This is a genomic window from Actinoplanes sp. NPDC049668, from assembly GCF_044465445.1.
GTDB lineage: Bacteria > Actinomycetota > Actinomycetes > Mycobacteriales > Micromonosporaceae > Actinoplanes.
In genome coordinates, this window is record NZ_JBITLR010000004.1 from 427183 (window position 1) to 482597 (window position 55415).

Sequence of the window (55415 nt, forward strand, 5' to 3'; positions counted from 1 at the left end):
GACGCCATCGTGCGGCTCACCGTCAGCCACATCGTGCTGCCGAGGCGGCCCGCCGCCGACGCGGCCGACATGCTCGCCGAGGTCTTCGTCCGCCTGCTTGACACGGAGGCCATTCGTGTAAAGCATTGACCCATGGATGTCGATGCCTCTGTCTGGCGTGACGCGAAGCGCCCACTCTGGACGCTCGCCCTGGTGGTGCCGGCCCTGCCGTTCGCCGCGCTGCTGCTCGCCGCCGCGACCGGGTCGTCGCTGGCGTGGTGGCTCACCCCGGTGTTCGTCCTCGGCGTCATCCCCGTCATCGACCTGCTCGTCGGCGACGACCGGGCCAACCCGCCGGAGGACGCCGTGCCCGCCCTGCAGGCGTCGCGGTACTACCGGTGGATCACCTACCTGTTCCTGCCCGCGCAGTTCGTCGCCCTGGTCATGGCCTGCGCGGTGTGGACCCGCGGACCCGGACCGGCCGGCGCGGTCGGTCTCGTGCTGACCGCCGGGCTGGTCAACGGCATCGCCATCAACACCGCCCACGAGCTCGGCCACAAGCGGGAGAGCGTCGAACGCTGGCTCTCCAAGATCGCCTTGGCCCCCACGGGGTACGGCCACTTCTTCGTCGAGCACAACCGCGGCCACCACGTGCGGGTCGCGACGCCCGAGGATCCGGCCAGCTCCCGGCTCGGCGAGACGTACTACCGGTTCTGGTCGCGGACCGTGCTGGGCAGCCTGCGCTCGGCGTGGCGCCTGGAGACCTCGCGGCACCGGCTGCGCGGCCGCACGCCGTGGAGCGTACGCAACGAGATCCTGCACGCCTGGGCCATGACCGCCGCCCTGTTCGCGCTCCTGACGCTCTGGTTCGGCCCCGAGGTGCTGCCGTTCCTGGTGCTGCAGGCCGTGGTCGGCTTCTCCGTCCTGGAGGCGGTCAACTACCTCGAGCACTACGGCCTGCTGCGCCAGCGCAACGCCGCCGGCCGCTACGAGCGGGTCGATCCGCGGCACAGCTGGAACAGCGACCGGCTGACCACCAACGTCTTCCTCTTCCAGCTGCAGCGGCACAGCGACCACCACGCCAATCCGCTGCGCCGGTACCAGACCCTGCGCAGCTTCGACGTCTCGCCGCAGCTGCCGGCCGGCTACGCGACGATGCTGCTGATCGCGTTCATACCGCCGCTGTGGCGGCGGGTGATGGACCACCGGGTGCTCGCGCACTACGGCGGCGACGCCACCCTGGCCAACACCGCGCCCGGCTACCCGGCGGGCGTCACTTGAGTCCCTCGCGCGCCCGCGCCTCGGAGGGTGCCAGGGCCACGCCGAGCGTGCGCGCGGTGTCGATCAGCGGAACATGGCTGAACGCCTGGGGGAAGTTGCCGACCAGGCGGTGCGCGACGGTGTCGTACTCCTCCGAGAGCAGCCCGACGTCGTTGCGCAGGGCGAGCAGCCGGGCGAACGTCTCCCGGGCGTCGTCGTGCCGGCCGAGCAGCGCATAGTTGCTCGCCAGCCAGAACGTGCAGGCCAGAAACGCGCCCTCGCCGGGCGGCAGGCCGTCGACGTCGGTGCCGGGATGCTGGGTGTATCGCTGCACGAAACCGTCGACCAGCAGATGCTTCTCGATCGCGGCGACGGTGCCGGTCACCCGTTCGTCGCCGGCCGGCAGGAAGCCGACCAGCGGCACCATGAGCAGGGCCGCGTCGAGCTCGGTCGAGCCGTAGAACTGGGTGAACGTCCGGCGCGACGGGTCGTAACCCTTCTCGAGGATCTCACCGCGGATCTCCTCGCGCAGCGCGGCCCAGCGCTCGACCGGGCCTTCGAGGTCGAACTCCTCGACCGCCTTGACCGCGCGGTCGGCGGCCACCCAGGCCATCAGCTTGGAGTGCACGAACTGCCGCGGGCCGCCGCGTACCTCCCAGATGCCCTCGTCCGGGTCGCGCCAGTGCCGTTCCACGAACTCCATCAGCTTGACCTGGAGCCCCCAGCTCGGATCGTCGGCCTTGAGGCCGGCCCGGCGGCCCTGGTGCAGGGCGTCCATCACCTCGCCGTACACGTCCAGCTGGAACTGCTCGGCGGCGGCGTTGCCGATCCGGACCGGGTTGCCGTCGTAGCCGGACAGCCAGGTCGCCACGTACTCGTCGAGGCGGCGCTCGCCGGCCACGCCGTACATGATCTGCAGTTCGGCCGGATTGCCGGCGATGGCCCGCAGCAGCCACTTGCGCCAGGCGATCGCCTCGCTCTGAAAGCCGGAGTACATCAGCGACTGCAGCGTGATCGTGGCGTCGCGGAGCCAGCAGAAGCGGTAGTCCCAGTTGCGCACGCCGCCGAGCTGCTCCGGGAGGCTGGTGGTGGCGGCCGCGACGATTCCGCCGGTCGGGGCGTACGTGAGGGCCTTGAGCGTGAGCAGCGAGCGGACCACGGCGTCGCGCCACTCGCCCTGGTAGGTGCACGCCGACACCCAACCGCGCCAGTAGCCCTCGGTCACGCCGAGCTCGTGCAGTGGATCGAGCGGCTCCGGGGGCGCCAGGTGCGAGGGCCGCCAGGTCAGGGCGAACGGGATCCGGTCGCCGCTGTCCACCCGGAAATCCGCGACCGTGGCCAGGTTCTCCCCGCGGGTCGCGACCGGCGTGCGCAGCCACGCCGCGTCGGGGCCGGCGACCGCGACAAGGTCCTCTCCCTCGCGGTACACCCACGGCACGACGTGCCCGTAGTCGAAGCGCAGCCGCATGGCCATGGACATCGGCACGCTGCCCCGGACGCCCTCGACGATGCGGATCAGGGTGGGCGCCTCGTCCCGCGGCGGCATGAAGTCGATCAGGCGGACGACCCCGTCCGCGGTCTCGAACTCGGTCTCCAGCACCAACGTGTCGTCCCGGTACCGGCGCCGGGTGGCGATGACCTCGCCACCCGGCCGGATCGTCCAGTGCCCGTTCTCCTCGTCACCGAGCAGCGCGGCGAAGACCGCACCCGAGTCGAACCGCGGCGCGCAGAACCAGTCGATCGACCCGTCGCGCCCCACCAGCGCGGCGGTCTGCGTGTCGGCAATGATCGCGTACTCCTCGATCGGCAGCGCCATGCCTGGGTCCATACCCCGGCACCGTCCGATCTGAACGCCGCGTCGTCACGCGGCGAGGCCCTCGGCGCGCGCGACGCGTCGACCGGCCCCGGTCTCCTCCGGCTCCCGGACCAGCGCGGTGGCGAGCCAGGTCACGCCGATCGCGCCGACGGCCAGGCCGGACAGGTACGCCGCCTCGGGCACCGAGGTACGCAGGGCGGCGAGGCACAGGCCCGGCACGTACAGGGCGAGCGCGATCCTGGGCAGCACCCCGGCCCGCCAGGAGGCGACGCCGAAGAGCAGCACCCCGGCCAGGAAGGTCATGGCCACCACCAGGAAGTACGGGCGGCCCGGGCCGGTCAGCAGCTGCTCGCGGGTCGTGGCGTCCTGGTACTGCAGCACGGCGTGGGTGAGGAACTCGATCGCGAACAGCCCGCTCAGCCCGAGGTGGTGCAGCACGAAGCCGGCCAGCCCGAGCCAGCCCGCCGCATGCCGCTGGCGCAGGTAGAGCGCGGTGAGCGTGAGCAGCAGCAGCGCGCTGGCCGGCGGCGCCAGGGCATGGGTGAGGCCGTTCTCCGGGATGACCCCGGCCCGGCGGGCGACCGCCACCAGGATGAGGGCGCCGCCGAGCACGCCGGCCAGCCCGGCGAGGCGGTAGAGCATTCGATCGGACATGTTGGACTCCTTCGGTAGCGGACGCCGCCACCGTGCCGCGCGCCGGCCGGCCGCCGGTAGTGCCGCCGGGCCGGATCCGGCGCCGGGCGCGGCCGTTCGGCACCTGACCATCGGCCAGGATCCGAGCGCGGCCGTAGGAATCCTTGAGGTGGTTGCCTAGCCTGGCGGCATGGCTGTTGACGCACCGCCGCTGCGGTGGATGGCCTCGCTGCTCTACGGCGCGGTGCTGCTCACCGGCCTCTACTTCGTCGTCGCCGGCCTGGCGCCGGACGCGTCGGCGGCGAGCGTCGCCGGGTTCGTGGCCGCCCTGCTGGCGCTGCTCGTCGTGGAGCAGCTCGACTGGCGCGCGCCGACGACCCGTCGGCGGGCGATCGTGCTCCTCGCCGTACGGATGCTGCTGCTGGCGGCCGTGAACACGGCCGACCCCGGCGGTTTCGCCCGCGTGCTCTATGTCCTGCCGCCGTTCGTCGCCTACCTCTCGCTCGGCCGCGAGGCCGGGCACCTCGTGGCCGTGGCCTACCTGACGGGCGCCGTGGTCCAGGCCGTGTCGATCCCGGGCTGGCATTCCGATCCGGAGATCGTCTCCGACCTGCTGATGTTCTTCGTCGGAATGGTGCTCGCCCTCGCCGCCGCGGCCTTCGCGGCCGACCAGCGACGCAGCCGGCTGCGCGCCGAGCGGCTGGTGGACGACCTTCGGCTGGCGCAGCGCCGGGTGGCCGAGCTGGGCGCGGCCGCCGAGCGCAACCGGCTGGCCCGCGACATCCACGACAGCCTCGGCCATCACCTGACCGCGATCAGCGTGCAGCTGGCCAAGGCCGAGGCGTTCCGGGACCGGGACCCGGCCGCCGCGGACCGGGCCGTCGCCGACGCGCACCGGGCCGCGGGGCGGGCGCTGCGCGAGATCCGGGAATCCGTCGGCGTCCTGCGGGCCGAGCCGTTCCTGCTGGCGGTCGCCCTCGGCGCGCTGGCCGAGGGCCTCGACGACGCCGGTTTCCGGGTACGCCTGGAGGTCAGCGGCAGCGAGTCGGCGCACGACCGGGCCGGCCTGGAGGCGCTGTACCGGGTGGCGCAGGAGGCGCTGACCAACGCACGCCGGCACGCCGCCGCGGACCGGGTCGAGGTGGTGCTGCGGTGCGGCGACGCGGACGCGGTGCTCGAGGTCGAGGACAACGGGCGGGGCTTCGCCGTCGAGGCGGCGACCGGCACCGGCCTGCCGGGGATGCGGGAGCGGCTGGCCGCGCTGGGCGGCAGCGTCCGGGTGGAGTCCGCGCCCGGCCGCGGCACCCGGGTGGTGGCGTGCCTGCCGGGGCCGGCGGTGGCCCGGTGACCTCCGCGCCGGAGCCGGTGCGCGTGCTGGTCGCCGACGACCAGGCGCTGATCCGGGAGGGCATCGCCTCCCTGCTGAGCATCGAGCCCGGCATCGAGGTGGTCGGCACCGCGGCGGACGGCCGGGCCGCGGTGGCGCTCGCCGTGCAGACCCGGCCCGACGTGGTGCTGATGGACGTCCGGATGCCGGTGCTGGACGGGCTGCGCGCCGCCGAGCTGCTGCGCGAGCGGCTGCCGTCGTGCCGGGTGCTGATGCTGACCACCTTCGACGACGAGGAGTACGTGGTCCGGGCGCTGCGTGCCGGCACCGGCGGCTACCTGCTGAAGGACCTGCCGCCGCGGGAGCTGGCCCAGGCGGTGCGGCTGGCCCGGGCCGGCGTCGACCAGCACGACAGCGCGGCGCTGCGCCGGCTGGTCACGGCCCTGGACCGGGCCGCGCCGGCGCGTACGCCGCGGGTCGACCTGACCGGGCGGGAACAGGCGGTGCTGCGGCTGGTCGCGGTGGGCGCCACCAACCGGGAGATCGCCGCCCGGCTGCATCTGAGCGAGGGGACCGTGAAGAACCACATCTCCCGGATCCTGGAGCGGCTCGGGCTGCGGGACCGGACCCAGGCGGCGATCTACGCCCGGGACCGGGGCCTGCTGTGAGGACGTTCGGCGGCGTGGTGCTGTTCACGGTTGCGGTGCTGCCGATTGCCGCGCTGGCGGCGTGGGCGCTGGCCCGCCGACGCACCTGGCGCAGTTCGCTGGCCGAGGTCGGCATCGTCTACGGGACGGTGCCCTGGGTATGGATGATCATGATGCCGGGGGAGCGGGCCGGGTCGGTGGCCGGCCGGGTGAGCCTGGTGCCGCTGCGGGACCTGCTCACGGTCCTCGCCGCCGGGCCGCTGACGGTGACCGTCCAGATCGTCGGCAACCTGCTGGTCTTCGCCGCGCTCGGCCTGCTGGCGCCGCTGCGGTTCGCGGCGCTGGCGTCGGTGCCGCGGATCCTGGCGCTCGCGGCGGGGTGCTCGGTCCTGGTCGAGGTCGCCCAGTACGTCCTGCGGCTGGACCGGGTGTCGTCCGTGGACGACGTGCTGCTCAACGCCGCCGGCGCCGGCCTGGCCGCGCTGGCGTCACGCCGTTGGTGGCTCGCACTATCTTGATCACTCACGGTGCCCGTAGCATCACCGCATGGCGGGATCCATGGTCGACGGCGCCCTCGTGGCCGTCCTCGACGTGCTCCTGGACGCCTGGGACGGGCAGGCCGAGATCCACGGCTGGGAGATCATGCACCGCACCCGCCGGTCCGGTCCGAGCGTCTACCGCGCCCTCGACAAGCTCGAGGAGATGGGCTGGATCACCGCCTCCTGGGAGGAGCTGAAGGCCGGCGAGCAGCGACCCAGGCTGCGCTACTACCGCATCGTGGCAGAGAAGGTCGACCTGGCCCGCGCGCGGACCGCCGGGCACAACCGGCCGTCTCCGCGGCTGCGCCCCAGGTACGGCACATGAGCGGCATCGAGATCGTCATCGGTGTCGTCCTCGGACTGATCGTCAACGAAGCCACCGACCTCTCGCCCTGGCTGGGCCGGGTCCTGGTGCGGTGGGCGGCCGGCCTCGAGTACGCCGAGGACCACCCGCAGCGGCCGGTCCGGACCGAGGAGTTGCAGGCGCTCATCACCGTACGCCCGGGGAAACTCCTGAAGCTGCTGACCGGGATGGGCTTCCTGTCGGCGGCGGTGCTCACCCGGCTGCGGCGGCTGGTCGGCTCCGACTCGGACGGGTCGCTGGCCGAGGCCCTTCCGCCGCGGGAGTACCGCGAGGACGAGCCGACCACGCTGGTCGCTCGCTACCTGTTCCCGACCGAGCGATACCGCGGCGAGTGGAAGCGCCACTGGATCAACGTCGTCAAGTCCGGCTCGATCATCCTCCTCTACGGTGTCCTCGGCGTGTGGGTCACGCAGCTGAGGATCAAGCCGCAGTACGCGGGCTTCCTGACCGCCGCGATCTGCGTCGCGACCCTGTTCCTCATCGCCTACCGGTTCCTCGGCTGGTGGTTCGACCGGTTCGTGATCACGAACAAGCGGGTGATGATGACCCGCGGCATCCTCTGGCGGCGGGTGCGGATGGTGCCGCTGCTGCGCGTCGTCGACATCCAGTACAACCAGACCGTGCTCGGGCGCCTGCTGAGCTACGGCAGCTTCACCAGCAGCGACCGCACCACCCGGCGCACCATCAGCCAGCTGCGCGACCTGCCCAATCCGAACGAGCTCTACCTGCGTCTGCTCGAGGAGATGTACGAGCCCACCGCGGTGGAGGCGCGGCTCGGGGTCGACGACGAGGACGGCGAGCCGGCCGCCCCCGCGACCGACGAGGTGATCGCCGGGCTCGAGAAGCTCATCCTGAGCATCGAGTCCCTCATCGTGGCGCTCGGCCGGTCGGAGCGCTGAGCCGCGGGGGTTCGTAGGCGTACAGGTGCGCGGTGGCCCGCTCGTAGAACAGCGGCACGAACAGGCGCATCATCAGCGCCTGCGCCCGGCGCTTCACCGGGCCGGCCTTCTTCATGCCGCGGTTGTCCTCGGCCGCGTCCAGGAGCCTGGCGATCCGCGGGCGCCGCTCGGCGTCGTACGCCCTCAGCGCGCCGGGGATCGCCGGCTCCGACCGCAGCGCCGTGGCCAGGGCGAGCGCGTCCTCGATCGCCATCGACGCGCCCTGGCCCGCGCCGACCGGATGGGCGGCGTCGCCGATCAGCACGGTCCGCTCGCCGTGCCAGGTCGGCACCGGGTCGACCGCGTGGAAGAGCACGGCCGGGTGCAGGCGGGTGGTCGCCGCGATGACCGCCGACGGCACCCTCTCGTCCCGGTACAGCCGGGCGATGTCGCGCAGCCGGTCGGCGTCGTCGACACCCGCGCGTCCGGGCTCGTCCGGGCGGGCGATCTGCGCCTGCCACCACACCTCGCCCGGGCCGGCGGCCAGGTGGATGAAGGCGCCGTTGCGGGCGAAGGTCAGGTTGAACACGCCCGGCTCGACGCCGTCCATCCTGGACACGCCGGAGATCGCGTAGAGCCCGGCGTACTCCGGAACGGGTGCGGCGGGGTCGAGCAGGCCGCGCACGATCGACCGGATTCCGTCGGCGGCGACCAGCAGGTCGGCGCCGTCGCGCCGGCCGCCGGCGAACTCGGCCCGCACGCCGTCGGCCGTCTCCGTCACGCCGACGGCGCGCTCGCCGGTGACGATGCGGGCTCCGGCCGCGGCGGCCGCGTCCCGCAGCGCCGCCACCAGGCGACCGCGCGGCAGCGTGACGCTGTGCAGGGTGTCCGCGCTGCGCCGGCCGCGCGGCACGTCGCCGAGCAGGCGGCCGCCGGCCGACCACATCCGCTGCCGGGGTATCTCGACGCCGGCGGCCTGGACCGGCTCGAGGCAGCCGAGCACGTCCAGGCAGCGCAGGCCGTTGCCGGCCAGGCTCACGAACGAGCCGACGTCGCCGGCCGGATCCTCGTACGCCTCGTAGACGGTGGCCTCGACGCCGACGCGCCGCAGCGCCAGGGCCGCCGCGGCGCCGGCGACACCCCCGCCGATGATGATCGATCGCATGCCCGTCCGCCTTTCACTGAATACGGATTCAGTGAAAGTATGTTCAGTGCGGCGATGGAGGTCAACCGTCGATGATGCCGTACCGGTCCATGATCTCGGCTCGTCGCGCGCGGTTCACCGCGCGCACCCGGCGGCCGACGGCGAACACGTCGAGCAGCGTCCACAGGCCGCAGCCGCCGAGGGTGAACAGCATCGCCATCGAGCGGCCGGTGTCGCCGAGGTAGAACCGGTGCCCGCCGAAGATGCCGACCGCGCACCACAGCGCGTACGCGATCCGCGGGTCCTTCCGGCAGGCCCGGTACTCCGACTCGGCGCGCAGGGTCCGCATTCTCTCCCACTCGGGGAGCGGTTTCGCCGGCATCATCGGCGCAACGGTAGCCGCATCGATAACCGGTGGAGCGGTCCGGCGTCGCGCTGTTAGCGTCGCCGGGTCGTAGCACCGGAACAAGGACGGGCCGTTGTACATCAGCTGAGACATTCCACCGCCCCGGGCAGGGGCTGGGCCCTGCTCGTCTGAGCACGGGCATCCGCGTCATGCGCGGACTCCTCCGCGGAGCGTCGTCTCCGCACGGAAATGTCGCAGCAGATCGGTCTTCGTCTATGAATTCCATAGCAACACAATGGCTGGTACGCCCCACGGGCCTCCCGCTCATCCGTCGGCGCTGCCTGAGGTGCGCGTCCTCGCGGTACCGCGCGCACGGCAAGTTCCGGATCAACGCGAACCACAAGCTCCTCGACGTCTGGCTCCTGGCGCTGTGCGCCGGATGCGGGGAGACCGTCAAGCTGACGGTCCTGGAACGCACCAACGTCCGCGCCATCGACCCGTCGGCCCTGACCCGGTTCCACGACAACGACGTGGAGCTCGCGGCGAAGGTGCTGGCGGACCCGATGCTTCTGCGCCGCAACGGCGTCTCGCTCGACTGGGACGGCGCGTGGGCGCTGGAGAAGGCGGGGGCCGGCGCGACCGCCGTGTCGGTCCGCTTCCTCCGGCCGATACCGATCAGGCTGACGAGCCTGCTGTCGGCCGGGTTGGGGGTGTCGCGATCGGAGGTGCGGCGGCTCGTCGCCGACGGCGGCCTCTCCTCGAAGCAACGCCTGACCGGGCGATCGTCCGGCGACTTCAGCTTCACCCTCCGCCGCTGAACGACCGCCCGGGGTGGCGCGAGTCGTCACCCCGGGCGGCCGTCGCCTAATGTCGCCGGCATGATCGAAGCCGAGCCTTACGACGCCGTCGCGCACACCTATGCGGAACTGTTCCGCGACACCCTGCGCGACAGTCCGCTGGACCGCGCGATCCTGGGCGCCTTCGCCGACCTCGTCACCGCGGGCGGCAACGACCGGGTCGCGGACCTGGGCTGCGGCCCCGGCCACATCACCGCACACCTGAGCGGGCTCGGGCTGACGGCGTTCGGCGTCGACGCCTCCCCGGTGATGATCGAGTTGGCCCGGCAGACCCACCCGGACCTGCGGTTCGACGTGGGCACGATGGTCGCGCTCGACATCGCCGACGGCGTCCTGGGCGGCGTGCTCTCCCGCTGGTCCGTCATACACACCCCGCCGGCGGAGATCGGCGTCATCCTGGCGGAGTTCCACCGCGTGCTGGCGCCCGGCGGCCACCTTCTGATCTGCTTCCCGGCGAGCGAGGACCGGTCACACCCGACCGAGGTCTACGACCACACGGTCGCGCCGGCCTACCGGTGGTGGCCCGACCACCTCGCCGCCCTGCTGCGCGAGGCCGGGCTGGCCGAGGTGGCCCGGATGGTCCGCGAGCCGCAGCCCACCGACCGCCGGCAGTTCAAGGAGATCCAACTGCTGGCCCGCAAAGCCTAGGACCTTCGCGAGCGCCCTTGAAGCCACGGTGGATGATCGGGCCGTGTTCAACTACGCGCCGTCCGACTACGTGTGCCCGTTCTGCCGGCTGGTGGCGGGTGGTGAGGACGAATGGCGAACGCAGCGCGACGTCGTGCGGCGCGACGATCTGGCGACCGCGTTCGTCTCGCCCCGATGGTGGCCGAAGAATCACGGCCCGCAGCGGGACTTCACCCCGGCCGAGCAGCGACTGCCTTACGCGGACAAGCTGCGGGATCACTTCTCGTCGAACTGACCATGGGACAAGGCGCTCGCGACGAGCTGCTCGGCCGCCTGGCCGAGGCGGTCGAATCCGTCACCGTCTCGCACCCGACGCGGGTCGCCGTCGACGGGCCGCCCGCCGCGGGTAAGACCACGCTCGCCGACGAACTGGCCGTCGTCCTGCGCGCGCGGGGCCGCGACGTCATCCGCGCGACGATCGACGATTTCCTCTTCCCCCGGGCGCGGCGCTATCCGCGCGGCGAGTACTCGGCGCAAGGCTGCTACCTCGACGCACACGACCACGGCGCGCTGAACCGGGTCCTGCTCGATCCGCTCGGCCCGGGCGGGGATCGACGCTTCCGGCGCGCGGTCTACGACCACACCGCGGATGCCGTGCTGTCGCCGCCGGCCGCGACCGCCACCGCCGACGCCGTGCTGGTCTTCGACGGCGTCTTCCTGATGCGCCCGGAACTGATCGACCGGTGGGACCTGCGCGTCCTGGTGTCGACCGCGCTGGACAAGACCGTGGAACGTGCCGTGATCCGGGAGGGCCGGGTGTCATCCCGGGCCGACGTCGAACGGCGCTGGCGCGAGCGCTACCTCCCCGCCCAGCGGCTCTACCTCGCCACGGTCCGCCCGGCCGAGCACGCCGACCTCATAGTGCACAACGACGATCCCCGCCGGCCGGTCTGCGAGACCCGAACCCGCTGACCGCGGCGCGCGGGCTCAGCCCGGCCCGCCGCCGAGCCGCGGCGGCGACCAGGCCGGATCGGGCCGGAAGTCCGTGAGGGTGCCGTCGAACGGGAACCGCCCCGCCACGATCATCTCGATGAGCCGTTCACCCTCGGCGCGGATCGCGCTGGCCCCCGCGCTGTCGAAGTAGAGGGGGTGGCCGATGCGGCGTTCGAATTCGTCGGCGTCCTTCCACTCCCACTCGCGTTGCGGCGTGACGACGATGTCGAGGACGAGGTCCCTGGTTCGTACCTCGCCGTGCTGCCGGACGTGGGGCTCCTCCAGGTTGACGTACCAGCCGGAGAACGCGCCCTCCTTGAAGAACCACCACACGGAGTAGGAGGCCTGCGGCGGCATGAGGATCAGGACGTCACCCTGCCAGGCGCGGACGGTCAGTTTCGGGTCCCGCATCCGGTCCGGGGTGAGGTCGTGCGGCGTGTTGCCGTCGGCGTCGACGAGGATGGCGAAGTCGCTCCCGGCCGGCTGCCAGAGCAGCAGCCCGCGCTCGTCGTCGGCGACCACCCGCATCGCCTGCGCCCAGCTGCACCAGCGCCCGCGCAGGTATCGACGGGTGACGACCTCGCCGGGCTCGAATCGCATCGCGGCAGCGTAGTCGGGCTCCGCCAGTATCAAGATCCAATACCTGGGTACACCGCGGCGGTACCTGAGAGTGATGTGCGCGGACCTCGCCTTCGGCGATCTTCATCGCATGATCCTTCTCAGTGACCCGCCGGGGCGGGCCCGCAACGGCGCCGCCGCGCGGATCGTCGTCGATCTGGACGCCGTCGCGCACAACACCCGGGTGCTCGCGGCGCGGGCGCGGGGTGAGTTGATGGCCGTGGTCAAGGCGGACGGCTTCGGGCACGGCGCCGTCGGGGTGGCCCGGGCCGCGATCGGGGCCGGCGCGAGGTGGCTGGGCGTCACCGGGATTCCGGAGGCGCTGGAACTGCGCGCGGCGGGGCTGGGCGCGCCGGTGCTGAGCTGGCTCAACCCGTTGGCCGCCGACTTCGCTTCCGCCGTACGGGAAAATATTGATCTTGCGGTTCCCAGTCTTTCGCACCTGGCGGTGATGCCGGCGGGTGCGCGGGTGCACCTGCAGGTGGACACGGGGATGGCGCGCGACGGCGCGGCGCCGGAGCAGTGGGCCGGGCTGTGCCGGGCGGCGCGCGAGGCGGAGGCGTCCGGGCGGGTCGTCGTGGCCGGGGTGATGAGTCACCTGGCCGGGCCGGACACCGCGGGCGCGCTGCGGCGCTTCCGGGAGTGCGTCGACGTCGCGCGCGGGCACGGGCTGCGCCCGGCGGTGTGTCACCTGGCCGCGACGGCCGCCACCCTGACCGTCCCGGAGGCCCACCTCGACCTGGTACGCACCGGCGCCGGGCTGGTCGGCATCGACCCGACCGGCGGCAACGCCCTGCGCGGGGCGATGACGCTCACCGCGCCGGTCGTCGAGGTGCGCCGGGTCGCGGCCGGCACCCCGGTCGGATACGACCACGCGTGGCGGGCGTCCCGGGACACCACGCTCGCGCTGCTGCCGGTCGGCTACGCGGACGGGCTGCCCCGCACGGCCGGGCCGCACGCCGAGGTGCTGCTCGGTGGTCGCCGGTGCCGCGTCGCGGGCCGGATCTCCATGGATCAGGTCGTCGTCGAGGCGGGTCCGGGCTGCCGGCCGGGTGACATCGCCGTCGCCTTCGGGCCCGGGCGGCACGGCGAGCCGACCGTCGCCGACTGGGCGGGCTGGGCCGGCACCCTGCCGCACGAGATCGTCACCGGGCTCGGCGCCCGCCCGCACCGCCACGTCATCGGAGGGAACTGACATGACCCGCATCCGGGCCGCCGTCATCGGCGGCGGCGGCAACGGCGAACACGACGTCTCGCTGGCCTCGGCCGCGGCCGTCGCCGACGCCCTGGACCCGTCGAGGTACGACGTCGTCCGGCTCACCGTCGGGCGCGACGGCGCCTGGCCCGGCGGGCTGCCCGCCGCGGTCGGGATCCTGCAGGGCTGCGACGTCGCCTTGCCGATCGTGCACGGCCCGCGCGGCGAGGACGGCGCCCTCGCCGCGCTCCTCGACCTGGCCGGCGTCCCGTACGCCGGCTCGGGGCTGCGCGCCGGCGCCCTCGCGATGGACAAGTGGGTGACCAAGCTGATCGCCGAGGAGCTCGGCATCCGCACCGCGCCGGGGCGGCTGCTGACCGCGCGGACCGTCGACGGGTACGCCTGGAGCGGCCCGGTCGTGGTCAAGCCGGTCGCCGCCGGATCGAGCCTCGGCGTCGCCGCGGTCCGCGCGCCGGGGGACCTGCCCGGCGCGCTGGCCGAGGCGCTGCGCCACGACGACCGCGTCCTCGTCGAGCGCGTCGTCGAGGGCCGGGAGGTGGACGTCGCGGTCCTCGACGGTCCCGGCGGCCGGATCGTCTCCCCGGCCCTGGAGATCGTCGCCGACGGGTTCTTCGACTACGCGGCCAAGTACGGCGGCGCCACGACGTTCCTGGTGCCCGCGCCGATCGACGCGGCCGCCGGCAAGGCCCTCGAGGCCGCCGCGGGCGCGATGTTCGACGCGCTCGGCTGCCGTGGCGTCGCCCGCGTCGACTTCTTCCTGACCGCGGACGGGCCGGTGCTCAACGAGGTGAACACGATGCCCGGCCTCACCGAGCACTCCCAGGTGCCGCGGATGTTCGCGGCCGCCGGGATGGGCTATCCGGACCTGCTTGACCGGTTGATCAGCGACGCGCTGGCCTAACGTGGAGGAGGTGAGCGATCGGGGGACGCTGTTCTGCACGACGGCCGCGGTCGCCGTGCTCTTCTCCGGCGCGATCGAGTACGGCGGTCAGGGCCCCCTGTTCCTGCTGGTCGTGCTCGGCACCGCGCTGGCCGTCGCGGCGGTACCGCACGCGCCCTGGTTCTCGCTGGTGCTGGCCTGGCTGATCCCGATCTGCCAGGCGGCCACCGGCACGCCGCTGGTGATGACCCAGGCGGCCGTGGCGGTGATCGCGTTCGGGGTGGCCCGCTGGGGCGGGCGGGCCGCGCTCTGGGCGAGCGCGCTGTCGATCGCGGCCGGATCGGTGGTCGCGGTGGCGCTGATCGACGCGCGGGCCGTGAACCTCTACATCCCGTACTCCTCCTGGGAACTCGCCGGCCGGACCATCGACCAGCTCGGGTTCGGCTGGCAGGTCGGCACCGTCCTGGTGTTCGCGGCGCTGCTCGGCACGCCGTGGCTGGCCGGGCTCGCCCTGCGGATCTCCGACCGGGCCCGGATCGACCTGGAACGGGCCGCCCGGGAACGCGCCCGCGCCGAGCAGACCGCCCGGATCCGGGACGCGCAGACCCGGCTGGCCCGCGACGTGCACGACGTCGTCGGCCACTCCCTCGCGGTGATCCTGGCGCAGGCCGAATCCGGGCAGTACCTGCCCGATGACGACCCGGCCGCCCTCAAGTCGGCCCTGGCGACGATCGCCACCTCGGCCCGCACGTCGCTCGGCGACGTGCGGCAGGTGCTGACCGCGACCCGCGACTCCGCCGACGACCTGGACCGGCTGATCGACAACCTGCGCGAGGGCGGCCACGAGGTGATGTCCGGCCAGACGGGCACGCCCCGGCCCCTCGACGAGGAACAGCGGATCACCGCGTACCGGGTGCTGCAGGAGATGCTGACCAACGCGATCCGGCACGGCCTTCGGGGCGGGGCCTTGACCGTACGGCGAACGTGGTCGCCCGGCACGCTGGAGATCGAGGTCCGCAACGCGATCGAAGCCACCGCGGACGACCGGCCGGGTCCGGCGGGCTCCGGGCTGGACGGCATGCGGCAGCGGCTCGCCGGCGTCGGCGGCACCCTGTCGGCCGGCGTGCACGGCGACGTGTACGTCGCGACGGCGAGGATCCCGCTGCCGTGAGCGACGACATCACCGTGCTGGTCGTCGACGACCAGGAGCTGTTCCGGGCCGGCGTCGCGGTCATCCTCAACGCCCAGCCGGGCATCCGCGTGGTCGGCGAGGCCGGCGACGGCGCGGACGCGGTGCGCCTGGTCGAGGAGCTGCGCCCGGACGTCGTCCTGATGGATCTGCGCATGCCCGGAACGGACGGCGTCGAGGCGACCCGGCTCATCTACGCCACCGCGCCGCCGCACCCGGTACGCGTCCTGGTACTCACCACGTTCAACCTGGACGACCGGGCGGCCACCGCGATCCGCCACGGCGCCAGCGGCTTCCTGCTGAAGGACACCACGCCCGCGCAGCTGACCGACGCGGTCCGCAGCGTGCACGCCGGCAACGCGGTGCTCGCGCCCGCCGACCTGTCGGCGCTGCTGAGGACCCAGTTCCCGGAGCGGGCGCCGGTACCGGACGCCTATCTCACGCTGACCGACAAGGAGCGGGCCGTCTTCCGGGCGGTGGCCCGCGGAATGTCGAACGCGGAGATCGCCGCCGAGATCTTCGCGGGGGAGTCGACAGTGAAGACCCACGTCGGCGCGATCCTGCGCAAGCTGTCGCTGCGCGACCGGGTGCAGATAGCGGTGTTCGCACACGAGCACGGCCTGCTCTCGTGAGGCCTACAGCAGCGCGGATATCGCGACATACAAGATCCACCCTAAGAGCATCCCCAGGAAACAGATCAGCCCGCCGAGCCGCTTCGAGTAGCGGTCCTGACCAGCGGGTTCAACGCGCGACCGTCCGAAGATCGCGAGCGTGAGGTAGCCGCCGAAGAACGCGATGGCCGGGAGGCCACACAGCGACCACAGCAACAGGCCGGCGGACGTACCGCCCGAATCCGGGCTGAGCGTGAACAGGCCACAGGACACCAGCCACATGACCGTGGTCGCGGTGGCGTAGACCAGCACGCCCCGGCCGGTCGGAGACATGCCCGGCAGAAGCGCCGGCCGTGTGGCGCGCTCCTCGGCCTGACGCGCCTCGGTATCCGCCTGACCGATCGCCTCCCACGCCTGACGTACCGCCTCATCGAGATCCGTCAGCCCCGTTCGCGCGACACCGCCGGTCGCCGGCGTCGCCTCCCGAAGCCGCGTCGACAGGCCGACAAGGTGATCCGCCTGAGCATCCAGGCGCTTGCGGAGCTGCTCGACCGACGCCCGTCCGGCGGCGACCCGCTGCTGGGTCTGCGCCTGCCGCGACGACTCCCGCCCACGAAGCTCCGCCAGCCGCCGCGACGCCTCGGCGTACTCATCCCATCTCACGGGTGCCCCCACTCAGTGCGACGAGGTCGCGGTCAGGTGGCCGGTGTCGCTTCGATCGCGGCCTCGACCCGGTCGAGGTAGTTGAACCAGAGCTCACCCTCGCCGACCTTCGGGGACGCCACCAGGAGAATTCCGGTGATGATGAACGCCAGGAAGAACGCGCTGTGTGCGTCGAGAACCTGCGCAAGCGGTTTGCCGTCCAGGGCGGCGGTAAGAAACTGGGCCACCTCTTGTTCGGTGAGGGACATCCAGGACCCTGCCTCGACAACGTCCTGAGCAATCTCTCGAATCTCGTCCGGCATGGGGCGGCGGTCGTAGGTGTCGATTACCACGAACACGCACACGGCAACCGCCAGTTCCAGTGCCTTCTCCCGGCTGGCGCTGTCCGGCAACTCCCTCAGCGTGACCTCGAAGTCGTTCTCCTTCGACTTGACGACTGCATTGAGGAGGTCACGCACCGTCGATTCAATTCGATCATCGATCTTCACTGGCCACGCTCCTCGCGTCTCTTCGTGTTCCAAGCCTTGTAGGCCGAGAGTGCCGCACCGACGGCAAGTGCCGTGCCGACGATCGCCTTGGGCAGGACCGACAGGAACTCTGCAAATGTGGCATAGCCCGCCGCCCCCGCGGACGTCCACCAGCCGACCGCCTCGCTCGTGAATCGATCACGTCTTTCGGCGCGGGACGGGGCCTGATCACGTCGCTCCTGAGTGCCGCCCGACCCGAACCGGCTCCGCCGGCGCTCAGGATCGCGCCCGGATCCGGCTGCCGCTGCCGGCGCTGTGCCGCCGCCTCTTCAAGTGCCGTCGGCGACTGCGCGGGCCTGGGTGGCGGTGTCGTTGGCGATGTCGATGGTGCCTTGTACCTGTTGGTGGAGTTTGTCGATGCTTTCCTTGACCGCGGAGAGTCCGGCGACGGTGGCGGTTGCGCCGAGTGCGACGGCCTGCGTGAGCGCGTCGTCGGCCTTGGTCGCGGCGTGGCTTGCCGCGTTGGTGGCGTCGTTGAGTTCGTCGGCCACTGCTTGGAGCGCGGTGATGACCTCGTCGATGGCGGACATGGCCGGTTCATCCCTCCCCGTGTCCTGCTGGTCCTATCTGTACCACGTCATGGATGTCAGTTCGGTTCGTCGAGGCCTTCCTGCCGGCCCGGCCGGACGAACGGCACGATCAACCGTTGCCGCTGGTCGTGGCGGTCCAGTAGCAGGGCACGGTTGGCGCGGCTCTGCCAGGTGATCGTGTGGTCGCCGAGCAGGGACGACAGTTCGGTGCCGGGCACGTTGAGAGCGACCAGGCAGGCGATGTCCTCGCGGCCGGCGGCGCCCCCGGTGGCGTCGGAGAAGCGCCGGGCGATGCGCCACCAGCTGAGCATGTGGATGCCGCGGCCGGGGCCTTGGCGGAGGACGGTGCGCAGGTCGTCGAGCCCGGTCTGCCGGTTCGGTCCGCGCTCGGAGAGCAGCGGCACGATCACGTCGGCGGCGAACAGGACCAGATAGGTCGGTCTGCCGGGGCCGTCGGGGTCGGCGAGTTCGCTGAGAAGTTCCCGAAGCCGCCCGGCGTCGGCTTCGACCACGTCGTGGCCGGTGGCGGTGAGGTGGGCGACCAGATCGTCGACGATCGGGTCGGCGTTGGCGGCGAACCCGCCGATCACGAATCGGGCGCTGCCGGGCTGATGCTGCCTGGCGAGGCTCATGGCGGCGGCGTGCAGGATGTCGGCGCCGATGATCGAGGTGCCGAGCGTGGCGAGGTGGCGGCCGGGGACGGCGTCGAGGGCGAACCCGACGCTGGGCAGACCGACGTCGACGGCGCGGCCGACGAGGGCCTGGCGGCGCCGTACGGAAGGGGTGAGTGCCTGGTAGAGCGGGTCGTCGGTGATGTGGTGCTCGGCGTAACCGGCGAACACGCTGGGCGGGTCGTTGACCGGAGGTCGCGCCTGCCACAACGCATGACGCTGGGCCGCCAGCGAGGCGGGATCGGCGTGCGGGAACCGGACGATCCGGTTGGCCTCGGCGACGCCGCCGGAGGCGTTGACGACGGCGGAGCCGACCGGGAGCGCGTCGGCGGCGGTGTTGCCGGGGTCGAGGATGCCGGAGCCGCCGGGCAGCGCGATCCGTAGCGGGAACTGGCCGAAGATCGAGTCCTTCTTGGTGTAGAGGGCTTCGATGCCGGCGATCGTCTGCGAGGCGAGGATGAGGTGGATCCCGTATGAGCGGCCCTTGCGAGCCAGCTCCTCGAGGGCCGCGACGGCGTCGTGCGCGAGGGTGTCGTTGCCGGCGAACAGCACCTGGAACTCGTCGATGACCACCACGAGGCGCGGCATCGCCACGTCCGGGCTGGCTTGGCGCAGGTCGGCGAGTTTCGTGACCCCGGCTGCCTTCAGCGCGCCGGCGCGGCGGGTCATCTCCCGCGACAAGGTGTGCAGGACGGCGAGGCCGTACTCGCGGTCGGACTCGATGCCGACGGTCCGGGCGTGCGGCACCCAGGACGGGTCGTTGACGGTGGGGGTGAACTCGACGAACGAGACGCCTTCCTTGAAGTCGAGCAGGTACAGGCCGAGTTCGTCGGGCGAGTAGTGGGACGCGAGCGCGTACAGCAGGACGAGCAGGACGTTGGTCTTGCCGGCGCCGGAGCGTCCGGCCAGGAGCATGTGCGGGGTGGCGTCGTCCAGCGACAGGGTGAACGGCGAACGCGCGTCGCGCCCGGCGACGGCGCGCAGGCCGGCGGCGGAGGACCGTCGCCAGATCGGGTCGGGCATCAGCGCCGCGAAGTCGGTGCGCCGCGAGATCGCCGCGGTCGTGGCCATCCGGCGGCAGACCTCGGCGACGACATCCTCACTTGCTCCGGCGTCCAGTCGGATCGGCGCGGGCAGGCCGCCGCGGTCGGTGGACAGGGTTTGCGGGCCGGGCGGCTCGGACATTCGCCACCAGCCGTCACCCAACGTGGTGATCATCGTGGTGTTGTCCAACGCGGGTGGCTGGCCGGCCAGCAGCAGGTGGACCCGGCAGGCCGGGCCGGCGTGCGCGATGGCCGCGAGCCGGGACCACTCGTTGCGGCCAGCACCGGCGGGGAACGCGGCGACCGCGATGATCAGCACCGCGGGCTGGGGCTGGTCGCCGGACTGGACGGTGGCGATGTGTTGCTCGGCCTCGGTCAGCGCCGTGCGAAATCCGGCCAGGTCGGTGACCGGCAAGGCCCAGGCCTCGGCGTCGACCAGGGGTCGGAACGCGGTGAATGCCGCGCCCAGCATCGCGCCGTCGACCGGTACCACCCGGACCGTGCCCTCCGGGAGCGCGGCCACGGTCCGCAGCAGGATGCCCCGCAGCCACGCGGCGACCTGCCGGTCGCGGGCGTCGGTGTCGATCGTGAGGTGCCCGGCGCCGACGAAGGGCGCCACCGCCCAGAACATGGCGTCCCGCAGCGGCCAGGCCTCGCCGATCTTCAGCCACAGCGGACCGCTCAGCGCGGCGTCCGAACCCAGCGCCTGCCCCATGGTGGAGGCGTTCAGCGGCCGGCTCAACCAGCCGGGAAGACCGGCCCGGGCCAGTCCTTGGAGGTGCTCCGCAAGGCGTCTGACTGCGACGTCGGTGGTCGCCGCGTCGAACTCGTCACCGGACAGCCGTTCGACGGCCGCCTCGGCGTCGAGCACGTAGGACGCGGCGCGCCGGTGCAGGTCAGCCGCCCGCGCGAGTAACTGCGCGATGGACGCCACCTCGAGCCTCCGCAACTACATAGACACCTGTAATCACCGGTCGGGCGTCACCCTATCGGATGACGGCAACCCTCAGTGATGACTCGGTGGCTGGTAGCTGTCGCCGTGGCGGTGTACGGCTCGCCAGGCGCCGTCCTCGCGGCGGAAGATCGTGGTCGCGCGGAGGGCGTACGTCGTCGGGGTGCCGTTGGCGGTGGCCGTTATCCGCTCGATGGCCACGAGATAGGCGAGGTCGCCGTCGGCGCCCGCGGCGATGACCTCGTACTCCAGGGAGGTGCACGCGGAGAAGCGGGTGGCGAGCCAGTCGAACGTCGGCGCCAGCTCCGACCAGCCGCTGCGGGTGACCTCCGCGCCGAACAGCGTCACGGGGTCCTCGTGCGACCACAGGGCACCGCGCGGTGCGGCGTCGCCGTTGTGCAGCGCGATCTCGGCGGCGCGCAGGCGAGGGAGGATCTCCGCGAGGAAGTCGTCGACGTCAGCCACGGGCAAGCACCTGCAGCTTGCGGGCGACGTCCGCCGCCTGCGGGTGGTCGGCGTTCGTCAGGATCTTGTACGCGTCCTCCCAGCTCTCCCGCGCCGCGCCGCCGTCGCCGATCGCCTCGTGCGTGTCGCCGAGGTGGACGTGGAGCTGGGCCTCCAGGATCGGGTCGGCCAGGGCCCGGGCCAGCCGCAGGCCCTGCTCGTAGTGGCCGGCCGCCGCCTCGTGGTGTCCCAGGTGGTGGTTGGCCTGGCCCAGGGTGTCGAGGGCGACGGCCTCGTTCGCCCGGTCGCCGGCCCGCCGCTGCAGCTCCACCGCCCGCTCGTGGTGTGCGATCGCCTGGTGGGGTGCGCCGAGCTCCGCGTGGTACCAGCCGACCGCGTTGCTCGCCTTGCCCTCCCAGCCGGGGTGGCCGAGCTCCGCCCACAGCGCCAGCGACCGTTCGGCGTGTGCGAGGGCGCGGTCGTGTTCGGCCTGCAGCCAGCAGATGTACGAGAGCACGTACTCGGTCTCGGCCTCGCCGGGCCGGTCGCCGGCCGCCCGGCACGTCTCGGCCGCCCGGCGCAGGTGTGCGTGCGCCTCGTCGAAGCGGTCCAGCCGGCCGGCGACGACGCCGAGGAAGCGGTGCGCGTGCGCCACCGCCGGGCGGTCCACCAGCGCCGTCGCCGCCCGCAGCGCGACGGCCCAGGCCACGCCCTCGTCGTGCCAGTGCCGGTGTTCGAACAGGAACGAGTCCAGGGCCCAGCCGAGCTGCCAGGCGTGCCGGTCCAGCCCGGCGTCCCCGGCCTGGCGCAGGGCGGCCAGCAGCACCGCCCGCTCGGTGGCCAGCCACGCCAGCGCCGCCTTGGCGTCTAGCGGGGCCTTCGGTCCGGTGCCGCTCAGGCGCATCGGGATCGGCGCGCGCGTCGGGTTCAGCACCCGGTCCGCCTGGTGCGCGGTGTGCGTGTAGTGGTCGAGCAGCCGGGTGAGCGCGGCCCGGCGGTCGGGTTCGGCGTCGTCGCGGTGCGCCAGTTCGGCGGCGTAGACGCGCAGCAGGCCGGGCAGCCGGTACCGGGCGGGGGCGTGCTCGGTGAGCAGGCTCGCGTCGGTGAGCTCGCGCAGCGTCCGGCGTGCCTCGTGCACCTCGGCACCGGACAGGGCGGCCACCGCGTCGATGCCGATGTCCCCGCCGGCGGCGAGCCCCAGCAGGCGGAACAGCCGGGCGGCCGGCGGGTGCAGGGCGCGGTACGACCAGGAGAAGACCGCCCACACGCCGTCGAGGGTGGCGGATCCCGGGTGCCGCAGCTCGGCGGCGACCGCCGCCGGCGGGAACCCGGTCTGCCGGATCCGCGCGGCGACCAGCGCGAGGGCGAGCGGATGCCGGCCGCACGCCGTCACGATCGCCTCGGTGTCGCGGTCGTCCGCCGATCCGGCCGGCAGGCGGTTGCGCAGCAGCCCGGCGGCCTCCGCCGGGTCCGGCAGGTCCAGGGCGATCGGCTGCGCGCCGATCTCGGCGACCAGGGCGGTCAGCCGGTCGCGGCTGGTCACGACGGTGCGCACGGCCGGCCCGCCGGACAGCAGCGGGCGGACCTGGGCGGCGTCGCGGGCGTTGTCCAGGATCACCAGCAGCCGGCGCCCGGCGGACAGGCTGCGGTACAACCTCGCCTGCCCGTCGCGGTCCTTCGGCAGGTGCTGCGGCTCGACGCCCAGCGCGTCGAGGAAGCCGCGGATCGCGTCCGCGGGATCGACGAGCTCGTCGTCGCGGTCGAAGCCGCGCAGGTCGACGTAGAGCTGACCGTCGGGGAACCTCCTGGCGGCGCCGCGGGCCCAGTGCACGGCCAGGGCGGTCTTGCCGACGCCGGCCGTGCCGGTGACGGTCACGACCCGGGCCGTCGCGGCGTCCAGCGCGGCGAGCGCGGCGCCGCGACCGGCGAAACCCGCGACGTCCAGGGGCAGCTGCGCCGGCGTCGCGGTCCGGGTGGCCGGGCGGCGGCGCGTCTCCTCGTGTACGCCGACCAGGATCTCGTGGCGCCGCCGCCAGTCCGCCACCTCCGCGTCGTCGCCGCCGCACGCACGGATCAGCGGCCGGACCACGCCGTCGAAGTCCGGCGGGCGCCGGATCTCGCCGTTGAGAATCGCGTAGAGCTGCGTCCTGCTGATGCTCACGTCGCGCGCGACGCTCTGCAGGTCGCGTCCGGACGCCTGCCACCGCCGCCGCAGCTCGGCACAGAACGCGGCCACCGGGCCGGTGTCCCGCGAAGCACCCACGGGAACACCGTAGCCGGTGCCGTCCGGCGAACCGCCGTTTGGGAGCCCTCGCCGCCGGTGTCGTTGCCGGCGCGTTCCGGAGTCTGTCGGGATTCCACTCTCCACACCGGATCGTGGGGTTCGCTGACGTGGTGCTTCTACCGTTGATGCTCGCACCCGTGGTCGTCGGCGTCGCGCTCGGATACCTGTTCGGCGGGCGCCTCGCCGGCTTCGGCGCCATCAGGATCCGGGCGCTCTGGCTGGTGTGGCTGGCCGCGGCGGTGCAGTTCGCCCAGTACCGGTTCGACGGCGCCGCGCCGATGCTTGCGGTGATCTTCGCCGCCGTGCTGGCCTGGCTCGCCGTCAACCTCCCCGGGTGGCCGAGGGCGGTCCGGGCGGCCGCCGTCGTGATCGTGCTCGGCGCGTCGCTCAACGGCCTGGCCATCGCCCTCAACGGCCGGATGCCCTATGACGCCGGCGACGCCGGGTCGCATCCGCCGGCCGTGACGGCGAAGAACGAACCGGCGGACGCGGGCACCCGGCTCGCCGTTCTCGGCGACACCATGGCGATCCCGCCGCTGCGCGCGGTCGTCAGCCCCGGCGACCTGCTGATCGGCGGCGGCAGCTGCGCGTTCGTCGTGTTCGTGATGCGACGGCGGAGCATCGCGGAGGAGGTGAAACCTGATGATCCACACCCTGAACTGGCGGCGCGTCGTCCTCGTGACGTTCGCGCTGGCGACGCTGGCGACGCTGCTCTACACGGTCGGCGCGCCGATGACCGAGGGCAGCTGAACGCCGGCGCCGTGGTGGCGATGGCGTTGCTGCTCTACCTGATCGGCGCGCCGCACGAGCACGGCGGCTGATCGGACACCGCTTCCGCACGCCACGGGGGACGTGCGGTGGTGCACTCACCACGCTCGCCCGGGCGTGGTGAGTGCGCGGTAATCAGCCCGGGTTAAGTCGAACGGCCCGAGTCGCCGGACGGCCGGACAGCCGGTGCGGTTCGCGGGCATTCGCCGTGTCACGCTGCGGACGGTTCCAACGGCGGGAGTTCTCGAACATGATCAAGGCGACGGCGGCGACGGCCCAGGTTGCCCGGCTGACGGTGACCGGGCGGGGTGCGGACCGGGAGCGGGAGGCCCTGGCGGCCTGGTTGCGCGGCAACCCGGTGCTGGGCCGGGGGTGGCTGGTGTCGACCGCGGACCCGGCGCCGGCCGCGGGGCAGATGGGCGGCGACGCGGTCGACCTGCTCGAGGTCGCGCTCACCGGGGGGTTGAGCGCGGCTCAGCTGATCATCGCCGTCATGACCTGGCGTCAGGGGCGGGCGCGGGCCGGCCGTACGGGTATCGGCGTCCGCGTGGAGAGCGAGGACACCCGCGTGGAGATCTCGGATGTCCCGGCCGAGCCGCGGCCGGGCGATGGGCAGTGAGCGACCCGCGGCGACCGATCCCGCCGGATCGTTCGCCGTCCTGATCGGCACCAGCCGCTTCGAGGATCCCTCGTACGCCGACGGGCAGCTGCCCGGCGTGGCCAACAACGTCTCCCGGCTCGGCTGGATGCTGCGGGACCCGAGCCTGTGGGGCCTGCCGGCGGCGAACTGCCTCGAGGTGCTCGACCCGCGTTCGCCGAGCGAGATCATCGATCCGATCAAGGAGGCGGCCGCCAAGGTCACCGGAACCCTGCTGGTCTACTTCGCCGGACACGGCCTGCTGTCGTCGATCAACGCGAAGCTCTATCTCACGCATGCGCTGTCGGTCGACGGCAGTCCGGAGTCCGCACTGGACTTCGATCACGTCCGGCACGCGCTGATCTTCTCGCGCGCGCCGAGCCGGATCATGATTCTCGACTGCTGCTATGCGGGCAACGCGACCCTCATGGGTCCCGCCGACGGGCAGGTGGCGGTGGACGGCACGTTCGTCCTGGCCGCGACGCAGCCGAACCGGCCGGCGCCGGCGGGGTCGGCGGCCGGCCTCACCACGTTCACCGGTGAACTCGTGACGCTGCTGCGCAACGGGGTGCCGGGGGAGGGCCGGCTCCTGACGATGGGAGCCACGTCCCGTGCGCTGGAGAAGCAGATGGCCAATCGGGGCCTGCCGCAGCCGCGCGCGCTGTCCGAGGGGAACGTGGGCGACCTGCCCCTGTTCCGGAACTGGTGGGACCACGACATCGTCAACGGCGAGCCCTGCCTGCCCCGGGTTCCGGGTCTACCCGCGAGCCGGTGGCGGGCCGAAGGCCGTGCGGCGCCGGGGATCCTGCTGGCGGCGGCGTTCGGCAACCTGAACGCGGCGCTGCTCGCCGGGCGCCTGCCGGTGGGATGGACCGTCGCCGTCAGCCTGTCGACCGCGCTGATCGTCTACCTCGTCCGACTCGCCCTGGCCGTGGCGCTGGCGCGACGCCCGGCGCTGACCGCGGAGATCTGATGCCCTTCTCCACCACCGCGTCGCGGCGGTTCCTGCCGCACGCGACGGCCGCGCTCGTCGGCGTCGCGGCGATCGCCGCGACGCTGCTGTACCTGCCGCAGGCGGGGAAGCGAACGGCGTCGGGCGGGCCGCCCGCGTCACCGGCGCCGTCGGCGACTCCGTCGGCGGACGTCCCGGCGCTGCCGGCCGGTGTCAGGCTCAACATCATCGCCGGCAAGGACCCCAGCGGGGTACGCCAGGAGCTGATCGCCGAGTGGAACGCCGAGCACCCGCAGGCGCCGGCGCACCTGCGGGAGATCGAGGGCGACACCAGCCGGCAGCGCCTGGAGATCCGCACCGCGCTCAGGGACGGCAGCGCCGCCGTCGCGGTACTGGACTCCGTGCACCTGAGCGAGTTCGCCGCGCGGCGCGACGACGGGACCGACGGGCTGCTCGCCGAGCTCGGGTCCGACGACGCGCTGGTGGATGGCTTCCTGAAGGGCCCGCTGGCGACCTGTTACTGGAAGCAGCGCCGCTACGGGCTGCCGTTCAACACCGACGTCGGGCTGCTCTTCACCGCCGGCGGCACGCCCGAGCCGGACAGCTGGACCGAGATGACCGACTCGGCCCGGGCGTCCGCGAACCGCAGGCAGATCGCCTTGCAGCTGGGGCCCAACGAGGCGTTCGTCGTCAACGTTCTCGAACAGATGCTGGCCGAGGACAAGTCGATCCTCAACTCCACGGGCGTCGAGAACGTGGTCCGGCGCGACGACTGGGAGGCCGCCATCGAGCCACTCAAGAAGGCGTACGCCGAGGGGCTCATCCTCGACAGCGGATCGGAGGACGCCGGCACCGAGGCTCTGATCGATGGGCGGGTGCGTTACCTGCGCAACTGGCCCGCGCAGTACAAGAAGATCGATCGCCGGCCGGAGGTGCGCCGTCTCTTCGGACCCGGCGTCCTCGGCGGGCAGAACCTGGTGGTGTCGCGCACGACGCCGTACGACGAGCAGGCCCTGGAGCTGCTGAAGTTCCTGACGAACTCGCGGAGCCAGGAGCGGCTCTTCCGAGTCGGCGGGTTCGCGCCCACCCGCAGGACCACGTACGGCCTGCAGGCGGTGCGCGACGACGTTCCCTACGCGGCGGAACTCCTCACCGCCGTCGAGGCGGCGCGTCCGCGGCCCATCACGCCCCACTACGACAAGGTCTCCGGGCTCATCCTGAACAACCTCCGCCCGGCGGTGCTGTACGGCCGGCGGATCGATGACAGCTTCGAGCTCGACATGGCCGAAGCGCTGCACGAATGACGGTTAATGCCTATGATCAACTGATATGTCGCAGTTTCCACCGTTTGGCCCGCAGGACGAGCCGCCCGGCTGGCCGCAGGGGTACCCGCCCGCCGGTCAGCCCGCCTATCCGGGCCCGGCGACGCCGCGGTTCGACCCGGCCGACCCCCTGGTCAGCGCCGACTTCGCGGGCTGGTGGCGGCGCGGCTTCGCGGTCGTACGGCGCGGGTGGCAGCCGCTGCTCCTGATCCAGGTGTACGCGCTCGTAGCGGCCCTGGCCCTGATGATCCCCGCACAGATCCTCTTCAACCTCAGCACCCGGGACGCGACGGTCGATTCGACCGCGATCGCGAGCGCCGTGTACGGACTCGCCGCGGTTCTGGTCGCGTTGATCTATTCGATCGCCACGCTCGCGGCGGTGCGGCTCGTGGTCACCGTCGCGACCGGCGGGCAGGCGCACGTCGGGCCGGCCGTGCGGGCGGTGCTGCCGCGGGTGCTGCCGATGATCGGCTGGTCGCTGCTGGCGGGCCTGGTCATCTTCGCCGGCCTGTGTGCCTGCGTGGTGCCGGGCCTCTACCTCGGTGCGGTCTTCGTCGTGCTGCCCGCCGTGGTGCTGTTCGAGCCGGGCGAGGCCATCTCCCGGTGTTTCCGCCTCTTCCATAACGACTTCGGCGCCGCCGTCGCGCGGACCGCCACGATCGTCGGACTCCTTTTCGGCATCACGCTGATCTTCGCCGCGCTCAGCGGTGTGGTCACCCTGATCACGCTGGGTTCGGTGTTCGCGGACCCGGCGGCCGTCGTGGGCACCGGCGCCCTCGTCACGGACGCGGTGCTGGGGTCGATCCTGAACCTGACGTCGTCGCTGATCGCCGGCGTCGTGCTGACGCCGTTGGTCGTGGCGACCTACGCGGACCTGCGCGCCCGGCGGGAGCCGTTCAGCACGGCGTACCTGCCCGCGGCGTAGAACGCCGGTCCGTCCGGCTGGCCGGAAAACCGGCTGATCGGCGGCAAACGGGTCGATTCAGGCTGTTTAGCCGGGGTTAGCCGGGGTATCCGGGTGCGACATGGACGCCGAGGAGCGGCACGCGGCCGGTTCACGGGACGGCGAAGATGATCACTGGCCGTTGCGGCCTCGCCGGTGCTCGTCCAGGCAGTCGATCTCCGGGGCCGGCGTGAATCGAGGCACCGCATGAGTGAGCCGGGACGGGCTGCCGCGCGAGCGGCGAGCCGCAGGTCGAGGTACGGGATTTTCGCCATGGCGGTGGCCCTGGCCGCATGCACCGACCCGTCGCCCGGGGCCGGTTCCTCGTCCCCGTCGTCGTCGGCCTCGTCGGCGTCGTCGCCCTGGCAGCAGGTGTGGAGTGACGACTTCGACGGCGCCGCGAACACCGGGCTGTCCCGCGAGGACTGGCTCTACAGCGTCGGGTCCGGCTACCGCGGCGGCGCGGCGCAGTGGGGCACCGGCGAGCTTGAGGTCATGACCGACAGCGTCGCCAACGTGCATCATGACGGCGCCGGGCATCTCGCCATCGTCCCGCTCCGTACGGGTGCGGGCGCCGTAAAGTGGACGTCCGGCCGGGTGGAGTCGCGACGCACCGACTTCGCCGCCCCCGCCGGCGGCGCGGTGCGGATGGAGGCCTCGCTGAAACTGCCCGACGTCGGCGGCGCGCAGGCCGCGGGCTACTGGGCGGCGTTCTGGGCGCTCGGTGCGCCGGCCCGGCCGGTGGGGGCCACCAATTGGCCGCATATCGGCGAGTGGGACGTGATGGAGAACGCCAACGGCCGCGATACGGTCCTGCACACCTTCCATTGCGGCACTCCGGTCGGCGGCCCGTGCGGCGAGCCTGCTGGGGTCAGCAGCGGCGAGCTGCCGTGCCAGGGCTGCAAGGCCGGCTTCCACACCTACGCCATCGAGTACGACCGCGGCGTCACGCCCGAGGAGCTGCGCTGGTACCTGGACGGCCGGAACACGTTCACCGTCCGTGCGGACCGGTTCGAGCCGGCGGTCTGGGCGACGGCCAATCAGCACGGGTTCTTCGTGATCTTGAACGTGGCGATCGGTGGCGCCTTCCCGGCGGCGTTCGGCGGCGGCCCCACCCCGGCCACCAAGCCGGGCGTGCCGATGCTCGTCGACCGCGTTGTGGTGAGCACGCGCGCGGGCCACGGCTGAGATCCCGGGCAATCGGGGGGCGGATCGACGGTTATCACCGCCCGTCCGGGGCATGCGGGTGGTAACTCAAGGCCAGCGGGCTCATCGGGGGTCCGTGTGCCTCTGCGCGACCGGAGAGGGTGGCATCGATGGCCATCGACTCGACCACAACGTCGCCGGACCGGGCGTCGAACCCCGACGACATGTCGTGGCGGCCCATGCAGCGCTCGACCAGGGTCGCGGTCCTGGCGGCGCTGGGCGTGACGCTGTTCTACATGATCTTCCTGCTCAATCCGGCCTACCGGGGAAACACCTGGGTCTGGCTGCTGGTGCTCTTCGCCGAGGGCATCACGATCTTCAACGCCCTAGCGATGTGGTGGACGGTGCTCGCACACACGCAGCAGCCCGATCCGCCGGAGGTGTACGCCTGGCGCCGCCGGCTGCTCAGCAACGAGCTCAAGCCCACCATCGACGTGTTCATCACCGTCTACGGCGAGCCGCTGGAGATCGTGCTGGTGACCATCCGGGCGGCCCGCGACATGGCGGTCGAGCACCGGACCTGGGTGCTCGACGACGGCTCCAGCGATGAGGTGCGCGATGCCGCCGCCCGCGAGGGGGTCGGCTACCTGCGGCGCAAGGAGCATCTGCACGCCAAGGCAGGCAACATCAACTCGGCGCTGCGGCGTACCGACGGCGAGTTCGTGGTGATCCTGGACGCCGACCACATACCGAGCCCGGACTTCCTGGTCCGTGCCCTGCCGCACATGCAGGACCGGGGCGTCGCGTTTGTGCAGACGCCGCAGGCGTTCCCGAGCGCGCGCGGCCTGGTCGCGGAAGGCTCGGCGGAGTCCCAGAAGATCTTCTACGAGCTGGTGCTGCCGGGCCGCAACCACTTCAACGCCGTGTTCTGCGTCGGCACGAACGTCATCTTCCGGCGCACGGCCCTGGAGGAGATCGGCGGCATGTACATCGCCAGCAACTCCGAGGACATCTGGACCTCGATCGAGCTGCACCGGGCCGGCTGGCGGTCCTTCTTCGTGCCCGAGGTCCTGGCCCGCGGCCTCGCGCCGGACAGCCTGCTGTCGTACTTCAAGCAGCAGTTCCGCTGGGCGTACGGCGCGTTCGAGGTGATGCTGCGCGGCCGCCTGTGGCGCGGCAAGGGGCTGAACCTCGATCAGCGGTTCCAGTACCTGCTCGCCGGGGTGAACTACCTGCTCTCCCTCGCGGCGCTGATCCTGATGTGCCTGCCGGCGGTGTACCTGCTGTTCGGCCTGAGCCCGATCCGTTCCGACATCAGCACGTGGCTGGTGCACTACGCGCCCTTCTACCTGCTCATCGTGCTGGTCACGGTGATGCAGCTGGGCGGCTTCAAGCCGGCCGCGATCGTCACCAGCATCGGCGCCGCGCCGGTGCACGTGAAGGCCCTGTTCATGGCGATGTTCAAGCGCAAGGTGCGCTGGTCCGTCACCAACTCGGGACCCACCGGCCTGCCCGGCGTGGAACTGGTCCTGCCGCACGTCGCGCTGCTGCTGCTCAACGTCGTCGCGGTGGCGGTCGGGATCAGCATGCTGCCGCTGCGTGGAACCGACGTCGCCGCCGTCGGCCTGTCCATCGGCTGGGCGTTGATCTACGTCCTGGTGCTGGGCCGGGTCGTCGCCGAGGCGGTCATCGCGCCGCGGGTCATCAAGCAACGCCTGGAGCGGCGCAAGGCGGGTGCCGTGCTGGCCCGGGCGCTGCCCTGGCCGGCCCGGCATGACCAGAACGACGTGCTGATCAGTCAGGCCATCGAGGCACCCACCCCGGCCGCGCCGTCACGGCCCGCATAAAGGAATCGTCATGGTGCAATCCACTGGAACGAGCCCGCAGGGCGCCGACCCCATCGAGTCCCCTCGCCCGGTGCAGCCGGGCCCGGAATCACCGCCACCCGTCGCCGGAGCTCGCCGCGGCCGCGGCCGCCTCCGCAAGTGGTGGGCCCGCTTCGTCGTGCTCGTACTGCTGGCCGCCGCGGTCCTGCTGTTCCTGCGGATCAGCACGGGCCGTGCCACGGAGGCGAACCGCATCGACCTCGGCAACGTGACGCTCTCCGCGCAGTCCATTCCGGTCGAGGTTCCGCAGACGGGGCTCGTCACCGCCGTGTCGGTAACCGCACAGCAGCGGGTGATCGCCGACCAGAAGCTCGGCACCCTCGAGGTGACCAGCACCGACTCGCAGGGCGACCCGAAGATCACCAAGATGAGCCTGACCGCGCCGAGGGCCGGCATCGTCGTCGACCTGCCGGCCACCGTCGGCAGCACCCTGCAACCAGGGCAGCCGTTCCTGGAGCTCTACGACCCGACCCAGTTGACGTTCGAGTCGGACGTGCCGCTGGAGGACCTGCCGGAGATCGCCCCCACGATGATCGCCACGCTGAAGGCGGAGAGCCTCGTACACACCGTGCGGGCGAGGGTCCAGCGCATCGTGCCCCGGGTCGGGGACTTCGACGCCGCACCCAGCCGGAATCCCAACAAGCTGCGCGTCGTACTCGTGCCGGCCGGCGCCCAGGAGGTCAGGGGCCTCGTGCCGGGGATGCGCTTCACCGGCTACGTCGACACCTCCACCGGTGTTCCCGGAACGCCGAGGCTCGTGTCGATGGGCCGGCCCTAGCCATGGACTTCGACGTCACCGTCGAGATTCCGGGCGGTACGCGCAACAAGTACGTGATCGACCCGCGAACGCATCGCCTGCGCCTTGACCGGACGCTGTTCACGTCCACCAAGTACCCGGCCGACTACGGCTTCATCGATGACACCCTGTGCGAGGGCGGTACCGCGATCGACGCGATGGTGCTCGTGCAGCAGCCGACGTTCCCGGGCTGCGTGGTGCTCAGCCGCGCCATCGGCCTCTTCCGCATGCACGACGAGGAGGGTTCGACGCCCAAGGTGTTGTGCGTGCCGGCCGGCGACCACCGGCTCGAGCACCTACGGGACGTCGGCGACCTCGACTACTTCCTGCGACTGGAGATCCGGCACTTCTTCGAGGTCTACAAGGCGGTCGAGCCCGGCAAGGCCGTGACCATCGACGAGCAGGCCTGGTGCGGCCGGGCGGTGGCTGAGGCGGAGATCGAGCGCGGGTTCCAGCGGGCGCGGGCGGCGTAGGTGACGCGCCGGGTCACGCCGTCGGGTGGCAGCTGCGCAGTTCGTCGCCGGTGCCGGGCATGGTCGCGGCCGAGAACGCGACCCGCTCGGAGTTGAACTCCGCGGTGCTGCTCGCCTGCTCGACGTCCAGTGCGGCGGGCAGTTCGTTCTCGGTGAGCGGCTTGCCGACGTACACCGCGGTGAGCGTGCCGCCGCAGCCGTCCGCCCGGAAGTCCTTCGGTGCCTTCACCGTGACGAGTTTCCGGCCGTCCACAGTGACCTGCTTGCGCTGGGCCGGCTTCAGCTCGTAGCTCACCCGGCCGGCGATCGAGGTCAGCACGACGTCCCAGAACTCGACCTGGACCGGCATGCCCTTGCAGATCGTCGCGACGGCGCGGTCCTTGCCGAGCAGCACGTTGTTCGACGGATCGGTCTCGGACAACGCCCGCACCCAGTTGATCGTCTGCTGCTTCGACCAGTACGTGGTCTGCTGGCACTGCGCTTCTGCCGGCGCTGACGAGGCCGGCGCGCTCGCGACCGGCGACGACGCCACCGCGGTGGCCGTGGCCGGCGGGTCGGCCGACGTCTGGTCCGCGCCGCCGGAGCAGCCGGCGAGGACGAGGGCCAGGGCTACGAGCAGCGTGGCCCGTCCGGTCGGAGAGGTCATTCGCGGACACTATCGCAGGGCCGCCCCGGCGGACCGGCTCGTCCGGCGCGCTGGAAACGCGCAGGCCGGGCCGATCCGCAGGTGACGTGTGTCGAGCCGGGACGGATTGTGAATCACCGCACACGGCTGGGGGCGACGGGCCGCCGGCCCACCGCCCCCAGGCCACTTATCCGACCGCGTACGCCCGCAGCACCGTCACCGCGGCGGTGTTGCCCGCGGCGTCGGTGGCGTTGGCGCGCAGCGACACGAACCCGGCGCCGGCGGGATTGCTCACCAGCACCACCCGCCGGTCGCCGGTACCGCGCACCTTGGCCTTCCGCCACGTGCGCCCGTCGTCGGTCGAGAAGTCGACGGTCAGCGCGCGGTTGGGCCGCGCCGCCGAACCGGTCGTCCGCTCGACCGTGACCGGGATCGCGAACGCGCGGCCGGCCGGTGCCACGTTCTTCGCGTCGACGGGCGGGCTGAACCGGACCGTGGACAGCGGCAGGCGTACCGGGGTCTCCCCGGTCGTCGCCGAGCGGAACGTCCACGCGGCGCTGACCGATGTCGACAGCCGGAACGGCGCGCCGCGGGTGGCGGACTGCTCCAGCCGGTACCGCGCGGCACCCGGCGGCACCTCGAACTCGGCGTAGGTCGAGGGCTCCTCGCCGACCAGCGTGCCGCCGCGGTAGAGCGCGGTCCGCGCGGTGTCGGTGCGCGAGTCGCCCAGGTGCCCGACGCCGTCGCTGAACAGCGGGACGAACGCCTGGATCACGTCACCGTCCCGCACCGCCGCGTCGATGTCGCCGGCGACCGAGGGCGCGAACGCCGCCCGGTTCCACTCCTGCCGGTAGGTCCGGCCCGGCTTGTACCGCGTGTTGGGCACGACGGCGATGCTGAGCGTCTCCGGGAAGCTGTCCGGATCGCTCTGCAGCTCCTGGCCGAAGTCGCCGGACCAGGTGACCCCGCCCTCGGTGCTCAGGTAGTCGGTGCGCTTGGACGGCAGCCGGAACGGGATGCCGACGGCCCAGCCGCCGATGTCCGGCCCCAGGTCGGACCAGTTGTACTTGACGCCGGTGACGCCCGCGGCCTCGTAGCCGAATCCGGACTTCACCGTGGCCAGGTCACGCGCCCGTACCCGCTTGGTGTAGCCGTCGTAGAACGCGCCCTTCTTCAGGTACGAGAGGTTGTAGAGGAAGGGCGTGTCCCGGAAGGTCTCGCCGGCCGCGTCGAACTTCGCGAAGGCCGCGTTGACCGAGGAGTAGAAGCCCGCCTGCCGGCCGCGCGGGCCGACCTGGCCGAGGAACAGGTCGCTGCCGTTCTCGGAGAGCGCGGAGGCGCCGACCCCGAAGTCCTCGTTGACCCAGTCGGCGTTGATCGCGACCAGGGCCGGCGTCGCGTCCTTGCGGGGCACGGTGATCTTCACCGGCTTGCCGCGGCGGGCGTCCAGCCGCACGGTCGCCGGGCCGCCGACCACGAGCCTCGGCTGGACCAGCATGGTGAGGTCCGTCTCGGTGAAGGTCCAGGAGAGCAGGCCGTACTCGCCCTTGGGCAGTCGCACCACCTCGGTCGCCTCGGTGCCGGAGGCGTCGTAGAACTCGGCGGTGCCCAGCCGGTTGAGCGAAGTGAAGTACTCGGCGGGTCGGTCATCCCGGGCGGTGTGCTTCAGCGTGACGTTGTAGCTCTCCACCTCGCGGTTCACCGCGACGGGGGTCTCCACCCGGATGTCGCCGGGGCCCGTCGCGACCAGCCGGCCGGTCTTGAAGCCGTCGGTGCCCGCGCCGCCGGTGTTCGCCGTGACCGTGGTCGTCGCGGTGCCGCCGGCCGGCACGGTGACGCCGGTCGCGGCCAGCGAGAACGTGCGGGTGTCGCCGGTCAGCGACAGCGACAGGGCGATCGGCGCCGTGCCGCCGTTGCGGTAGGTGACGGTCTTGGTGACCGGCACGTCGTCGTCGTGCGGCCAGAGCTGCCGGCCGAAGCTGACACTGCCCTCGTCGACCGAGACCGCCTGGCGCACCACCCGGGCCACGTCGACGCGGCCCGCGCCCTGGCCGAACACGTCGACGCCGTCGGTCGGCTTCGCGGCGCCCATCAGCAGGGTCTTGCGCTGCCTGGCGGACCAGCCGGGGTGCTGCTGGGTGACGATCGCCGCCGCGCCGGCGACGTGCGGCGTGGCCATCGAGGTGCCGGAGAGGCTCACGTAGCCGTCCCCGGCCGGGGTGCCGATCTGGCCGTTCGCGGCCCGCGCGGCGACGATGTCCACGCCCGGCGCGGTGATGTCCGGCTTGATGGCGTCGTCGCCGACCCGGGGGCCGCGGCTGGAGAACTCGGCCAGCTGGTCCTCGTCGTCGACCGCGCCGACGGTGAGGGCCGAGTCGGCGCTGCCCGGCGAGCCGACGGTCGCGGTGCCGCCGGAGTTGCCGGCCGCGATCACGAAGAGGGCGCCGTGCGCCGCGGTGAGGTCCTCGACGGCCTGCTCCAGCGGGTCGATGCTCGGCGAGTCGCCGCCGCCCAGGCTGATGTTGATCACAGGGGCGGCCTTCGCCGCCCACTGCATGCCGGCCAGGATCGACGACTCCTCGCAGAACTCGGTCGAGCACACCTTGCCGATCGCCAGCTTCGCGCCGGGCGCGACGCCCTTGTACTTACCGCCGGACTTCGCGCCGCTGCCGGCGATGATCGAGGCGACGTGCGTGCCGTGCCCGACGAGGTCGTCGGTGTTCGGGTCGGGGGTGAAGTTCTCGTTCGCCACGATCTTCCCGGCGAAGTCCGGGTGGGTGGCGTCGATGCCGGAGTCCAGGATCGCCACCGTCACGCCGGTGCCGTCCAGGCCCGCCTGCCAGGCCGACGGCGCGCCGATCTGCGGCACGCTGACGTCCAGGTCGAGCTTGCGCTTGCCGTCCAGGTAGACCCGTTCGACACCCGGCGACAGCGCGCGTGCTCCGGCCGTACCCGTGGTCAGGGACTGCCAGAGCTCGGCCCGCGCGGTGCGCTTCGCGCGCACCGCGAGCGCGCTCACCCCGCCCAGGTCGCGGGTGATCTCCGCCGTCGCGCTGGTTGCCGCCCGCGCGCCCGCCGGGCCTTTGCGGCTTCCGGATCGGGGGTACGCGAGGAGCAGCGGCAGCTGGGCCTCGCCGGTGTAGCCGAAGTCGCGCAGCGCGGTCAGGTCGAACAGCCGCTGGTCGAGCCGGCCGCCCCGCACCAGCGGCAGCGCGTCGTCCGGGATCACGTAGTGGTGCCTGCCGGCCTTGCGGCTGAGGAACCGCGTGCCCGTACGCCCGGGCGCGCGTTCGATGCTGGTCTGTCCGTCCGGCGCGACGACCACCCGGTCGCCGGTGATCAGGGTGATGCTGGTGGACTTCCCGGCCGGCCGGCCGGGCGACGTCCCCGGGTCCGGTGCCGCGGACGCCGCGTCCGGCGCGACCGCGACGAGCGCGGCGGCCGTGACGGCGGCGAGCAGTGCGGTGGGCAGTTTTCTCAGGCGCATGCAGGGCCCTCCCGTCAGCCGGGCCGCAAAAGGGCCCGGCGCCCATAGATGACCGTAACTCTTCCACGATCGCGCAACCCCGGTGTCCCGATCCGTCCTGTTTAGATGATCACTGAGCGTGGCATCGACTGCCTACTATGCCTGGGGTCGCGGTGTCGACGCCGCGACTCCATCGTCAGAAGGGTCGTCCGCATGCGGGAGAAGACGCACCGATTACTGACCGCCGCACTGGCCGGCATCGTCCTGTCCGTCGTCGCCGCCGCGCCCGGTTCCGCCGCACCGGCCTCGCACGATCGCACCGCGAAGGCGGAGCGGGCGCGGGTCGACAAGGTGCCGACGCCGAAGCTCGGCTGGTACAAGTGCTACGACATCGCCGAGTGCGCCACCACCCGGCTGCCGCTCGACTACGACAAGCCGAAGGGCGCCACCACCGAGATCGCCATCCTGCGGATCAAGGCGAAGGACCAGAAGAACAAGATCGGCAGCCTGTTCCTCAACCCCGGTGGCCCGGGCGGCTCGGCGACCGACTTCGCCCTCTTCGCGCCCTACTTCCTCAGCGACTCGCTGCTGCAGCGCTTCGACATCGTGGGTGTCGACCCCCGCGGCATCGGCGCCAGCGCGAACGTCCGCTGCTTCAAGTCGGTCAAGGACCAGACCGCCGTCCTCGACCTGATGAACGTGCCGTTCCCGTTCACGAAGGCGGAGGAGAAGCGGTACGTGACCGGGTCGAAGCGGTTCGGCAAGGCCTGCTCCACCACCGGAAAGAAGCTGGCCGGCGCGATGTCCACCGCCGAGGTGGCCCGCGACATGGACGTCATGCGCCGCGCGGTCGGCGACAAGAAGCTCAACTACCTGGGCTTCAGCTACGGCAGCGCGCTGGGCCAGTACTACGCGAACCTGTTCCCGGACCGGTTCCGCGCCCTGGTCATCGACGGCGTGCTCGACCCGGTCGCCTGGGTCGGCAACACCAAGAAGATCCTCGACGACCGGCTGCGCTCGTCCGACGGCGCGTACAAGGCGCTGAACGAGATCCTCAAGCGCTGCGACCGGGCGGGCGAGACCCACTGCGTCTTCGCCGCGGGCGATCCGGTCAAGAACTTCGACACCATCGCCCGCGAACTGCGCGCGAAGCCGCTCCAGCTGCCCGACGGCGAGGGCGGCACGTTCACCGTCACCTACGCGATCTTCGTGAGCGCGATCCTCGGCTCGCTCTACGACCTCAACGCCGGCCAGGCGGTCACCGAGATCTCCGCGGAGGTGTGGGCGGCGCTGCACGAAGGCTCGACCGCGGCGCTGACCGAGCGGGCCCGGGCGGCGCAGGCGACCAAGCGGGGTTACGACTTCCCGTACCAGAACGGCTTCGAGGCGATGAGCGCGGTCGTCTGCACCGACGGCCGGCATCCGGCGGACGCCGGTTCCTGGCCGGCGGCGACCGCCCGTCGCGACCAGAAGGCGCCGTACTTCGGCCGGGCCTGGGGCTGGATCGACAGCCAGTGCGCGAACAAGACCTGGACCGTGCAGGACGAGGACGCCTACCGCGGGCCGTTCACCCGGCGGACCGCCGCGCCGGTGCTGGTCGTCGGCAACTTCTGGGACCCGGCGACGAACTATCAGGGCGCGGTCGCGTCGAGCCGGCTGCTGCCGAACTCGCGGCTGCTGTCCAGCAACAACTGGGGCCACACCGCGTACGGCTCGGGCGTGTGCGCCACCACCTCCATCGACGACTACCTGCTGACCGGCAGGCCGCCCGCCAAGGGCAAGGTCTGCACGGACTCGGTGCAGCCGTTCACCGAGCCGCTCCCGCCGCCGGGTGAGCCTGCCACCCTGTCCGCGCCGACGGGCAAGCAGCGCCCGCCGGTCGCCACGGTGGCGCCGGAGTCGCTGCTGACGCCGGAGAAGTGACCGTCCGGGTGCGGGGCGGCGCGTCCGCCCCGCACCCGGAACCCGGTCCGGCCACTATCGTCGTGCGGATGAGGGAGTCCGCCGCGGTTCCGGTGATCATCGACTGCGATCCGGGGCACGACGACGCGCTGGCCCTGCTGCTGGCCGTCGGCGACCCGCGGCTGCGCCTGCTCGGCGTCACCACCGTCGCCGGCAACCAGACCCTCGACAAGACGACGAGGAACGCGCTGCGGATCCTCGCCCTGGCCGGCGCCGCGGACGTTCCGGTCGCGGCCGGCTGCGACCGGCCCCTGGTCGCCGACCTCGTCGTCGCGGCGGACATCCACGGCGCGTCCGGGCTGGACGGGCCCGACCTCGACGTGCCGGTCGCCGAGGCCGGGCCGCTGCACGGGGTCGAGCTGATGCGGCGGCTCATCGCCGACTGCGCCGAACCGGTCACCCTGATCGCCACGGGGCCGTTGACCAACGTCGCGCTGCTGCTGCGCGGCCATCCCGAGGTGGTGCCGCGCCTGCGCCGCATCGTCTTCATGGGCGGCTCGACCGAGCGGGGCAACACGACCCCGTACGGCGAGTTCAACGTCGTCACCGACCCCGAGGCGGCCGACATCGTCCTGCGGTCGGGGGTGCCGGCCACCATGATCGGCCTGAACGTCACCCACCTCGCCCTGGCGACCGACCAGATCATCGCCGCGCTCCGAGGGCTGGACACCCGGCTGGGCGCCGTCTGCGCGGACCTGATGACGTACTTCGCGGGCACCTATCGCCGGGTGTTCGGGTTCGAGCACCCGCCGGTGCACGACCCGATCGCCGTGGCCGCCGTCATCGACCCGTCGATCCTGCGCACCGTCGCGGCCCCGGTCGCCGTCGAGCTGACCGGGACGCACACCCGCGGCGCCACCGTCGTCGACCTGCACTCCCGCACCGCCGCCGCGCCGAACGCGGAGGTCGCGGTGGGTCTCGAGGTCGACGCGTTCTGGCGACTGCTGATGGCGGCGGTGCGCAGGGCGGGCGACCCTAGGGTGCGGACCGGACGACGTCGAGGTTGCTGAAGCGCGGGGCGCCCGTGCACAGCGCCGCCATCTGCCGGGCGAACTCGCCGGTCTCGGGCCGGTCGCTGTTCGCCATGGCCTCCTCGTAGGACGCGAACTCCACAATGGTCACGAACCGCTTCGGGTTCTCCCGGTCCTGAGCGACGGTGAGCCGGAATCCCGGCGGCGCCTCGCCCGCCCGGGCGATCTGCGCGTCCCCGAGCGCCTGGATCTCGTCCGGTCGGTCGGTCTCGTACTCGATGATCTGAACGAAGCTCACCAAAGCCTCCCGGATGTCCGAATTGTGGCTCGAAGTTATCAGCCATCCCGCCCCGGAAACCGCCGCGAGTCACGATGAACCCGATCGAATGACCCGCAATCCGCCGGCCCGGCCGCCGGCCCGGCGGCCGGGCCACGGTCCGGACCGGCGACTGGCCCTGAGGCTGGAGACAGGCGCCCGGTGTTGCGGTTGGGCGCGCCGTAGCCGTACCAGAAAATCGGTTTGATCTCCGGCTCCTAGGGGAGCGGTTCGATCCAGACGTTGCGATACCTGACCTTGTTGCCGTGGTCCTGTAGGCGGATGGCACCCGTCGACTCGCCCTCCGGGATGTTGCCGCCGGTGCCGGCCGGGATCTCCACCTCGTCGTGCACCTTGCGGCCGTTCCAGACCAGGGTGACGCGGGCGTTCGCGGTCTTGGCGCCGGCCGCGTCGTAGCGGGCCGCGTGGAACGTGATGTCGTAGCTCTGCCACGTCTCCGGCGCGGTGGACGCGTTCACGTCCGGTGCCTTGTGCAGGTAGATCGCGCCGGCCTCGTTGTTGTCGAGCGTCGGGTCGCCGTACGAGTCGAGGATCTGGATCTCGTATCGCTCCTGCTGGTATACGCCGCTGTTGCCGCGGTTCTGCCCGGTCACCTCCGGCGGCAGGAGCGGCACCTTGAACTCGACGTGCAGCCGGTAGTCGCGGAACGCCTCCTTGGTGCGCAGGTCGCCGCAACACACCTCGATCGCGGCGTCCTCGACGGCCGGCCACTGCGGCCGGCGCCCGTCGGTGTGCTGCCAGTCGTCCAGCCCGTTGCCGTCGACCAGCGTGATCCGTTCACCGGGACGGCGCACGCTGATCAGGTCGAGGTTGACGTGCCCGGTGTCGGTGGCGTCGACCCGGTACTGGATCGCGTTCACGCCCTTGCGCAGCGGCAGCGTCTCGGTGGCCGTCGCCCACTCGTCCCAGGTGACCGTCGACGGCAGCGCGACCTGGCGGATCTTGCGGCCGTTGACGTGCACGCTCACGGTCTTGGTGCCGCTGAACGGGTTGGGCCCGTTGGAGTAGCGCAGCCCGACCGCGTAGTCGCCGGCCTTGTCCACCGTCACGTGCGTGGTGGTGGCGGCGTTCAGCGCGCCGAAGCCGGCCACGAAGCCGACGCCGGTGTAGCCGCGGTGGTCGGTGGCGAGCGTGGCGCCGCCCTCCCGGTTGCCCTCCTCGGCCTCGTAGTGCACCTGCCGCGGCCGCGGGCCGGGCACCTCGTTCAGCGTGTACCAGGCCTCGGTGCTCCACAGTGTCTCGCCGTCCCGGGCGCTGAACGGGCGCGGCGAGCGCAGGTGCACCACGCGGTCGCGGCGCAGCCCGGCGACCGTCAGCGTGACGGTCCGGCGGTCGGCGGAGACCTTGGCCGAGGTCACCGGCAGCGTCTCCTGGTCCACCTTCGGGCCGCCGTACTGCGCGGTGGGCACGTAGCGCCACTGCTCGATCCCGTACGCGGTGGGCAGCTTCGCGACCGTGGCGTCGGAGAGCGGCTTGGTGTACTCGATCCTGAATCCGGTCGCGGTGGCCTTCATGGTCCGCATGTCGAAGACGTCGGTGCCGTTCGGGGTGAGCTTCTGCAGGCCGTACCGGAGCTTGCCCTCCTGGCCCCAGTTGCCGTCGGCGCCGAGCCCGCCGACGTAGATCGCGCCGTCCGGGCCGATCGACACCTCGTTGACGCCGGCCTCGAGGCCCTGGGTGTGCCGGAACACCGCGCCCTGCTCCCGGCCATGCACCGTCTCCAGGTACGCGCGCTGCAACCCGCCGTAGGTGACGTCGCCGATGAGGAACTGCCCGCGGTACGGCCCCGACCTCAGCAGCACCGGCGTGCTGGGCGAGTTGGCGATCTCGTTCTGCGGCAGCCACAGCACCGGCCGGGTGACCGCCCGGGCGTCGTACGGGCCGTCCGGGTTGGTGAAGTGCTGGTAGAACGCGCCCTTCTCGATCTTCACGAGCTTGGAGGAGGGCAGCCACCCGCCCTGGTTGTCGGTGACGTACAGCTCGCCGCCCGGTCCCCAGCCGATCCCGTTCGGGGTGCGCAGGCCGCCGGCCACGGTGGTCACCTTCCCGGTGCGCCGGTTGACCACGACGCTGGTGCCGCGGCCGCCGACCGGTTGCGGGTCGGTGGTCGCGCCGCCCAGGTTGATCGAGACCGAGAGGTTGAGGTAGAAGTTCCCGCCCTTGTAGAGCAGGCCGAACGCGAACTCGTGGAAGTTGCCGCCGAACGGCCAGACGGCCACGGTGCGCCGCGCGTCGAGCACCTCGTCGCCGTCGGTGTCGCGCAGCTCGGTCAGCTCGTGCTTCTGCGACACGTACACCATGCCGTCGACGACGGCGACGCCCATCGGCTCCTTCAGGCCGCCGGCGAGCTTGCGGTAGACGACCCTGCCCGGCCCGGTCTCACCGGTCACCTTCTCGACCAGGTACACCTCGCCGGCCAGGGTGTCCGAGCCGCCCCACGTGCTGAGCACCATCTTGCCGTCCGGCCGCCACGCGATGCCGGTGACCTGCGGCTGGAAGCCCGGCGGCCGCAGGTCGGTGAGGTCGTAGCCGGGGTGTACGGCGGTGAGCGGCAGCCCGTCGCCCGGCGTGTCCGTTCCGGAGGTGCACTCCTTGCGTCCCGGCGCGGTCACCCGGACCACTCCGGCGTCGGTGCTCAGGGCGCCGGTCGGCACCACCGCGAAGCCGTCCGCGCCCGGCGGGCGCCAGGCGAGGGCGAGCCGCTGGCCGCCGGTGCGCTCGAAGTGCTCGATGCGCAGCGGGTGCGCCCCGGCGGTCAGCTCGATCGTGCCGTCCTTGGGCTCGGCGCCGTGCAGCCCGTCGTGGTCGACCACCAGGGTGTCGCCGATCCACAGCTTCGAACCGTCGTCGCTGGTGAGCCGGAACGTGTACGTCCCGGCGGCGGGCGCGGTCAGGGTGGCCAGCACGTGCGTGACGAAGTTGTCCGCCAGGCCGAACTGCTCGTCGGTCGACCAGTCCACCGTCGGCATGAGCTTGTCCACATTGGGCGTCTGGCCGGGCTTGAGGTCGCAGACCCGGCTGAGCGGCACCCCGATGTCGTACGTGCGGAGGGTGACCCCCGGCTCCTGGGGCGGATCGCCGGCGTACGCCGGCACCGCGGTGAAGGTTCCGATGAGCAAGGCGGCCACTACCGCACGTTTCATGGGCGCTCCCGTTACGGGTGGAATTCAGGGTGGTGAATATCCTGATCGAGTTTCCGCGATGCGTCCATGACTTTCGATGAAGTTGTTCAAACTTTTGCCTCATTACACGAAAGCTTCGTCCTCATCAGACAGTGATGACGACCTTCGCGGTGGCGTGCTCCTGCTCGAGGTACCGGATCGCGTCGGCCGTCGCCGAGAGCGGGAACATCCGGTCGATCGCCGGCGTCAGCGTGCCGGCCGCCGCCATGTCGGCGAGCGTCGCCAGGTCGTCCCGGCTGGTGACCGCGCGCAGGATCAGCACCCGCTGGCTGACGAAGCGGGACATCAGTTGCCCGCGCAGGATCAGGCGCATGGGCCCGAGGAGGCTGCCGCCCTCGTAGACGCCGCCGCCGGAGAGGATCAGCGTCCCGGCCGGCGTCAGCGCGCGCCGGTACTCGCTCAGGGAGCGGTTGCCCACCAGGTCGAACACGACGTCGTAGCGGCGGCCGGCGGCGAAGGCGTCGTCGCCGCGGTAGTCGACGACGTGGTCGGCGCCCAGCGAGCGGACCAGCGCGACGTTCCTGGTGCCGCACACCCCGGTGACCTCCGCGCCGGCGGCCTTCGCCAGCTGCACGGCGAAGGTGCCCACCCCGCCCGAGGCGCCGTTGATCAGGATCCGCTGCCCGGGCGCCAGGCCGCGCAGGCCCTGCAGCGCGGTCACGCCCGCCAGGGGAATCGCGGCCGCATGCTCCGGCGTGAGGCCGGGCGGCCGCGCCGCCACCAGGTCCTCGGCGACGCTCACGTACTCGGCGAACGCGCCGTCGGCCGGGCCGAGGTCGCCGAAGACCTCGTCGCCCGGGCGGAACCGGGTCACCGCCGGCCCGACCGCCTCCACCAGCCCGGCGAAGTCGCGGCCGCGGATCCGGGTCTTCGGGCGTCGCAGGCCGACCGAGAGCCGGGCCAGCCCCGGGTCGCCCCGCATGACGTGCCAGTCGTACGCGTTGACCGCGGCGGCGCGGACCCGCACCAGCAGCCGGTCGCCGTCCGCGGCCGGCCGCTCCACCTCCTTGAACCGCAGTACTTCCGGTCCGCCGTACCCGTCCTGCACGATCGCCTTCATCGCTGCCTCCCTCGTCGCTAAGGTGTACGGCGTACACCCGCTTGAGGTGAGGATAGGTGTACGGCGTACACCAGGTCAACGGAAAGGTGGGCCGATGGCCCTGAGCAGGGAACGAGTGCTGCACGCCGCGGTAGCTCTGGCCGACGTGATCGGGATCGAGGCGCTCAGCATGCGCAAGCTCGCCCAGGAGCTCGGCGTCGTGCCGATGGCGCTCTACAAGCACGTCGCGAACCGGGACGAGCTAGTCGACGGCATGGTGGACACGGTCGTGGCGCGGATCGACGCGCCGGAGCACGGCACCGACTGGAAGCCCGCGGTACGGCAGCGGGTCCTGTCGGCGCGGCGGACGATGCTGCGGCACCCGTGGGTGTCCCGGGCGATCGAGACGCGCCAGGCGCCGACGCCGGCGGTGCTCGGGTACCTGGACTCGGTCATCGGCATGTTCCGGGCCGGCGGCTTCTCCGCCGACCTCACCCATCACGTCATGCATGCCATGGGCAGCCGGGTGCTGGGCTTCACCCAGGAGCTCTTCACCGCGCAGGAGGGGCCGGCCGACCCCGCCGCGGCGGCCGCCGCCGCCCGTGAGCTGGCGGCGGCCTTCCCGTACGTCGCGGAGATGGCCCTCGCGGCCGCGCACGAGGACGCGTCGATCGTCGGCTCCGGCTGTGACGATCAGTTCGAGTTCGAGTTCGCGCTCGAGGTGCTCCTGGACGGGTTCGAGCGGCTGCACGAGCGGGGCTGGACCTCGCTCAGTCCCCGGGGGTCTCGACCCGCGCGATGAGCAGCTTCAGCCGCCCGATCTCCGCGGCGAGCGCGGCGCTGCCGGCGGCGGTGAGCGTGATCCAGGTGCGGCCGCGCCGGCCGGCGTACCCCTTCTCGACCTCGACCAGGCCGGCCGTCTCGAGCACCCCCAGGTGCTGGGAGAGGTTGCCGGCGGTGAGCTCCAGCTGGGCCTTCAGGTAGCCGAACTCCACCCGGCGCGCCTCGTGCGTGATGGTGAGGATGCCGAGCCGGACCCGCTGATGGACCACGTCGTCCAGGCCGGTGACCGGGTGGGCGTCGGGAATGCCGGCCTCGGCGGTCATCGTTGCCGCCGGCGGGCGATCGCGAAGCCGACCGCGCCCAGCAGCAGCACGACGCCGTTGATGACCTGCTGCGGGAGGAACATCGTCCGGGGTCCCCAGTCCTCGCCCCAGCCGAAGTCGACCGGCACCAGCACCACCGCCAGGTACACGAGGGTGAATCCCAGCAGGGCGAGGTTGCGCTCCAGCCGGGCCAGCACCAGCAGCGCCACCCCGATCGTGCCCCACGGCGTGATCAGGCGGTCGAACACGAGCGCCCACTCCGGGAAGCGGGTCGGGTGGGTCGGGAAGTACAGCGCCGCGGCGATCCACGCGGCGGTGAACAGGGCGGTCAGCGCGGCGCCGGTGACCGCGTAGGGCAGCACCCGGGTGTCCACCCCGCGGGCCCGGGCGGCCCGCCGGTAGCAGAACGCGATCGCCGCGTACGCCACCAGCAGCGCCACGGGCCAGTAGTACAGGACGCCCCGTCGCGCGAACGCGCAGCTGCCGTCGGGCGCGCAGTCCAGCTTCATGCCGAACCAGTCGAACGGGATCCCCACGAAAGTCACCGCCGCCAGCACCAGCAGCGCGACCCAGGTCACCCGCTGATCGACCCGCACCCGGCGGGCGAGGGCGTGCACGTCTGACAGCAGCCGGCGGGGGTCGTCGCCGGCGGATACCGATTCAGTGGTCATGCCAATAGGTTTGCATGACAAACCGATTTGCGCCAGCCCTCAACTTTGTTTCGCAGCGACGCGGGCGAAATCGCACCTATTGTCGGATCATGAGGCAGCTGTTCGACGACCCGCTGTGGCAGATGTTCGCCGAGCGCGCGCTGATGACGATGACCCGCGGCGGCGCCGAGTACGGCGAGGTCGCCGTGATCGCGGAGCAGGCCGGAGCCGGCGACGCCGGCGCCTGGCACGAGGCCTGGAGCGGGTACGCGGACCGGGTGCGCGGCTGGGCCGAGGACAGCCACGACCGCGGTCACCGGGTCAGCGCCCGCGAGGCGTACCTGCGGGCCGCCACCTATCTGCGCGCGTCGTACCAGCCGCTGTTCGGCGAGCCGGCCGACCCGCGGCTGGTGGCGGCGTTCGAGCGGGAGTCGGACTGCTTCGGCCGCTTCGCCGCGCTCGCGCCGCACCCGGTGCGGCCCGTGCGGGTGCCGTTCGAGGACACCACCCTGCCCGGCTACCTGTGCCTCGCCGCCGACGGGGTGCGGCCGCTGCTGGTCTGCGTCGACGGCTACGACAGCAACGTCCACGAGATGTACTGGTCGTTCGCCGTGCCGGCGCTGCGCCGGGGCTACCACTGCCTGCTGGTGGACGGCCCCGGCCAGGGCGGCGCGCTGATCCTGCAAGGGCTGCGGATGCGGCCCGACTGGGAGACCGTGCTGCGCGCGGTCGTCGACGCCGCGCTGGCCCGCCCCGAGGTCGACGCCGACCGGATCGCCGTCATGGGCTGGAGCTTCGGCGGCTACCTCGCGCCGCGCGGCGCCGCCGGCGAGCCGAGGATCGCGGCGCTGGTCGCCGACCCGGGCCAATGGGACCAGGCCGCCGCGATCCGGGCCGTGCTACCGCCGCCGGTGCGCGACGCGTTCCCCGACGTCGACCCGGCGGAGCTGGAGCCGCTGCTGGCCGCGGCGGCCGGCGATCCGGTCGGCCGGTGGAAGCTGGTGCAGCGCGGGTTGTGGGTGCACGGCGCGGCCACCCTCGCCGAGATGATGATCGACCTCGGCCGCCGCTACACGCTGTCGGACGTGGCCGGTTCGATCGCCTGCCCGACGCTGGTCGCCGCCGCCGACGGCGACCCGGCCTCCAGCGGCGCCGAGAAGCTGTACGCGGCGCTGAACTGTCCGAAGAGGATGGTGCGGTTCACGGCCGCCGACGGCGCGACCGGTCACTGCGAGGCCTGGAACCGCTCCCGCTTCGACCAGATCGTCTTCGACTGGCTGGACGAATCCATGTGCGACCACTCAGGTTTCCGTGGGCAGATCTAGGGTGACTCCGCCGAGGGCAGGATGTGATTCATGCTCGACGCTACGAACATCACAGTCATTCTGGTTCCCCACTGCGCATCCGTGTCCCGCGATGGTTGGGCCGGGAACCACGACGATCGCCCGCTGAGCAGCACCGGCAATGAACAAGCGCAAGCACTGGCACGCGCAGTCGGCACGGACATCGATGCCATCTACAGCAGCCCGACGTTGCGCTGTCGGCAGACCGTCGAACCGATGTCCGCAGCATCTGGGCGAGCGCTCATCGAGCTACCCGGGCTATATGAGGCGGCCGGCTTTCATGAACCCGCCGAGTGGGTCGACGGCGTGTACGCCCCGATGGGCGAAGCGGTCGCCGGCGCCTGGATCGCTGGTCAAGCACTCGGCGCCCTCGCCCAGATGGTCGGTACCAATGGGGATGGGCGCGTCGTGGCCTGCTCTCACGGTGATGTCATCCCGGTCCTGTTGTCCTTCTTGGCGGGCGCCTACCGCATTCCGCTGCCCTCGCTGGTAGACCGCGGCGGTTGGTACGCGTTGCAGTTCGTCGCCGGGCGACTCACGGTTACCGGTCACTCGGCCAGCGATTCCTGAGCTTCCTCGCCCGTCGAGCCAGTGGACGTCATGATCGCGGGCTTCCTGCTGCCATCTCGATTATTCCGTACGGACACACGGAAGCTCTGTGGCACACGGCCCGGCCTCGCTGCAACGCGAGGCCGTGGCCGGGGCCGCCGGGCTGAGACCCCGCAAGGGCATCTGCCTCGCCCTCGCCGGTCGGCTGGTTCGCTTTCGTCCAGTTGATATTGTGGCCCGCGTCCGGGCGGCCGGTCGCCGTTCTCGACGACGTGATCCGCGCGCGATCCCTCGGTGACGAGGCGATCGCGCGCCGCCATTTCGAGGGGGAGCAAGGTTGGCTCGTCAGGAGAAGGCGGTCGATCCGGCGGCCGGCCCGCTCCAGGCGTTCGCCTTCGCGCTGCGCAAGGTGCGGATCGAGGCGGGCAGCCCGACGTATCGGACGCTGGCCAGGACCGCCGGCTACAGCGCCGCCACCCTGTCCGAGGCCGCCGGCGGCACCCGCAAGCCGACCCTGGACGTGGTGCTCGCTTACGTCGGTGCCTGCCGGGGCGACACCGACGAATGGCGCGGTCGCTGGCATGAGCTGACCGCCGAGCTGGCGCAGGCGCCGCCCGTTGCCGGCCCGGTGCCGCCGGTGGAGACAGCCACAGTGGACCCGGCCAGCCCGGCCCGCCGCCGGCCGCGGGGCCGGTACGTCGTCGCCGCCGGGGTCGCGGCGGCGCTGTCGCTGGCGGGGTTCGCCGTCGCCGTCGTGCCGGACCGCGACGACTCCGGTTGCCCGCCGCGGCTGGACGGCGCGGCGTTCACGGCGGTCAGTTACGGCGCGGGAGCCCGGGTCCGCGACGGGGCGGCCCGCGACGCGCCGATCGCCCGGACGATCCCGAGCGGGTGCACGATCGGCTTCGTCGGCTACTGCCTCGGCGAGAAGATCCACGACAACACCGGCGGGACGCCCGACATCCGCTGGTTCAAGCTGCCCGACGACGACGTCATCGCCTCCGGGATCGTGCACGGCAACCCGCCGCCGGACCTCGCCCCGGTCCGGTGCGCCGACGACCGGCCGGGCCCCATCGCGATCGCGCTGACCGCGGCGGCGGATCCGCAACGGCCGGACACGGTACGGCTCACCGCGGCGGGATCCCGCCTGGACATCGTGGGCTTCGCCGCCCTCTACCACCCGGAGGAGCCGCCGACGGCGCGGCGCTGGCGGCAGGTCGGCTTCGCCGAGGAGACCGTCGACCGGCCCGGCTTCGGCGTCTCGTGGCCGCTCGACGGCGTCGCCGCCGGACCGGAGCCGGTGCTGATCGCCGCGGTCGCCTGCCTCGGCGGCGACGGGCCGACGGCGTTCGTGGACGCCCGGTCCGCCGGCACCGACCCTCGCCGGCACCGGTACGCGCGGATCGCGCTCAGCGACCACGAGCAGGCCGCGGCGGCCCGGGCGGCCTGCGCGTACCCGGCGTAGGCGGCTCAGGCCTTCGCCGGCGGCTGTTCCGGCTTGATCCTCGGTAGCAGCAGCGCCATCAGCACACCGGCCACCGCGAAGCCCGCGCCGACCAGGAAGGCCCGGTGGAACACGCTGACCCGGGCGATCTCCATGAGCGCCGGGTCGCCGCCGGCCCACCGCTCCAGCTCGTGCACCTGGCTGAACGCGATCGTCGCGGCGACGGCGACGCCGAGGGCCCCGCCCGCCTCCTGGCTGGTGTTGATGAGGCCGGCGGCCAGGCCCGACTCCGACCGGCTCACCCCGGCGAACGCGATGACCTGCACCGGCACGAAGGACAGGCCGAGGCCGAGGCCGACCACGAGGAACGCCGGCAGCACCCGGGTCAGGTAGCCGGCGTCGGCGGGCAGCCGCCACAGCATCAGCATGCCGATGGCGGCCAGGGTCAGCCCGACGATGAGAACGGGCTTCGCCGCGACCTTGGTGACCAGGTTGGCGGCCAGCCCCGCGCCGACCGACACGATGATCGCCAGCGGGACGTAGGCGAGCCCGGCCTCGACGGGTGAGTAGTCCAGCACCTGCTGCATGAACAGGCTGGCGAAGAAGAAGAGCGTGACCAGCGTGCCGAACAGCAGCACCGCGGTGATGTTCGCGGTACGCAGCACCGGCTTACGGAAGATGCCGAGCGGGATCAGCGGCTCCTCGGCGCGCCGCTCGATCAGGATGAACGCGCCGAGCAGCAGCACCGTGACGGCGAGGCTGATCAGCGTCCGGGCCGAGGTCCAGCCGTGGTCGAACGTCTCACCCAGGGTGAAGATCATCAGCACCAGGCCGCCGGTGAGGAGGACGGCGCCGGCCGTGTCGAACGACCTGCGCCGCTCCTGCGCCCGGCTCTCCGCCACCACGAGCGGGGCGAGGGCCGCGAGGGCGACGCCGATCGGCACGTTGACGAAGAAGATCCACCGCCAGCCGGGCCCTTCGGTGAGGAGCCCGCCCAGGATGACGCCGGCCACCGACGCGATCCCGCTCACCGCGCCCCAGGCGCCGAGCGCCTTGTTGCGTGGCGCGCCCTCGGCGAACGTGTTGGTCAGCAGGCTCAGCGCGGCCGGCGCGATGAACGCCGAGCCGAGTCCCTGCAGGGCGCGGGCGCCGACCAGCGTGGCCGGGCCCTGCGAGACGCCCGCCATCAGCGAGGCGCCGGCGAAGACGAGCAGCCCGGCCTGCAGCATGCGCCGCCGCCCGAACGTGTCCGCGAGGCGCCCGCTGAGCAACAGGAAGCCGCCGAGCACCGTCGCGTACGCGGTGACGACGTACTGCAGGTAGTTCTGCGAGATGGTGAGTTCGTCCTCGATGGTCGGCAGCGCGACGTTCACGATCGAGACGTCGAGGAACGTCATGAAGCCGGCCGCGCAGAGGAACAGAAGGATCAGCCCGGGCGGGCGTTGTGCCGCCGGGGCGGCCGCGGTGCGACCGCGCGGAGAGTCTGATGTCGACATCGGGCGAAGCTAACATCATGGATATAGTAGGTACCTAGAGGAAAGTGACTATCGAGGAGTCATTCCATGCCGGAGCAGGCCTGCCCGATCGGACCGGTCGTCGACCTCGTCTTCAGCCGGTGGACCACGCCGATCCTGTGGACGCTGCACCAGTACGGCCTGCAGCGGTTCGTGGAGCTGCAGCGCCGGATCGCCACCATCACGCCGAAGGTGCTCACCCAGCGGCTGCGCCAGATGGAGCGCGACGGCCTGGTCCGGCGCACCTACCACCCGGAGGTGCCGCCCCGGGTGGAGTACGAGATCACCGACCTGGGCCGCAGCCTCGCACCGCTGTTCGCCACGCTCGCGGAGTGGTCGTCCGAGTACCTCCCCGCGGTCGAGCAGGCGCGCGAGGCGTTCGACGCCGAGCAGCGGCCGCTCGCGGTCCGCCGGGTCTGAGCCGCCCGATCAGCTCGGGCGTTCCCGCACCGCCGCGTCGGCGTCCACGATGCCGCGGCCGTAGAACCCGTTGAACCGCCTGCCGCCCTCGCACAGGGCGTCGTAGGTGTCGTCGAGGCCCTCCTGCTCATAACTCACGAGCCGCGGCCGCGGGCAGGCCTTCCTGGCCGCGGTGCGGTAGAGCTGCCGCTCGACCCGGCCGGGCGCCATCGTCAGCCCGCCGCGCGACCGGTCGCGCTCGCCGAACCTGCTGGCGATCAGCGCCGCGACCCCGGCGACGTGCGGCGCGGCCATCGACGTGCCCTGCAGGTACGTGTAGTAGCCGCAGACGCCGGCCTCGGTGCAGTCCTTGAGGACGGTCTCCTCGTTGCCGGCGGTGACGTCGCCGGCCGCGTCCACCTTGCCCTGCTCCCGGAGCACCTTGACCGGGTACGCCGAGAGGATCAGGTTGCCGTTCGTCTCGAAGGTGGGCGTGCCGAAGCCGTCGCGGAGCCAGCCGCCCGGCGCGGCGACCGAGGTCTGCTCGACCCCGTAGTTGGAGTAGTCGGCCTTGCGGCCCGAGGGCCCGACCGCCGAGACGCCGATGACGTGCGGGCCCTCGACGGGCAGGTCCCAGCAGCTGTCGTTGTCGATCGGCCGCGGCTTGGCGTTGTCGACCGGGTAGTTCGGGCTGGACGTGTCGGTACCCGGCTTGCCGAGGTCCGTGTTCCCGTTGCCGAGGGCGCCGATCAGGGTGACGCCGCGGCGGTGCGCGTACTCCAGGGCGCGCCGCACGCCCTGGACGATGGCCCGCTGCTCGGCCTGCTGCTCCGCGGTGTCGGCCGGGTTGGCGGTGCAGTTGTAGAGCCACGGGTCGACGTAGAACGACATGTTGACCACGTCGAGGCCGGCGTCGCCGGCGTAGGTGAGTGCGTCGACGACCGGGCCGAGGAAGAAGTAGCCGGAGTCCTGGCCGCCCTTGAGCTCGACGAGCGTGATGCCGGGTGCGACGCCGGAGATGCCGGAGCCGTTGGCGGCCGCGCCGATGGTGCCGGCGACGTGCGTGCCGTGGCCGAGGTCGTCGGTGCCGACCGGGTCGAGACAGCCGTCGGCCTCGCAGGGGCCGTCGATGTCGACCAGATCCGGTGCGAAGTTGCGCGAGAGCCGCCGGCTGAAGTTCGGCGCGAGGTCCGGGTTGCCGGCGTCCAGGCCGCTGTCGAGGACGCCGACGGTGATGCGCCGGTCGCCGGCCTCCCGCTTCCGCGCCCGGTCGGCCTTGATCATCTTCAGGCCCCAGAGCTTGTCGTCGAGCGGGTCGCCCTTCGCGGAGGCGGCGGCCGGGGTCTCCCGCGCGATCAGCACGCCGGCTTTCGGCGCGTACCCGATGGCCCTGCGCTCGCTCGCCCCGGTCAGCGCGGTCGCGGCGGCGGCCCGGGCGCCGAAGTCGGCGCGCCACGAGGTCACCCGGAACACGCCGACGGCGTCGTTGCGGCCGACCACGGTTCCGCCGGCTGCGGCTATCGCCCGCGCGGCGGCATCGGCGGATATCCCGTCCTCGGCGACCACGGTGTATTCCGTGGGTTCCGTCGACACCACCGGTGCGGCGCCCGTCGAACCGCCGGGCAGGCCGGCCAGGAGTAGCAGACCCGCCGCGGCGGCGATGAGGCGTCTTGCCATGGAACGCTTCCTCCGATGTCGGCGGGAGCCGCCCCGGCTGCCGATTCAGGGACGGCGTGACCTGCTCTCACTCCGCCGGCGGCGAGAGGATCCGGGCGACGCCACATAGACGGCGGCCAGCAGCAACGCGATGACCAGGACGGCGCCGCCCATGGTGATCACGTATCGCACCGTACCGCCGTCGAGCGCCCAGGCTCCTGAGATCACCAGGATCGGCGCCGAAGAACTGAGGAATCCACCGGCCGTCAGCAGGCAGGCGATCACGACCCGCGCGCGGTCGCCGTCGGTGTGCTTGTCTGGGCCGTGGCCGTTGGTAAGGTTACTCATGTTCCGCTCCTCATTGGGCTTCCTGCACAGGGCGTCAGAGATCGGGACGTGACGGCCCGCCTGCCAGCGGGCCGTCGTCACGCCGGGATGTTGCTCGTCGGTACGTCGTCCTCCTCTCCGGCCGGCGGCAGGGCCGCGAGTACCGACGCCACGATCAGCGCCGGGGTCTGGGTGGCATCCACGGCGACGCCGGCCTCGTTGTCGAGGGGCTCCAGCGCCGCGAACTGCGAGGCGACCAGCGACGCCGGCATGAAGTGGCCGGGCCGGGCGGCCACCCGGCCCGCGGCGGTCGCCTCGTCGAGGACGAGATGGACGAACCAGGCCCGCGGCGCGGCGGCCCGCAGCCGGTCCCGGTAGCCGCGCTTGAGCGCCGAGCAGGAGACCACCACGCCGGTGCCGGCCCGGGCGCGCAGATGGTCGCCGATCGCGGCCAGCCACGGCAGCCGGTCCTCGTCGTCGAGCGGCCGGCCGTCGGCCATCTTCGCCACGTTGGCCGGCGGGTGGAAGACGTCGGCCTCCGCGTACTCCAGCCCGAGGCGGCGCGCCAGCAGCTCGCCGATCGTGCTCTTGCCGCAGCCCGCGACGCCCATGACGACGACCGGCAGGGCCGCGCTCATCGCTCGTCCCGGCTGCGCAGCACGCCCACGATCGCGAGGTGGAACGGCTCGCGGTCCGCCTCACGCATGCCGCCGAGGTCGAGCTCGTGCAGCGCCCGCGCGAGCGCGTCGAGCAGGTCGGGATTGCTCAGGTAGCCGTTGTGGAACTCCGCGAGGACGGCCCGGGCGAAGGTCTCGGCCGCGTACGGGAGGCCCTGCTCGACCGCGTACGCGAGTCCGAAGTGGAACCAGAGCGCGAGCGGCTCCGGCCGCCGGGGGAAGCGCTTGCGGCTGCCGGGCACGGGATCGAAGGACCGCTCGTCGCCGGCGGGCGCCTCCCCGTACGGCCGGGGCGCGCCCGCCCACTCCTTCTCGATCCGGAAGTTCACGGCCCGGGTCACCTGGTCGACGAGGGCGCTGAACATCTCGTTCTGCGAGCCCTGCAACAGCATCCGGTGGAACTGCTCGTCGACCCGGCGGTACCGCTCGCGGCAGGCGAGGTCGAACTCGGGCGCCTCGCCGATCGACTTGAACTCCAGCGCGAGGCTCACCAGGTCGCGGCACACGTCGGCGGAGGCCCGCTGCGCGGCGAGGAATGCCGCGCGCGGCTCGACGGCCTCGCGCAGCTCGGTGAGCGAGCGCATCTGGAAGCGTGGCGCGATGTCGAGCCGCCACTCGATCACGTCGCGGTCGAAGACGTTCCACCGGTCGATCGGCTCGACGGTCGCCCCGGTGCGGGCCTTGAGCGTGACGAGGCCCTTGTGCTGCAGGACCTGCAGGATCTCCCGGGTGAGCGGACGGCTGCAGCCGAGCAGGTCGATGACGTACTCGATGCGCAGCACGTCGCCGGGCCGAAATCCGCGATCACCCGAGACGATGTGCTTCCCGATCTTCACGATCCCGGCGCGCCGCGGACCGACGCCCGACTCCTCGAAGTCCTCTTCAGAGAGCGTCATGGGTGCAATGTAGTCAGAGCACCCTCCTAAAGCCAGGCTTAAGAGACCGGTTTCGGGGGTTCATTCATGACGAGATTGGCGCTACAGCCTGTCGTTCAGATCATCAGGGTCGCCAAATGCCACTCTGCCTGGGCAAACGCCACACTGGCGAGAATTGGCCTTCGGGTGAGCCCGTAACCCGAAAGGGTTACTAGAACGGCGGCCTGTTGTCGATCTCCATCCAGCGCTCGGGGTGGCCGATCGGCGCGAACCCGGCCTTCTCGTACACCCCGTGCGCGTCGAGGGTCGCCAGCATCACGCGCTTGATGCCATGGCGCTCGGCCCACTCGACGGACCAGTTGGCGAGCATGGTGCCGAGGCCGCGCCCCCGGTGGCCGGGGTCGACATAGACATCACAGAACCAGACGAACGTCGCATAGTCGGAGACGATGCGCGCCACCGCGGCCTGCCGCCCGTCGGCGGTGTAGAGGCCCACCGGGACCGAGTTGGCGAACGAGCGCTCGACGACCTCGCGCGTGCGACCCTTGGCCCAGTAGGCGTCGGTGGTTATCCACCGGGCGATGTGGTCCATGTCGAGGTCGGCCGGGTCTTCGCTCAGTCGGTAGTCGCTCACCCCGCCCATCCTCGCGGCGCGAGATCGATCAAGAAAGTTCCAATCGTGAACCGGTGGCCCGGCCACACCGACGTCCGGTGGTGCCGCGGGTGCGGCACCACCGGACGGGGTTGTTTCTAGCGGGTGGTCGCGGTGACCGTCCGGCCGGAGCCGGCGCCGGCCGCGTTGACCGCCTGCACCGTGCAGCGGTAGCGGGCGCCCGCGCGTGCCCCGGTGATCGTCCGGGCGCGGGCCGTGCCCGACGTGGTGGTCACGCTGGGCGCGCCGTGCACGGTGCCGTCGGCGTTCAGCCGCCGGCAGGTGATCCGGTACCCGGTGACCGATGCCCCGCCCGTCGACGACGGCGCCTTCCACCGCAGGGTGGCGGTGATCGGGCCGCCGGCCGCGCCCCGGGTGGCGGTGGGCGTACCCGGCGTGCCGGGCACGGTCCGCGGCTGGACCTTCGCCGAGGTGGCCGACAGGGCGCCGGCCCCGACGGAGTTCACGGCACGGAGCTGGAATCGGTACGCCGTCCCGTTGGTCAGGCCGGTGACCGTCAGCGCGGAGGCGGTTGCCGCCGCGGTCCGGATCTTGCCGACCCGGGCGCCGGCCGAGTTGAGCACCTGGATCTCGTAGCGGGTGATCGGCACGCCGCCCTGGTCGGCCGGCGCGGTCCACCGCACGATCGCCAGCCCGTTGCCCGCGGACACCGAACCGAT

Annotated in this window: 56 protein-coding genes (2 of these 56 only partly in view); 31 read left to right on the top strand and 25 right to left on the bottom strand. The window is 72.3% G+C overall.

Annotated elements, in window-relative coordinates; all coding sequences use genetic code 11:
* Together ACIBSW_RS19205 and ACIBSW_RS19210 are read left to right on the top strand one after the other, a co-directional pair.
* On the top strand, positions 1-129 hold the end of the coding sequence (locus ACIBSW_RS19205) for a TetR family transcriptional regulator (RefSeq protein ID WP_404799383.1). 486 nt of this gene lie to the left of the window's left edge; only the last 129 of its 615 coding nucleotides appear in the window; its start codon lies off the left edge, out of view; its stop codon occupies positions 127-129.
* 3 nt (positions 130-132) lie between these two features.
* Positions 133-1260, top strand: a complete 1128-nt coding sequence (locus ACIBSW_RS19210; protein ID WP_354729724.1) for an alkane 1-monooxygenase — start codon at positions 133-135, stop codon at positions 1258-1260.
* On the opposite strand, the gene ACIBSW_RS19215 is transcribed toward ACIBSW_RS19210, so the two are convergent.
* Together ACIBSW_RS19215 and ACIBSW_RS19220 are read right to left on the bottom strand one after the other, a co-directional pair.
* A complete protein-coding gene (locus tag ACIBSW_RS19215; RefSeq protein ID WP_354729726.1) occupies positions 1253-3055 on the bottom strand; it encodes a glycoside hydrolase family 15 protein in 1803 nt (600 codons plus the stop codon). The genes ACIBSW_RS19210 and ACIBSW_RS19215 overlap by 8 nt on opposite strands.
* A 45-nt stretch (positions 3056-3100) precedes the next feature.
* Positions 3101-3709 (bottom strand): hypothetical protein, encoded by a 609-nt coding sequence (locus ACIBSW_RS19220; RefSeq protein ID WP_354729728.1) that lies wholly within the window; start codon positions 3707-3709, stop codon positions 3101-3103.
* 169 nt (positions 3710-3878) lie between these two features.
* Here ACIBSW_RS19220 and ACIBSW_RS19225 point away from each other — a divergent pair, with 169 nt between their 5' ends.
* From ACIBSW_RS19225 to ACIBSW_RS19245, 5 genes are read left to right on the top strand one after another with little or no spacing between them, the layout of a single operon-like run.
* Positions 3879-5036 carry a sensor histidine kinase gene (locus ACIBSW_RS19225; RefSeq protein ID WP_354729730.1) on the top strand — a complete coding sequence of 386 codons (1158 nt, stop codon included), beginning with the start codon at positions 3879-3881 and terminating at the stop codon, positions 5034-5036.
* On the top strand, positions 5033-5683 hold the full coding sequence (locus ACIBSW_RS19230; RefSeq protein ID WP_354729732.1) for a response regulator transcription factor: 651 nt from the start codon (positions 5033-5035) through the stop codon (positions 5681-5683). The genes ACIBSW_RS19225 and ACIBSW_RS19230 overlap by 4 nt, the downstream gene beginning before the upstream one ends.
* Entirely contained in the window at positions 5680-6180 is a 501-nt protein-coding gene (locus tag ACIBSW_RS19235; protein WP_354729734.1) for a VanZ family protein, read from the top strand. The genes ACIBSW_RS19230 and ACIBSW_RS19235 overlap by 4 nt, the downstream gene beginning before the upstream one ends.
* Positions 6181-6208: 28 nt before the next feature.
* On the top strand, positions 6209-6526 hold the full coding sequence (locus ACIBSW_RS19240) for a hypothetical protein (RefSeq protein ID WP_354729736.1): 318 nt from the start codon (positions 6209-6211) through the stop codon (positions 6524-6526).
* Positions 6523-7464 carry a PH domain-containing protein gene (locus ACIBSW_RS19245; RefSeq protein ID WP_354729738.1) on the top strand — a complete coding sequence of 314 codons (942 nt, stop codon included), beginning with the start codon at positions 6523-6525 and terminating at the stop codon, positions 7462-7464. Before ACIBSW_RS19240 ends, ACIBSW_RS19245 begins: the two co-directional genes overlap by 4 nt.
* On the opposite strand, the gene ACIBSW_RS19250 is transcribed toward ACIBSW_RS19245, so the two are convergent.
* Both ACIBSW_RS19250 and ACIBSW_RS19255 read right to left on the bottom strand, forming a co-directional pair.
* Positions 7433-8608, bottom strand: a complete 1176-nt coding sequence (locus tag ACIBSW_RS19250) for an FAD-dependent monooxygenase (RefSeq protein WP_354729740.1) — start codon at positions 8606-8608, stop codon at positions 7433-7435. The two genes, ACIBSW_RS19245 and ACIBSW_RS19250, sit on opposite strands and share 32 nt — an antisense overlap.
* 61 nt (positions 8609-8669) lie before the next feature.
* Entirely contained in the window at positions 8670-8972 is a 303-nt protein-coding gene (locus ACIBSW_RS19255) for a TM2 domain-containing protein (RefSeq protein ID WP_354729742.1), read from the bottom strand.
* A 236-nt stretch (positions 8973-9208) separates the two neighbouring features.
* On the opposite strand from ACIBSW_RS19255, the gene ACIBSW_RS19260 reads away from it, so the two are divergent.
* Genes ACIBSW_RS19260 through ACIBSW_RS19275 form a run of 4 tightly spaced genes read left to right on the top strand, consistent with a single transcriptional unit; the run spans position 9209 to position 11389 of the window.
* Positions 9209-9751 carry a DUF1062 domain-containing protein gene (locus tag ACIBSW_RS19260; RefSeq protein WP_354729744.1) on the top strand — a complete coding sequence of 181 codons (543 nt, stop codon included), beginning with the start codon at positions 9209-9211 and terminating at the stop codon, positions 9749-9751.
* A 60-nt stretch (positions 9752-9811) separates the two neighbouring features.
* Positions 9812-10438, top strand: a complete 627-nt coding sequence (locus ACIBSW_RS19265; RefSeq protein ID WP_354729746.1) for a class I SAM-dependent methyltransferase — start codon at positions 9812-9814, stop codon at positions 10436-10438.
* A 43-nt stretch (positions 10439-10481) separates the two neighbouring features.
* The gene (locus ACIBSW_RS19270) at positions 10482-10712 is read left to right on the top strand and encodes a hypothetical protein (protein WP_354729748.1); all 231 of its coding nucleotides are present in this window, start codon (positions 10482-10484) and stop codon (positions 10710-10712) included.
* Positions 10713-10714: 2 nt separating this feature from the next.
* On the top strand, positions 10715-11389 hold the full coding sequence (locus ACIBSW_RS19275; protein ID WP_354729750.1) for a uridylate kinase: 675 nt from the start codon (positions 10715-10717) through the stop codon (positions 11387-11389).
* A gap of 15 nt (positions 11390-11404) precedes the next feature.
* Here ACIBSW_RS19275 and ACIBSW_RS19280 read toward each other — a convergent pair whose 3' ends face one another.
* A complete protein-coding gene (locus ACIBSW_RS19280) occupies positions 11405-12010 on the bottom strand; it encodes a DUF402 domain-containing protein (RefSeq protein ID WP_354729752.1) in 606 nt (201 codons plus the stop codon).
* A 109-nt stretch (positions 12011-12119) separates the two neighbouring features.
* Between ACIBSW_RS19280 and alr the strand changes: the two genes are divergently transcribed.
* Genes alr through ACIBSW_RS19300 form a run of 4 tightly spaced genes read left to right on the top strand, consistent with a single transcriptional unit; the run spans position 12120 to position 15945 of the window.
* Positions 12120-13223 (top strand): alanine racemase, encoded by a 1104-nt coding sequence (alr, locus tag ACIBSW_RS19285; RefSeq protein ID WP_354729754.1) that lies wholly within the window; start codon positions 12120-12122, stop codon positions 13221-13223.
* A gap of 1 nt (position 13224) precedes the next feature.
* Positions 13225-14145 (top strand): D-alanine--D-alanine ligase, encoded by a 921-nt coding sequence (locus tag ACIBSW_RS19290; RefSeq protein ID WP_404799384.1) that lies wholly within the window; start codon positions 13225-13227, stop codon positions 14143-14145.
* A 10-nt stretch (positions 14146-14155) separates the two neighbouring features.
* Positions 14156-15295 carry a histidine kinase gene (locus ACIBSW_RS19295; protein WP_354728144.1) on the top strand — a complete coding sequence of 380 codons (1140 nt, stop codon included), beginning with the start codon at positions 14156-14158 and terminating at the stop codon, positions 15293-15295.
* Positions 15292-15945, top strand: a complete 654-nt coding sequence (locus tag ACIBSW_RS19300) for a response regulator transcription factor (RefSeq protein ID WP_354728146.1) — start codon at positions 15292-15294, stop codon at positions 15943-15945. Before ACIBSW_RS19295 ends, ACIBSW_RS19300 begins: the two co-directional genes overlap by 4 nt.
* Before the next feature lie 3 nt (positions 15946-15948).
* Here the strand turns inward: ACIBSW_RS19300 and ACIBSW_RS19305 are convergent, their stop codons facing one another.
* From ACIBSW_RS19305 to ACIBSW_RS19330, 6 genes are all read right to left on the bottom strand, one after another.
* A complete protein-coding gene (locus ACIBSW_RS19305; protein ID WP_354728148.1) occupies positions 15949-16587 on the bottom strand; it encodes a hypothetical protein in 639 nt (212 codons plus the stop codon).
* 32 nt (positions 16588-16619) lie between these two features.
* Positions 16620-17075, bottom strand: coding sequence for a hypothetical protein (locus ACIBSW_RS19310; RefSeq protein WP_354728150.1), 456 nt, complete (start codon positions 17073-17075; stop codon positions 16620-16622).
* 308 nt (positions 17076-17383) lie between these two features.
* Positions 17384-17644, bottom strand: coding sequence for a hypothetical protein (locus ACIBSW_RS19315; RefSeq protein ID WP_354728152.1), 261 nt, complete (start codon positions 17642-17644; stop codon positions 17384-17386).
* 56 nt (positions 17645-17700) lie between these two features.
* Positions 17701-20292, bottom strand: a complete 2592-nt coding sequence (locus ACIBSW_RS19320; protein ID WP_354728154.1) for an FtsK/SpoIIIE domain-containing protein — start codon at positions 20290-20292, stop codon at positions 17701-17703.
* A gap of 72 nt (positions 20293-20364) precedes the next feature.
* Positions 20365-20775, bottom strand: a complete 411-nt coding sequence (locus tag ACIBSW_RS19325) for a nuclear transport factor 2 family protein (protein ID WP_354728156.1) — start codon at positions 20773-20775, stop codon at positions 20365-20367.
* A complete protein-coding gene (locus tag ACIBSW_RS19330) occupies positions 20768-23017 on the bottom strand; it encodes a tetratricopeptide repeat protein (protein WP_354728158.1) in 2250 nt (749 codons plus the stop codon). The genes ACIBSW_RS19325 and ACIBSW_RS19330 overlap by 8 nt, the downstream gene beginning before the upstream one ends.
* 128 nt (positions 23018-23145) lie before the next feature.
* On the opposite strand from ACIBSW_RS19330, the gene ACIBSW_RS19335 reads away from it, so the two are divergent.
* From ACIBSW_RS19335 to ACIBSW_RS19375, 9 genes are all read left to right on the top strand, one after another.
* On the top strand, positions 23146-23859 hold the full coding sequence (locus ACIBSW_RS19335) for a DUF5317 family protein (protein ID WP_354728160.1): 714 nt from the start codon (positions 23146-23148) through the stop codon (positions 23857-23859).
* A gap of 197 nt (positions 23860-24056) precedes the next feature.
* Complete coding sequence (locus ACIBSW_RS19340) at positions 24057-24425, top strand: hypothetical protein (RefSeq protein WP_354728162.1); 369 nt, start codon at positions 24057-24059, stop codon at positions 24423-24425.
* The gene (locus tag ACIBSW_RS19345) at positions 24388-25416 is read left to right on the top strand and encodes a caspase family protein (protein WP_354728164.1); all 1029 of its coding nucleotides are present in this window, start codon (positions 24388-24390) and stop codon (positions 25414-25416) included. The genes ACIBSW_RS19340 and ACIBSW_RS19345 overlap by 38 nt, the downstream gene beginning before the upstream one ends.
* Positions 25416-26699 carry an extracellular solute-binding protein gene (locus tag ACIBSW_RS19350; protein ID WP_354728166.1) on the top strand — a complete coding sequence of 428 codons (1284 nt, stop codon included), beginning with the start codon at positions 25416-25418 and terminating at the stop codon, positions 26697-26699. Before ACIBSW_RS19345 ends, ACIBSW_RS19350 begins: the two co-directional genes overlap by 1 nt.
* 25 nt (positions 26700-26724) lie before the next feature.
* On the top strand, positions 26725-27642 hold the full coding sequence (locus ACIBSW_RS19355) for a hypothetical protein (RefSeq protein WP_354728168.1): 918 nt from the start codon (positions 26725-26727) through the stop codon (positions 27640-27642).
* A gap of 291 nt (positions 27643-27933) precedes the next feature.
* Entirely contained in the window at positions 27934-28848 is a 915-nt protein-coding gene (locus tag ACIBSW_RS19360) for a 1,3-beta-glucanase (protein ID WP_354728170.1), read from the top strand.
* 128 nt (positions 28849-28976) lie between these two features.
* On the top strand, positions 28977-30653 hold the full coding sequence (locus tag ACIBSW_RS19365) for a glycosyltransferase family 2 protein (RefSeq protein ID WP_354728172.1): 1677 nt from the start codon (positions 28977-28979) through the stop codon (positions 30651-30653).
* Between the two features lie 10 nt (positions 30654-30663).
* Complete coding sequence (locus ACIBSW_RS19370; RefSeq protein ID WP_354728174.1) at positions 30664-31470, top strand: HlyD family efflux transporter periplasmic adaptor subunit; 807 nt, start codon at positions 30664-30666, stop codon at positions 31468-31470.
* A 2-nt stretch (positions 31471-31472) separates the two neighbouring features.
* The gene (locus tag ACIBSW_RS19375) at positions 31473-31961 is read left to right on the top strand and encodes an inorganic diphosphatase (RefSeq protein WP_354728176.1); all 489 of its coding nucleotides are present in this window, start codon (positions 31473-31475) and stop codon (positions 31959-31961) included.
* A gap of 13 nt (positions 31962-31974) precedes the next feature.
* Here ACIBSW_RS19375 and ACIBSW_RS19380 read toward each other — a convergent pair whose 3' ends face one another.
* The gene (locus ACIBSW_RS19380) at positions 31975-32607 is read right to left on the bottom strand and encodes a hypothetical protein (RefSeq protein WP_354728178.1); all 633 of its coding nucleotides are present in this window, start codon (positions 32605-32607) and stop codon (positions 31975-31977) included.
* A 166-nt stretch (positions 32608-32773) separates the two neighbouring features.
* The gene (locus ACIBSW_RS19385) at positions 32774-36073 is read right to left on the bottom strand and encodes a S8 family serine peptidase (RefSeq protein ID WP_354728180.1); all 3300 of its coding nucleotides are present in this window, start codon (positions 36071-36073) and stop codon (positions 32774-32776) included.
* Between the two features lie 192 nt (positions 36074-36265).
* Between ACIBSW_RS19385 and ACIBSW_RS19390 the strand changes: the two genes are divergently transcribed.
* Together ACIBSW_RS19390 and ACIBSW_RS19395 are read left to right on the top strand one after the other, a co-directional pair.
* Entirely contained in the window at positions 36266-37975 is a 1710-nt protein-coding gene (locus ACIBSW_RS19390; protein WP_354728182.1) for an alpha/beta hydrolase, read from the top strand.
* Positions 37976-38043: 68 nt separating this feature from the next.
* Positions 38044-39024, top strand: a complete 981-nt coding sequence (locus tag ACIBSW_RS19395) for a nucleoside hydrolase (RefSeq protein ID WP_354728184.1) — start codon at positions 38044-38046, stop codon at positions 39022-39024.
* Here ACIBSW_RS19395 and ACIBSW_RS19400 read toward each other — a convergent pair.
* From ACIBSW_RS19400 to ACIBSW_RS19410, 3 genes are all read right to left on the bottom strand, one after another.
* Positions 38990-39283 (bottom strand): hypothetical protein, encoded by a 294-nt coding sequence (locus ACIBSW_RS19400; RefSeq protein WP_354728186.1) that lies wholly within the window; start codon positions 39281-39283, stop codon positions 38990-38992. The genes ACIBSW_RS19395 and ACIBSW_RS19400 overlap by 35 nt on opposite strands.
* A 236-nt stretch (positions 39284-39519) precedes the next feature.
* Positions 39520-42465 carry a family 16 glycoside hydrolase gene (locus tag ACIBSW_RS19405; RefSeq protein ID WP_354730466.1) on the bottom strand — a complete coding sequence of 982 codons (2946 nt, stop codon included), beginning with the start codon at positions 42463-42465 and terminating at the stop codon, positions 39520-39522.
* Positions 42466-42589: 124 nt separating this feature from the next.
* The gene (locus tag ACIBSW_RS19410) at positions 42590-43564 is read right to left on the bottom strand and encodes an NAD(P)-dependent alcohol dehydrogenase (protein WP_354730464.1); all 975 of its coding nucleotides are present in this window, start codon (positions 43562-43564) and stop codon (positions 42590-42592) included.
* Between the two features lie 94 nt (positions 43565-43658).
* Between ACIBSW_RS19410 and ACIBSW_RS19415 the strand changes: the two genes are divergently transcribed.
* Positions 43659-44345 (top strand): TetR/AcrR family transcriptional regulator C-terminal domain-containing protein, encoded by a 687-nt coding sequence (locus ACIBSW_RS19415; protein ID WP_354730462.1) that lies wholly within the window; start codon positions 43659-43661, stop codon positions 44343-44345.
* Here the strand turns inward: ACIBSW_RS19415 and ACIBSW_RS19420 are convergent.
* Both ACIBSW_RS19420 and ACIBSW_RS19425 read right to left on the bottom strand, forming a co-directional pair.
* Positions 44314-44649 (bottom strand): transcriptional regulator, encoded by a 336-nt coding sequence (locus ACIBSW_RS19420; protein WP_354730460.1) that lies wholly within the window; start codon positions 44647-44649, stop codon positions 44314-44316. The genes ACIBSW_RS19415 and ACIBSW_RS19420 overlap by 32 nt on opposite strands.
* Positions 44646-45320, bottom strand: coding sequence for a hypothetical protein (locus tag ACIBSW_RS19425; protein ID WP_354730458.1), 675 nt, complete (start codon positions 45318-45320; stop codon positions 44646-44648). The genes ACIBSW_RS19420 and ACIBSW_RS19425 overlap by 4 nt, the downstream gene beginning before the upstream one ends.
* An 89-nt stretch (positions 45321-45409) precedes the next feature.
* On the opposite strand from ACIBSW_RS19425, the gene ACIBSW_RS19430 reads away from it, so the two are divergent.
* The 3 genes from ACIBSW_RS19430 to ACIBSW_RS19440 all read left to right on the top strand — a co-directional run bounded on the left by ACIBSW_RS19430 (position 45410) and on the right by ACIBSW_RS19440 (position 48656).
* Positions 45410-46624, top strand: coding sequence for an alpha/beta fold hydrolase (locus ACIBSW_RS19430; RefSeq protein ID WP_354730456.1), 1215 nt, complete (start codon positions 45410-45412; stop codon positions 46622-46624).
* A gap of 30 nt (positions 46625-46654) precedes the next feature.
* On the top strand, positions 46655-47212 hold the full coding sequence (locus tag ACIBSW_RS19435) for a histidine phosphatase family protein (RefSeq protein WP_354730454.1): 558 nt from the start codon (positions 46655-46657) through the stop codon (positions 47210-47212).
* A gap of 316 nt (positions 47213-47528) precedes the next feature.
* A complete protein-coding gene (locus tag ACIBSW_RS19440; RefSeq protein ID WP_354730507.1) occupies positions 47529-48656 on the top strand; it encodes a helix-turn-helix transcriptional regulator in 1128 nt (375 codons plus the stop codon).
* 5 nt (positions 48657-48661) lie between these two features.
* Here the strand turns inward: ACIBSW_RS19440 and ACIBSW_RS19445 are convergent, their stop codons facing one another.
* Positions 48662-50131, bottom strand: coding sequence for an MFS transporter (locus tag ACIBSW_RS19445; RefSeq protein ID WP_354730509.1), 1470 nt, complete (start codon positions 50129-50131; stop codon positions 48662-48664).
* A gap of 66 nt (positions 50132-50197) precedes the next feature.
* On the opposite strand from ACIBSW_RS19445, the gene ACIBSW_RS19450 reads away from it, so the two are divergent.
* Positions 50198-50569 carry a helix-turn-helix domain-containing protein gene (locus ACIBSW_RS19450; RefSeq protein ID WP_354730511.1) on the top strand — a complete coding sequence of 124 codons (372 nt, stop codon included), beginning with the start codon at positions 50198-50200 and terminating at the stop codon, positions 50567-50569.
* Between the two features lie 9 nt (positions 50570-50578).
* Here the strand turns inward: ACIBSW_RS19450 and ACIBSW_RS19455 are convergent, their stop codons facing one another.
* The 6 genes from ACIBSW_RS19455 to ACIBSW_RS19480 all read right to left on the bottom strand — a co-directional run.
* Positions 50579-52225: a S8 family serine peptidase gene (locus tag ACIBSW_RS19455; RefSeq protein WP_354730513.1), complete on the bottom strand. Its 1647-nt coding sequence runs from the start codon at positions 52223-52225 to the stop codon at positions 50579-50581.
* Between the two features lie 45 nt (positions 52226-52270).
* Positions 52271-52552, bottom strand: a complete 282-nt coding sequence (locus ACIBSW_RS19460; protein ID WP_354730515.1) for a hypothetical protein — start codon at positions 52550-52552, stop codon at positions 52271-52273.
* 77 nt (positions 52553-52629) lie between these two features.
* A complete protein-coding gene (locus ACIBSW_RS19465) occupies positions 52630-53169 on the bottom strand; it encodes a gluconokinase (RefSeq protein WP_354730517.1) in 540 nt (179 codons plus the stop codon).
* On the bottom strand, positions 53166-54104 hold the full coding sequence (locus tag ACIBSW_RS19470) for an FCD domain-containing protein (protein WP_354730519.1): 939 nt from the start codon (positions 54102-54104) through the stop codon (positions 53166-53168). The genes ACIBSW_RS19465 and ACIBSW_RS19470 overlap by 4 nt, the downstream gene beginning before the upstream one ends.
* Positions 54105-54294: 190 nt before the next feature.
* Positions 54295-54675 (bottom strand): GNAT family N-acetyltransferase, encoded by a 381-nt coding sequence (locus ACIBSW_RS19475; protein ID WP_354730521.1) that lies wholly within the window; start codon positions 54673-54675, stop codon positions 54295-54297.
* Between the two features lie 158 nt (positions 54676-54833).
* A protein-coding gene (locus tag ACIBSW_RS19480) for a peroxidase family protein (RefSeq protein ID WP_404799385.1) crosses the window boundary here: on the bottom strand, positions 54834-55415 show its 3' portion. It continues 4929 nt past the right edge of the window; the window shows 582 of its 5511 coding nt (coding positions 4930-5511); its start codon lies beyond the right edge, outside the window; the stop codon is at positions 54834-54836.

Excerpts from the sequence above, each read along its gene's own strand:
- ACIBSW_RS19210 (WP_354729724.1), top strand. The coding sequence starts at position 133 with ATGGATGTCGATGCCTCTGTCTGGCGTGACGCGAAGCGCCCACTCTGG.
- ACIBSW_RS19215 (WP_354729726.1), bottom strand. The coding sequence starts at position 3,055 with ATGGCGCTGCCGATCGAGGAGTACGCGATCATTGCCGACACGCAGACC.
- ACIBSW_RS19220 (WP_354729728.1), bottom strand. The coding sequence starts at position 3,709 with ATGTCCGATCGAATGCTCTACCGCCTCGCCGGGCTGGCCGGCGTGCTC.
- ACIBSW_RS19225 (WP_354729730.1), top strand. The coding sequence starts at position 3,879 with ATGGCTGTTGACGCACCGCCGCTGCGGTGGATGGCCTCGCTGCTCTAC.
- ACIBSW_RS19240 (WP_354729736.1), top strand. The coding sequence starts at position 6,209 with ATGGCGGGATCCATGGTCGACGGCGCCCTCGTGGCCGTCCTCGACGTG.
- ACIBSW_RS19245 (WP_354729738.1), top strand. The coding sequence starts at position 6,523 with ATGAGCGGCATCGAGATCGTCATCGGTGTCGTCCTCGGACTGATCGTC.
- ACIBSW_RS19250 (WP_354729740.1), bottom strand. The coding sequence starts at position 8,608 with ATGCGATCGATCATCATCGGCGGGGGTGTCGCCGGCGCCGCGGCGGCC.
- ACIBSW_RS19255 (WP_354729742.1), bottom strand. The coding sequence starts at position 8,972 with ATGATGCCGGCGAAACCGCTCCCCGAGTGGGAGAGAATGCGGACCCTG.
- ACIBSW_RS19260 (WP_354729744.1), top strand. The coding sequence starts at position 9,209 with ATGAATTCCATAGCAACACAATGGCTGGTACGCCCCACGGGCCTCCCG.
- ACIBSW_RS19265 (WP_354729746.1), top strand. The coding sequence starts at position 9,812 with ATGATCGAAGCCGAGCCTTACGACGCCGTCGCGCACACCTATGCGGAA.
- ACIBSW_RS19275 (WP_354729750.1), top strand. The coding sequence starts at position 10,715 with ATGGGACAAGGCGCTCGCGACGAGCTGCTCGGCCGCCTGGCCGAGGCG.
- ACIBSW_RS19280 (WP_354729752.1), bottom strand. The coding sequence starts at position 12,010 with ATGCGATTCGAGCCCGGCGAGGTCGTCACCCGTCGATACCTGCGCGGG.
- alr (WP_354729754.1), top strand. The coding sequence starts at position 12,120 with ATGATCCTTCTCAGTGACCCGCCGGGGCGGGCCCGCAACGGCGCCGCC.
- ACIBSW_RS19290 (WP_404799384.1), top strand. The coding sequence starts at position 13,225 with ATGACCCGCATCCGGGCCGCCGTCATCGGCGGCGGCGGCAACGGCGAA.
- ACIBSW_RS19315 (WP_354728152.1), bottom strand. The coding sequence starts at position 17,644 with ATGTCCGCCATCGACGAGGTCATCACCGCGCTCCAAGCAGTGGCCGAC.
- ACIBSW_RS19340 (WP_354728162.1), top strand. The coding sequence starts at position 24,057 with ATGATCAAGGCGACGGCGGCGACGGCCCAGGTTGCCCGGCTGACGGTG.
- ACIBSW_RS19345 (WP_354728164.1), top strand. The coding sequence starts at position 24,388 with ATGTCCCGGCCGAGCCGCGGCCGGGCGATGGGCAGTGAGCGACCCGCG.
- ACIBSW_RS19350 (WP_354728166.1), top strand. The coding sequence starts at position 25,416 with ATGCCCTTCTCCACCACCGCGTCGCGGCGGTTCCTGCCGCACGCGACG.
- ACIBSW_RS19355 (WP_354728168.1), top strand. The coding sequence starts at position 26,725 with ATGTCGCAGTTTCCACCGTTTGGCCCGCAGGACGAGCCGCCCGGCTGG.
- ACIBSW_RS19360 (WP_354728170.1), top strand. The coding sequence starts at position 27,934 with ATGGCGGTGGCCCTGGCCGCATGCACCGACCCGTCGCCCGGGGCCGGT.
- ACIBSW_RS19365 (WP_354728172.1), top strand. The coding sequence starts at position 28,977 with ATGGCCATCGACTCGACCACAACGTCGCCGGACCGGGCGTCGAACCCC.
- ACIBSW_RS19370 (WP_354728174.1), top strand. The coding sequence starts at position 30,664 with ATGGTGCAATCCACTGGAACGAGCCCGCAGGGCGCCGACCCCATCGAG.
- ACIBSW_RS19375 (WP_354728176.1), top strand. The coding sequence starts at position 31,473 with ATGGACTTCGACGTCACCGTCGAGATTCCGGGCGGTACGCGCAACAAG.
- ACIBSW_RS19380 (WP_354728178.1), bottom strand. The coding sequence starts at position 32,607 with ATGACCTCTCCGACCGGACGGGCCACGCTGCTCGTAGCCCTGGCCCTC.
- ACIBSW_RS19385 (WP_354728180.1), bottom strand. The coding sequence starts at position 36,073 with ATGCGCCTGAGAAAACTGCCCACCGCACTGCTCGCCGCCGTCACGGCC.
- ACIBSW_RS19390 (WP_354728182.1), top strand. The coding sequence starts at position 36,266 with ATGCGGGAGAAGACGCACCGATTACTGACCGCCGCACTGGCCGGCATC.
- ACIBSW_RS19395 (WP_354728184.1), top strand. The coding sequence starts at position 38,044 with ATGAGGGAGTCCGCCGCGGTTCCGGTGATCATCGACTGCGATCCGGGG.
- ACIBSW_RS19405 (WP_354730466.1), bottom strand. The coding sequence starts at position 42,465 with ATGAAACGTGCGGTAGTGGCCGCCTTGCTCATCGGAACCTTCACCGCG.
- ACIBSW_RS19410 (WP_354730464.1), bottom strand. The coding sequence starts at position 43,564 with ATGAAGGCGATCGTGCAGGACGGGTACGGCGGACCGGAAGTACTGCGG.
- ACIBSW_RS19415 (WP_354730462.1), top strand. The coding sequence starts at position 43,659 with ATGGCCCTGAGCAGGGAACGAGTGCTGCACGCCGCGGTAGCTCTGGCC.
- ACIBSW_RS19420 (WP_354730460.1), bottom strand. The coding sequence starts at position 44,649 with ATGACCGCCGAGGCCGGCATTCCCGACGCCCACCCGGTCACCGGCCTG.
- ACIBSW_RS19425 (WP_354730458.1), bottom strand. The coding sequence starts at position 45,320 with ATGACCACTGAATCGGTATCCGCCGGCGACGACCCCCGCCGGCTGCTG.
- ACIBSW_RS19430 (WP_354730456.1), top strand. The coding sequence starts at position 45,410 with ATGAGGCAGCTGTTCGACGACCCGCTGTGGCAGATGTTCGCCGAGCGC.
- ACIBSW_RS19435 (WP_354730454.1), top strand. The coding sequence starts at position 46,655 with ATGCTCGACGCTACGAACATCACAGTCATTCTGGTTCCCCACTGCGCA.
- ACIBSW_RS19445 (WP_354730509.1), bottom strand. The coding sequence starts at position 50,131 with ATGTCGACATCAGACTCTCCGCGCGGTCGCACCGCGGCCGCCCCGGCG.
- ACIBSW_RS19450 (WP_354730511.1), top strand. The coding sequence starts at position 50,198 with ATGCCGGAGCAGGCCTGCCCGATCGGACCGGTCGTCGACCTCGTCTTC.
- ACIBSW_RS19455 (WP_354730513.1), bottom strand. The coding sequence starts at position 52,225 with ATGGCAAGACGCCTCATCGCCGCCGCGGCGGGTCTGCTACTCCTGGCC.
- ACIBSW_RS19460 (WP_354730515.1), bottom strand. The coding sequence starts at position 52,552 with ATGAGTAACCTTACCAACGGCCACGGCCCAGACAAGCACACCGACGGC.
- ACIBSW_RS19465 (WP_354730517.1), bottom strand. The coding sequence starts at position 53,169 with ATGAGCGCGGCCCTGCCGGTCGTCGTCATGGGCGTCGCGGGCTGCGGC.
- ACIBSW_RS19470 (WP_354730519.1), bottom strand. The coding sequence starts at position 54,104 with ATGACGCTCTCTGAAGAGGACTTCGAGGAGTCGGGCGTCGGTCCGCGG.
- ACIBSW_RS19475 (WP_354730521.1), bottom strand. The coding sequence starts at position 54,675 with ATGGACCACATCGCCCGGTGGATAACCACCGACGCCTACTGGGCCAAG.